Below are 41,825 nucleotides of genomic sequence, written 5' to 3'. Positions count from 1 at the left end.
CCGTCTCAATCTGCTTTCACGCCTTCCGGTCGTACAGTGCCAACGGCATTCAACGGGGCGCTGGGTCAGGAACCAGGCTTCTATATCGTGCCCAAGAGCATGTCCCGCGAAGCATTGGAGGCCACACTTTTTTCGACAATTGATCCGGCTGTGATGCGTAAGTTTCAATCACTGAATCCCAACACCGGCAACGTCAAAGCCGGCTCGATGATCGTGCTCAGCGATCCGAACAATACTTCCTGCACCTATCAGGAAGCGCAACTGATGCAGGCTGCACAACAAGTCAGCGAATCTCTGGATTCGCTGACGCCTGATGAGGCCGACTTTCTGTATCGACACGGTGCCGAAATCGCCGGTTTCATCGGGCACACCTCAACCTGGCTCGGCGTCAGCGCTGTGGTGATGGAAAAGCACATGAACAACCTGCGCGACACTCTCCAAGCTATCGAACGTTTACATCAAGAAAATTATCGCCAGCACGGCCACCTCAAGTCGTCGCAGTTCTTCACCGATCGCCAGCGTCTCATGAACCAGCTAGATGCCCATCTGCTCAACTCCACGCGCTTACGTGGCCAAACCACCCTGGGCGATCACCCCAAGTTGAAAGCGGCCCTCGGCATTTCCAGTCGTAGCTTGGTGCACCATTGGGACAAGGCCGGTGCGCCGGGGCAGATTCCGGGTTATTCCGCGCATGTGGAAGCGACCAGCCGCGCTACCAGATACATGAAGGCGGGTGGTTACATCGGGATTGGGCTTGGCGGCGTATCCTCCTTGCTGGCGATACAACAGGTTTGCAATAACGATTCCAGGGCGGCTTGCGAAAAGATCAAGTTCACAGAGGGTGGACAGTTCGCAGGCTCGGTTGGCGGCGGCGCATTTGGCGGATCGGCAGGCGGTGTTGCTGGTGGCGCGATCTGTCTTGCACTTGGTGTTACGACCGGTATAGGAGGCGTTGTATGTGTCGCGACTTTAGTTGGGGCAGGCGCATGGGCGGGTACGACTATCGGCGGTATGCGTGGAGAACAGATAGGCGAAAAACTGTACGAAAAAACTTTGCCATGACAACGGATGAGTCTTGGAACGCCTGGTTAGAAATCTGGCTTTTGGCCAGCCCATTCCTTCTTGGATTTACTGGTCTCGCGCTTAATCTATATCTTACTCACCGTCACATGGATGCCATAAAAGAGGCTTTGAAAAACAGCCGTTATATCTATCTTTGGGGAGACAGCCTTGGGAAGCGCGGTTTGATTTGGTCTCTTTTGGAAATGTCACAAATTGCCGGAATGATCCTGATGCCAAAGGTGCATATCCGGCATGGCAACTTGGATCCAGTGGACTTTGAAAACTTCCCACCCTATCTAAAACGTCTTTTCATAATCGTTACAACGCTAATCTGTACGGCTCTGATTTGGTTGGCGGCTGCATACATTCTGGCAAAGCTCAGGTAACCCAAACGGGCCTCACCCGAGGCCCGACATCAGCAAAGAATCAGACGCAATACCAGCCAACACGTAAGTTGACTGACCCACCGCCTTCGCGAGCAAGCCCGCTTCCACAGGGGTAATGTGGGGCGTCAGGGCGTCAGGCGGCAACCCTGGCGGTCCCCCAACCACCGCGCACTGTGCGTACGCCCCAACCCACTCGCCGTCACTTCACTGCGCGCCGGGTTGTCGCTGAATGCGCTGGTCGGCACGTATTGCTTTACATACCCACGGCAATACTCGGCCGGGTTGTTCGCCACGTACCGACACGAGCAATACTCCTTGGCGGTGTACGCCGCGATGATGTCGGGGAAGGCTTGCAGGTTGACGCGCTCGTGCCAGATCCACCCCAGCAGGGCGAGGAGCAGCAGGAGGAACAGGCTGGCGAACGGACGACGGCGGATCATGGTTGCACCGCCGCAAGCACGCGCTTGAGCAGTTCGTTGTGGCGGTAGCTGCCGTCGCGGTCGTCGCCATAGCGCACGATCACCAGGCGTTCGTCGGGCATCACGTACAGCGCCTGGCCCCAATGGCCGAGGGCGGCGAAGGTGTCGGCGGGGGCGTCGGGCCAGGGCCGTGGAGTGCCTTGATTGAGCCACCAATGGCCGCCAGGGACGGCTTCGTCCTGGCCGGCTTTGTATTTATCGAACGGCTGGCGATTGAAGGTCACCCAATCCTTTGGCAGCAACTGTTGATCCCCCCAACGCCCATCCCGCGCCATCAGCAGGCCGACGCGCGCCAGGTCGCGGGCGGTGAGGTAGGCGTAGGACGAGGCGACAAAGGTTTCATCGGCGTCGGTTTCCCACGTGGCACTGCGGATACCCAAGGGCTTGAACAGTGCGTCCCAGGGGTAACTCATATAAGCCTTGAGGCCGAGCATGCCTTTGAGGGCGGCGGACAGGATGTTGGTGTCGCCGCTGGAGTAACGAAAGGCCTGGCCGGGTGCGCTGGCCGCCTCCGTGTCCGCTGCAAAGTCAGCCATATCGGCGCGGCCACGGGTGTAGAGCATCGCCACCACCGAAGAGTTCAGTGGCGCGTATTCGTAGTCTTCCTGCCAGTCCAGGCCCGAGGCCCAGTGCAGCAAATCGGCCATGGTCACGGTTGGGTGTTGCTTCATCGGCGGGTAGAAGCGCGCGACCGGGTCGGTCAATTTAAAGCGGTTATCGCCATAGGCCACGCCCAGCACGGTGGCCATCAGGCTTTTACTGATGGACCAGGTGAGGTGCGGCGTGCTGGCCGTGGTGGGCGCGGCGTAGCGTTCGTAGATAACCTCGCCGTCGCGGATCACCAGCAACGCGTCGGTGCGAATGCCTTGGCGAGTGGTGTCGTCTCGCGCAGGGAAAGCGTAGGCATCCAAGGCGTCGACGGCAGGACCTGCGAGCGGTGTGCCCTTGGCCCATTCTTTGTCGGGCCAGGTTTCGGCGTGGACGGTAACGGTGACGAGTAGCAAGGCAACGCACAACAGGCCTCTGACCATGGACGCAAACTCAAGGAGGGCATTCAAGCCCGCGAGCCTAGCGCAGGCCAATGACAGATTTGCTACACGGAGGCTGTCACCCAACCGTCACCGTAAGTTCATGGAGATGACACCGAGCCTACATAGCCTGACTTTGGACAACAAAGTCGACTGGCCGCAACCTGGCCGGCACCCGGAGACTCGCTATGACTCAGATCGCCCGCATCAGCGACAAAGGCAATGAACGCCGTCTGCAAGCCGAACGCCTGGTGGGCGCCAAGGCCTTGCAGGAAGCCCAGGCCCTGCGGTTCAACGTGTTCAGCGGCGAGTTCAACGCCAAGCTGAAAGGCGCGGAACTGGGCCTGGACATGGATGACTATGATGTTCACTGCAGCCACATCGGCGTGCGGGACTTGAACAGCGGTCGATTGGTCGCCACCACCCGTTTGCTCGATCACCAGGCCGCCAGCACCCTGGGACGATTCTACAGCGAAGAAGAGTTCAGCCTGCACGGTTTACTGCACTTGCAGGGCCCGATCCTGGAAATCGGCCGCACCTGCGTCGACCCCGCCTACCGTAACGGCGGCACGATCGCCGTGTTGTGGGGCGAGTTGGCCGAAGTGTTGAACCAAGGCGGCTACAGCTACCTGATGGGGTGCGCAAGCATCCCGATGCACGACGGCGGCATCCAGGCTCACGCGATCATGCAGCGTCTGCGCGAACGCTACCTGTGCAACGAACACCTGCGTGCCGAACCGAAGAAACCACTGCCGGCACTGGACCTGCCGTCCAACGTAATCGCCGAGATGCCACCGCTGCTCAAGGCCTATATGCGCCTGGGTGCGAAGATCTGCGGCGAGCCGTGCTGGGATGAAGACTTCCAAGTGGCCGACGTGTTCATCCTGCTCAAGCGCGATGAGCTATGCCCGCGTTACGCCCGCCACTTCAAGGCCGCCATGTGATGAGCCGCCTGCGGATTTACGGGCGCATTGCCCGCGTGTTGGTGGTGGTGGCGCTGGGCTTGAGCATGGCCAGCGTGTTTGGCCTGTTTGAGCGTTTGGGCGTAGCCAACTCGATGGTGCGCCGCCAGCGCTGGTCGCGGTTCTTCATGGCGCGCCTGACCAATGCCCTGCCCTTTCGCGTGACGGTGCACGGCGAGTTGCCAACGCAGCCGATGCTGTGGGTGAGCAACCACGTGTCCTGGACCGATATTCCGCTGCTGGGCGCTGTGGCACCGATGTCGTTCTTGTCCAAGGCCGAAGTGCGCACCTGGCCGGTGGCCGGCTGGTTGGCGGCTAAAGCGGGCAGCCTGTTTATCCGCAGGGGTTCGGGTGACAGCCAGTTGATCCGCAAGCAGATGACCCGTCATCTGGAGCAACAGCACCCGCTGCTGATGTTCCCGGAAGGCACCACCACCGACGGCCGCAGCCTGCGCACGTTCCACGGGCGCTTGCTGGCCAGTGCGATCGATGCGGATGTGTCGCTGCAACCGGTGGCGATCCGTTATTTGCGCGACGGCCAAGCGGACCCACTGGCACCGTTTATTGGCGATGATGATTTGCTGTCGCACCTGATGCGTCTGTTTGGCAATGACCAGGGTGATGTGGAGATTCACGTGCTCAAGCCTATTGCCTGTGCCGGGCAGGAACGTGCGGCGCTGGCTTATCAGGCGCAGCAGGCGGTGCAGATAGCGTTGTTCGGGCCGCTGCCGGAGGCAGAACAAGTGGATGCTCGACCGGCGTTCGCGGCCTGAGGCGAGCAGGGTCAAAATAATGTGGGAGCGGGCCCGCCCCCACATTTAGATCCCAATAGTCAGTTGGGCTTGTGCAAATTTCTGCAGCTCGGGGTAGAACACTCGAAAGTCTTCACTCAACGGCTCATATAACACCTGCAACTCCTGCATGGCATGTCGCAGTTCCTCGGGCTGTGTCAGCCGCCGCGAGATCCCGCGCAACACCTGCTCCATCACCGCAAACTCGCGGTAAGAACCCAACCAATCATCCGCCGCCATATACGGCGCAATCTGCGCCAGCCGCCCCGGCAACTGCGGCTCGGCCGCCAGCACGCGGTACACCTGGGACGTGAAGCGCTCCAGCGGCTGGTCAGCATACAGCGCCCAATCCCGCGCCAGGCAGTGGTCGAAAAACACATCGAGGACGATCCCGGCATAGCGCCGGCGGGTCAGGCTGAAGCGTGACAACGCCTCACCCACCAACGGGTGACTGTCGGTAAAACGATCAATCGAGCGGTGCAGCTGGATCGCCGATTCGATTTGCGGGCCGAACTGACCCTGCAGGCGCCCTTTGACGAAATCGCCATACAGGCTACCCAGCAATTGCGCAGGAAGTTGGCCGCCCAAGTGCAGATGTGCGAGATAATTCATGGCGCGCAGTCTATCACTGCCAGCAACGTATCGTTATAACCCGATATACCGATTAAGCCTAGGTTCAGATCAAAATCATATTGGTATATCGGGATAGAGCGATTTAAAGTTCGCCTCATCGCGATATAACGCTTTACGAAACCGAGCACCTGCCATGTCCATCGACCTCGACGAAATAATAAAAGCCCTGGCGCACCCAGTACGACGAGACATCCTCACTTGGCTGAAAGACCCGAAAGTGCAGTTCCCCGAGCAACTGCACAACCACGAATACGGCATCTGCGCCGGTCAGATCGATCAGCGCTGCGGCTTGTCCCAGTCGACCGTGTCGGCCCACCTGGCCACCTTGCAACGCGCAGGTTTGATCAGCAGCCAGAAGGCCGGCCAGTGGCACTTTTTCAAACGCAACGAGGAAACCATCCAGGCCTTCCTTGCGGCGCTCATCACTGAACTCAGCGCTGACGAAAACGTAGCGTTGTAACAAGGAAACGATAATGCCCCTCTCGCTACTCATACTGGCCCTCAGCGCCTTCGCCATCGGTACCACCGAGTTCGTCATCATGGGCTTGCTGCCCGATGTAGCGGCGGACCTGGGTGTGTCGATTCCCGGCGCAGGCTGGCTGGTCACCGGCTACGCCTTGGGTGTGGCCATCGGTGCACCGTTCATGGCACTGGCCACCGCCAAGCTGCCACGCAAGGCGGCACTGGTAGCGTTGATGGGTATCTTCATTATCGGCAACCTCCTCTGCGCCCTGGCCAGTGACTACAACGTGCTGATGTTTGCCCGCGTCGTCACCGCACTGTGCCACGGTGCTTTCTTTGGGATTGGTTCAGTGGTAGCGGCCAACCTGGTGCCGGCCAACAAGCGTGCCTCGGCCGTAGCCTTGATGTTCACCGGTTTGACCCTGGCCAACGTGCTTGGCGTACCACTGGGTACCGCACTGGGCCAAGAAGCCGGCTGGCGCTCGACGTTCTGGGCGGTGACGGTGATGGGTGTGGTGGCGTTGATTGGCTTGATCCGTTTCCTGCCCGCCAAGCGTGATGAAGAGAAACTCGACATGCGCGCCGAACTGGCCGCGCTCAAAGGCGCCGGCATCTGGCTGTCGCTGAGCATGACCGCGCTGTTCGCCGCGTCTATGTTCACCCTCTTCACCTACGTTGCGCCGCTGCTAGGCGATGTCACCGGCGTGTCGCCCACAGGCGTGACCTGGACCCTGCTGCTGATCGGCCTGGGCCTCACCGTGGGCAATATCATTGGCGGCAAGCTGGCGGACAAACGCCTGGCGGCCACCCTGATCGGCGTGTTCATCAGTATGGCGGTAGTTTCCACCGCGCTGACCTGGACCAGCGTCGCCATCATCCCGACTGAAATCACCTTGTTTCTGTGGGCCACCGCCTCGTTCGCCGCCGTGCCTGCGTTGCAGATCAACGTGGTGACCTTTGGCAAGGCCGCACCGAACCTGGTGTCCACCCTGAACATCGGCGCCTTCAACATCGGCAACGCCCTTGGCGCCTGGGTCGGCGGCAGTGTGATAGCCCACGGTTTCGGCCTGACCAGTGTGCCGTTAGCCGCAGCGGCCCTGGCGATCCTCGCGCTGGTGGTGACCCTGATTACTTTCCGTCAGAGCGGCGATGCCGGCCTGGCCCCTGCGACCAACTGATCCACTTCAAAGACAAAGGTATTTTCCCGATGACGACTATTTTCGATCCGATCAAACTGGGCGACCTGGAACTGTCGAACCGCATCATCATGGCGCCGCTGACCCGCTGCCGTGCAGACGACGGTCGCGTACCCAACGCGCTGATGGCCGAGTACTACGTGCAACGCGCTTCCGCCGGGCTGATCCTCAGCGAAGCCACTTCCGTGACGCCGCTGGGCGTGGGCTACCCGGATACCCCGGGCATCTGGTCCAACGACCAGGTACGCGGCTGGGCCAACGTGACCAAGGCGATTCATGGCGCAGGCGGCAAGATCTTCCTGCAGCTGTGGCATGTGGGCCGTATTTCCCACGAGTCGTACTTGAACGGCGAAACTCCGGTTGCACCGAGTGCGATCCAACCTAAAGGACACGTCAGCCTGGTGCGCCCACTGGCCGACTACCCGACCCCTCGCGCGCTGGAAACCGCTGAAATCGCCGACATCGTCGACGCATACCGCACCGGTGCCGAGAACGCCAAGGCCGCCGGTTTTGACGGCGTGGAAATCCACGGTGCCAATGGCTACCTGCTCGACCAATTCCTGCAAAGCAGCACCAACCAGCGTACCGACAACTACGGTGGCTCCCTGGAAAACCGTGCACGCCTGCTGCTGGAAGTGACTGACGCCGCCATCGAAGTCTGGGGCGCCGGTCGCGTGGGTGTGCACTTGGCACCACGCGCCGACTCCCATGACATGGGCGACGACAGCCTGGCGCAGACCTTCACCTACGTCGCCAGCGAATTGGGCAAGCGTGGCATCGCCTTCATCTGCTCGCGTGAAAAGGAAGGCGCTGACAGCCTCGGCCCACAACTCAAAAAAGCCTTTGGCGGTATGTACATTGCCAACGAACGCTTCACCAAGGACAGCGCCAATGCCTGGCTGGCTGAAGGCAAGGCGGATGCGGTGGCCTGGGGCGTGCCGTTTATTGCCAACCCGGACTTGCCAGCGCGGCTGAAGGCGGATGCGCCGCTGAATGAGCCACGCCCGGACACCTTCTACAGCAAGGGCCCGGTCGGTTATATCGACTACCCGACGCTGGCGCTCTGACGTAACGTGCTGAAATGAAAAAGCCCCGGTTCGCAGGAACCGGGGCTTTTTTACTCGTACCTTGAACACACCAACGACCCCATGTGTGCGGGCTTGCCCGCGATGGCGGTGTTTCAGTAACAGGTGAAGTGACTGATCCACCGCCATCGCAGGTAAGCCAGCCCCCACATTTCGAATGTGTGCAGCCAGGGGTAACATTCCTTCACAGCCCTGCAACAAAATCGCTACAAAATACTTAGCCGGCTACCTATCAACCACCCGCCAGCCCGTATATAAAGTCATCCCACCAATCAGGCAGAAGGACGATTGACCATCCTTATGCTTTACTCGTGACACAACCTGACGCAATTACGCATGTTGTCTCAATTGCGCAGGCTGGGGCTCCAGCGCAGCATGTCCAGCCCTGCGTCCACCCAGCGCTCGGCTTCCTGATGTAGCTGGAAGCTGTCGGGGACCAGCAGCCATTGGCCGATCAGCCCGTTGATGTAGGCGTGGATACACACCGCGCCACGGGTGGTGTCGAGGTTTTCCGGCAGTTGCCCGCGATGGACCGCGTTACGCAATGTCAGGCTGATGCGCAGGTTGCATTCCAGGCTGTGGGTCTGACGCTGGCGGCGCATGTCGCACATTTCATCGGTGAATTCGCACTTATGGAACAAGATCTCGTTGATGCGCCGGGTTTTCGGGTCCAAGGCCACTTGATGGAACAAATGAATCAGCAGCTTGCGCATGCAGCCCAGCGGGTCGAGTTCGTCCTCGCTTTCACTGGCCCTGGCCAATTCGTCCAGCGGCTCATGAAGGGTATCGAGCAGCGCCTGCAGCAAATCGGATTTGTTGCTGAAATGCCAGTAGATAGCACCCCGCGTCACACCGGCCAGCGCGGCGATGTCCGCCAGCGTAGTGCGCGCAACGCCGCGCTCATAGAAGGCTTGCTCGGCGGCTTGGAGGATCTGGCTGCGCGTTTCCTGAGCTTCCTCTTTAGTGCGACGAACCATGGCAGTAAAACCTCAATCAGGACACTTGAGACTATCGTTAAGGCAGAATTAATCGCCGGTAATGATCATCTGAATATTTGTGGGACGACACCGTCATGGGTGCCGAACGTAATGGAATCGAGGCTTTGGGCGTTGCTTTGTCAACATTGCGCAAAGCCTGTCAAGAGTTTACAAACAACCATGAACGTAAGTATATTGCGTAGCAAGCTACTTATCCACTCGCCATTTGTTTTTTACCTTTCCACACTGCTGGTGCGCACTCTGCGCGCCTGACCCGAGGATCTTCATGCAACTTAAGCCAGCTGTTACCGCTCTGGTCACTGCCGTCGCCCTGGCATCGCTGCTCAGCGGATGTAAAAAGGAAGAAGCGGCTCCGCCCGCTCAAACCCCTCAGGTCGGCGTGGTCACCATTCAACCGCAAGCCTTTACCCTGACAACCGAGCTGCCAGGCCGTACTACCGCCTACCGCATCGCGGAAGTTCGCCCGCAGGTCAACGGCATCATTCTCAAGCGCCTGTTCAAGGAAGGCGCGGACGTGAAGGAAGGGCAACAGCTCTACCAGATCGACCCATCGATGTATGAAGCCACTCTGAAAAGCGCGCAAGCCACCCTGACCCAGACCAAATCCATCACCGACCGCTACAAGCAGTTGGTCGATGAGCAAGCCGTGAGCCGTCAGGAATACGACACCGCCGTCGCCAACCGCATGACCGCAGAAGCAAACGTTCAAAGCGCGCAGATCAACGTGCGTTACACCAAGGTGTACGCGCCGATCGCCGGTCGCATCGGCCGTTCTTTGGTCACCGAAGGCGCGCTGGTCAGCAACGGCCAAGCCGACTCCATGGCCGTCATCCAGCAACTCGACCCGATCTACGTCGACGTCACGCAGTCTTCGGTAGAAATGCTGAAACTGCGCCGCGACCTGGAAAGCGGCCAGCTGGAAAAAGCCGGCGCCAATGCCGCCAAGGTCAAGCTGACCCTGGAAGACGGCAGCGACTACGGCCAGGATGGCAAGCTGGAATTCTCCGAAGTGTCGGTTGACCAGACCACCGGTTCCGTGACCCTGCGCGCCGTGTTCCCCAACCCTGACCACACCCTGCTGCCTGGCATGTTCGTACACGCCCAGTTGAAAGCCGGCGTGAACAGCAAGGCGATCCTGGCTCCGCAACAAGGCGTAACCCGCGACCTCAAAGGCATCCCGACGGCCCTGATCGTCAATGCCGACAACAAAGTCGAGCAGCGCGTCCTGGTCGCCAACCGCACCGTCGGCGCCTACTGGCTGGTGGAAAAAGGCTTGAACGCCGGTGACCGTGTGATCACCGAAGGCTTGCAGTACGTCAAGCCTGGCGCCGAAGTCAAGGTTAAGGAGGCGGATAACGCCAAGCCTGCGGGAACGGTTGCTGCTCCTGCTGCCACTACGGGCAAAGGGGAGTAATTCATGTCGAAATTTTTTATCGACCGTCCCATTTTCGCCTGGGTAATTGCCCTGGTGATCATGCTGGTCGGGGCACTGTCGATCCTGAAGTTGCCCATCAACCAATACCCGGCCATCGCGCCAACCGCCATCGACATCCAGGTGACCTACCCAGGCGCGTCGGCACAAACCGTGCAGGACACCGTGGTGCAGGTGATCGAGCAACAGCTCAACGGTATCGACAACCTGCGTTATGTCGCCTCGGACAGTAACTCCGACGGCAGCATGACCATCACCGCGACGTTCAACCAGGGTACCAACCCGGACATCGCCCAGGTTCAGGTGCAGAACAAACTGAACCTGGCGACCCCACTGCTGCCGCAAGAAGTGCAGCAGCAGGGTATCCGCGTGACCAAGTCGGTGAAGAACTTCCTGATGGTGATTGGGCTGGTGTCGGAAGACGGCAGCATGAACAAGGACGACCTGTCCAACTACATCGTGTCCAACATCCAGGACCCGATCTCGCGGACCGCGGGTGTCGGTGACTTCCAGGTGTTCGGTTCGCAGTACGCCATGCGTATCTGGCTGGACCCGGCCAAGCTGAACAACTTCCAGTTGACCCCGGTCGATGTCAGCACGGCCATCTCCGCACAGAACGTCCAGGTCGCCACCGGCCAGTTGGGCGGCCTGCCTGCCCTACCCGGCAACCAGCTGAACGCAACCATCATCGGCAAGACCCGTCTGCAAACCGCAGAGCAATTCGGCAACATCCTGATGAAGGTGAACAGCGACGGCTCCCAGGTTCGCCTGCGTGATGTGGCCCGTATCGAACTGGGTGGCCAGAACTACAGCATCAGCGCGCAGTTCAACGGTAATCCGGCTTCCGGTATGGCGATCAAGCTCGCTTCGGGTGCTAACGCCCTCGACACCGCCAAGGCTATCCGCGCCACAGTGGCGTCCCTGGAACCGTTCTTCCCGCCAGGCATGAAGGCGGTGGTGCCGTATGACACCACGCCTGTAGTGACCGAATCGATCTCCGGCGTGGTGCACACCCTGGTCGAAGCGATCGTGCTGGTGTTCCTGGTGATGTTCCTGTTCCTGCAGAACTTCCGCGCCACCATCATCACCACCATGACGGTGCCGGTGGTATTGCTGGGTACCTTCGGGATCCTCGCGGCGTTCGGCTTCACCATCAACACCCTGACCATGTTCGGCATGATCCTGGCCATCGGCTTGCTGGTGGACGATGCCATCGTGGTGGTGGAAAACGTTGAGCGGGTAATGGCCGAGGAACACCTGTCGCCGAAAGAGGCGACGGTCAAGTCCATGGGCCAGATCCAGGGCGCCTTGGTGGGTATTGCCCTGGTGCTGTCGGCGGTACTGTTGCCGATGGCCTTCTTTGGCGGCTCCACCGGTGTGATCTACAAACAGTTCTCCATCACCATTGTTTCGGCCATGGCGCTGTCGGTACTGGTTGCCCTGATCTTCACCCCGGCCTTGTGCGCCACCATGCTCAAGCCGATCGACCCTGAAAAACACGGCCAACCCAAGCGCGGTTTCTTCGGCTGGTTCAACCGCACCTTCGACCGTGGCGTACTGAGCTACGAGCGCGGCGTGGGCAACATGATCAAGCACAAGATCCCGGCGTTCCTGGTGTACGCACTGATCTTCGCCGGCATGATCTGGCTGTTCATGCGCATCCCTGCCGCGTTCCTGCCCGATGAGGACCAGGGCGTGATCTTTGCCCAGGTGCAGACGCCTGTGGGTTCTTCGGCTGAACGTACGCAGAAAGTCATCGATGACATGCGTAGATACCTGCTCAATGACAAGGAAGGCGAGCCTGGCGAAGGCAAAGGCGTGAAATCGGTGTTTACCGTAAACGGCTTCAACTTCGCCGGTCGTGGCCAGAGTTCGGGCCTGGCCTTCGTGATGCTCAAGCCGTGGGATGAACGTGATGCGTCCACCTCCGTGTTTGAAATCGCCAAGCGCGCCCAGGGTTACTTCATGCAGACCTTCCAGGACGCCATGGTATTCGCCATTGTGCCGCCGTCTGTTCTGGAACTGGGTAACGCCACCGGTTTCGACGTGTTCCTGCAAGACCAGGGCGGTGTCGGCCATGAGAAGTTGATGGCGGCCCGTAACCAGTTCCTGGGCATGGCTGCCCAGAGCAAGATCCTCGCAGGTGTGCGCCCCAACGGCGTGAACGATGAGCCGCAGTATGAGCTCACCGTCGATGACGAGAAGGCCAGCGCCCAGGGCATCACGTTGTCGAACATCAATCAGACCCTGGCAATTGCCTTGGGTGGCAGCTACGTCAACGACTTCATCGACCGTGGTCGGGTGAAGAAAGTCTACGTGCAAGGTGAAGCCGCCAGCCGCATGTCGCCTGAAGACCTGAACAAATGGTACGTGCGCAGCGACTCCGGGAAGATGGTGCCGCTGTCGGCCATCGCCTCGGGCAAGTGGATCTACGGCTCGCCGAAGCTCTCGCGCTATAACGGTGTGGCGGCGATGGAGATCCTCGGCACCCCGGCACCGGGCTACAGCACCGGTGACGCCATGACGGAAGTCGAACGCATCGCCAAGCAATTGCCGGCGGGTATCGGCTACGCCTGGACGGGCTTGTCGTACGAAGAACGCTTGTCCGGTTCCCAGGCACCTGCGCTGTACGCTTTGTCGCTGCTCGTGGTGTTCCTGTGCCTGGCGGCACTGTACGAAAGCTGGTCGATCCCGATTGCGGTGGTACTCGTAGTGCCGCTGGGCGTGGTGGGTGCGTTGATCGCCACCAGCATGCGCGGGTTGTCCAACGACGTGTTCTTCCAGGTGGGCCTGTTGGTGACGGTGGGCCTGGCGGCGAAAAACGCCATCCTGATCGTGGAGTTCGCCAAAGAGCTTCACGAACAGGGCAAAGGCATCGTCGAGGCGGCCATCGAGGCGTCCCGTATGCGTCTGCGTCCGATCATCATGACCTCCATGGCGTTCATCCTCGGCGTACTGCCGCTGGCGATCTCCTCAGGCGCAGGTTCAGGCAGCCAGCACGCGATCGGTACCGGTGTAATTGGCGGTATGATCACGGCCACAGTGTTGGCGATCTTCTGGGTGCCGTTGTTCTTTGCAACCGTGTCCGCCATCGGCGACCGTAAACCGAAAGAAACCAAGCAAACTCCTAAAGAGGCTGGCCAATGAGCAAGTCGCTACTTTCCCTAGCCGTCACGGCATTCGTGCTCAGTGGCTGCTCGCTGATACCTGACTATCAGCGCCCCGAAGCGCCAGTGGCCGCGCAGTTCCCGCAGGGGCCGGCGTATTCGTCGGCCCAGGCACCGAGCCAGGCCGCTGCCGAACAGGGCTGGAAGCAGTTTTTCCATGACCCTGCACTGCAACAGTTGATCCAGACCGCGCTGGTGAACAACCGTGACCTGCGCGTTGCGGCCCTGAACATCGACGCCTACGCGGCGCAGTACCGCATCCAGCGTGCCGACCTGTTCCCGGCAGTGTCGGCTAATGGCAGCGGCAGCCGCCAGCGTGTGCCGGCCCGTGCCTCCCAGACCGGCGAAGCGAACATCACCAGCCAATACTCGGCCACCCTCGGGATCAGCTCTTATGAGCTGGACCTGTTCGGTCGCGTACGCAGCCTGAGTGAAGAAGCGCTGCAGAAGTACTTCGCCACTGAAGAAGCCCGCCGCAGCACCCAGATCAGCCTGGTGGCCAGCGTGGCCAATGCCTACCTGACCTGGCAAGCCGATAAGGAACTGCTCAAGCTGACCCAGGACACCCTGGGCGCCTTCGAGCAGAGCTTCAAGCTCACCTCGCGCAGCAACGAAGTCGGCGTGACCTCGGCCCTCGACCTGAGCCAGGCACGCACCTCGGTGGAAAACGCCCGGGTGCAGCTTGCCCGGTATACGCGCCAGGTGGCCCAGGACGAAAACAGCCTGACCCTGCTGCTGGGCACTGGCCTGCCGGCGAATATCGCCAGCAAGCCGCTGTCGGATGACCTGCTCAGCGAAGTGCCGGCCGGGTTGCCCTCGGACCTGCTGCAACGTCGTCCAGACATCCTGCAGGCCGAGTACAACCTCAAGGCGGCCAACGCCAACATCGGCGCCGCCCGTGCTGCGTTCTTCCCGAGCATCAGCTTGACGGCCAACGCCGGCACCCTGAGCCCGGACCTCGGCGGCCTGTTCAAAGGCGGCTCGGGCACCTGGTCGTTCGCTCCGCAGATCAACATCCCGATCTTCAGCGCCGGCAGCTTGCGCGCCAGCCTGGACTACTCGAAGATCCAGAAAGAGATCAACGTGGCGAACTACGAGAAGGCGATCCAGACCGGCTTCCAGGAAGTCTCCGACGGCCTCGCCGCGCGTGAGACCTACAAGCAGCAACTGGAGGCCCAGCGTGGCTTTGTCGCGGCCAACCAGGATTACTACCGCCTGGCCGAGCGTCGCTACCGCATTGGTGTCGACAGCAACCTGACGTTCCTTGACGCTCAGCGCCAACTGTTCAGTGCCCAGCAGTCGCTGATCACCGACCGCCTGGCGCAGTTGAACAGCGAGGTCAACCTGTACAAGGCCCTCGGCGGCGGCTGGAACGAGCAGAGCGCGAAGAACGAGCCGTTGAAAGAAGAAGCACCGGCACTGAAGTTGTTCTGATGCGGTTGTAAAAAAGTAACGCCGCTGTAAACAAAACCGCTTCCCTCACCGGAAGCGGTTTTTTTATGCCTGATGGGTGGCCGCCGGCTTTTGTAGTGAGCGGGCTCAAACGCCCATTGCCTTGCTTTTCGCCCAACCTTTCAGGATAAAATTGGTCACAGATTCTTACAGACCACAGAGGGCGCTTGTCGTAATGATCGTAGGAATCGACCTGGGGACCACCAACAGTCTCGCCGCTGTCTGGCGCGGTGATACCGCGGAATTGGTGCCCAATGCCCTTGGCCAGTTGCTGACCCCAAGCGTGGTCGGTCTGGATGATCAAGGCCGTGTCCTGGTAGGCCAGGCTGCCAAAGAACGCCTGCACACTCACCCTCACCTGACCACGTCGTTGTTCAAACGCTACATGGGCAGTGCCACCGAAGTGCGCCTGGGCGGCCGCTCGTTCCGTCCGGAAGAACTTTGCGCATTGGTGCTCAAAAGCCTGAAGGAAGACATCGAGCGCACCTACGGCCATACCGTCACCGAAGCCGTGATCAGCGTGCCCGCCTATTTCAGCGACGGCCAACGCAAGGCCACACGCATCGCCGGTGAACTGGCAGGGCTCAACGTCGAAAAACTGATCAACGAACCCACCGCTGCCGCCCTCGCCTACGGCCTGCATCAGCGCGACAAGGAAACCTCGTTCCTGGTCTTTGACCTCGGTGGCGGTACCTTCGACGTGTCGATCATTGAGTTGTTCGACGGCGTGATGGAAGTCCGTGCCAGTGCCGGCGACAACTTCCTCGGCGGCGAAGACTTCGACACCCTGCTGCTGGAACACTTCGTCGACAGCCAGCGCAACGCCCAAGGCTTCCCGCCCACCAGCAGCGTACTGCAAGCCCTGCGCCGCGAAGCTGAACGCGTGCGCAAGGCCCTTGGGCAGGACGACAGCGCCGACTTCGCTCTGCGTGTCGATGGCCAGCAATGGGTAAAAACCATCACCCAACAGGAACTGGCCAAGCTCTACACGCCGCTGCTGGAACGCCTGCGCGCACCGATCGAACGGGCCCTGCGTGATGCGCGGATTCGTGTGGGCGACCTGGATGAAATCCTGCTGGTGGGCGGTACCACGCGCATGCCGCTGGTGCGCAAACTCGCCGCCGGGTTGTTCGGGCGTTTCCCGTCCATCAGTCTCGACCCGGACCAAGTGGTCGCCCATGGCGCTGCGATCCAGGCGGCGCTCAAAGCCCGCTCCGCCGCATTGGAAGAAGTGGTGCTGACCGACGTCTGCCCCTACACCTTGGGCATCGAAACCTCTAACCAGTACGGTAGCCATATCGAGAGCGGCCATTACCTGCCGCTGATCGAACGCAACAGCAGCGTGCCGGTGAGCAGGGTCAAAAGCGTGGTCACCCTGTCTGACGACCAGACCCGCGTACTGCTGAAGATCTACCAAGGCGAAAGCCGCCTGGTCAAAGACAACATCGAGCTGGGCCAACTGGAAATTCCCGTGCCCAAGCGCAAGGCCGGTGAAGTCTCGCTGGACGTGCGCTTCACTTACGACAACAACGGCCTGCTGGAAGCCCAGGTGAGCATTCCGCTGACCGGCGAGCAACATTCGCTGGTGATCGAGAACAACCCTGGCGTGCTCAGCCCCGAGGAGATCCAGCAACGCCTGCAAGCCCTGGCGCAGTTGAAGGTTCACCCGCGCGACCAACAGGTCAATACCGTACTCACCGCGCGGCTCGAGCGGCTCTACCAGGAAAGCCTCGGCGAACTTCGCGAGCAGCTTGGGCACTGGGCCGGGCAGTTCCAACAGGTGCTCGATTCCCAGGATGAACGCCGCATCCGTGAAGCCCGCAGCGAACTGACCCGGCAACTTGAGCAACTCGACAACGGGTTCTGGCGCTGAGGGAACACACCATGGATTGCTGGACCGTGCTGCAACTGTCGGAAGACGCTGACGAGCGCACCATCAAGCGCAGCTATGCGCGGCTGCTGAAAAGCTGCCGGCCGGATGACGATGCCGCAGGCTTCCAGCAATTGCGCGAAGCCTATGAAGAAGCACTGGCCTACGCACGCTGGCGGGCTGACTGCGAAGAACAGCCAAACATCGCCGCAACGCCCGCTGCCGAACAGGCCTGCGGTAACCTCAACGACCTCGCCGAGTTGATGGACGTCAGCATCCTGCACCCTGCCCCTTTCGAAGCGCCCAAGGCCGACCCGGCGCATGCCCTGCTCAGTGGACTCAACGTCAGCAACTTCATCGAACGCTGGAACCTGGCCAATCAGCAGGACTGCACCGACGCTTTCCAGGCTGGCCTGCTGCGCCACTGCTTTGAAGCACCGGGCGAACGCAGTCCTATCGCCCAATGGGCGCTACACAACCTGGAATGGCTGACCCCGTGGCAGCAGGTGGCAATGACCACTTGGCAATACGATGCGCTGACCAGCGAACTGCTGCAGGACTACCGCCACACCTTGCAGGAACTGCTGGAGCAAAAGGCCGAGCGCGAGTTCATCACCCAGCTCACGCAGTACAACAACCAGCCCTGGCTACGGGTGTTCGACCTGCAACAGCAGTGGCAACGCATCATCCTGCACCTGCTCCACGACACCACTTGGAGCGTGCCGCTGTTCGAGCGGGTGTGCCAGGTGTTTGGTTGGGACGACCAGAAAGGCGTCTACCCGGAACCGGCGTGGATGTGGCGCGAATGGGTGTCGCGTTGTGAGCAGGAAAGTTTCTATGTTCACCTGCAAGACAAAGCCCAGGACAAACGACGCACGTCCGCCGATGCCTTCGCCGCGCGCCTGCTGCTGACGCCCATGAGCGCCACCCAACAAAAACGCATGATCGACGGGTTTGGCGAAAACGAGTGGAACGCCTGCCAGCACTTGGCTCAAACCCTGACCTGGCGCTACCCGCAATTGGTTGAACGCCTGCCCCAGGCCGACCTGTTCTTCTGGCGCAAGTACGTGCCCCGCCCCATCTACACCCAGGTGTTTATCCGGCTGTGGGCCGTGTTCGCGCTGGGGTTTGGCCTGAGTATTGCGCACGACAAACCCGACAACCTTGACGGGATGTCGGTGGTCATTTTCATGCTGATGGCATTCGTACCGGCGGCCATTGGCTTCCGCGTCACCCAACTGTGGTCCGGGATGAGCTCAACCTACCGGGTTCAGGATGTGTGGCTGAGCCAGCACCTGATTCCCAAGCGGCTCAACCCCAATGACTACTGGCTGGTGATTCGCCATGGTGTACCACAGGCGATCATGCTGGTGGCCTGCGGGTTGATGCTCGGCGTGCTGGGCATGCTCACCTACGCCGGTATGGTCCTGATCAACCTGCAGCACAAAAAACGCATCGGCCACATGAGCCAGAAATTCAGCGAAGGTTACCCGTGGTTGAACGGCTTGCACTGGGCCTTCTGGAGCCCGTTGCAAGCGGTGTTCCTGGTGGTGATGGTCGCGTTAATCATTGCTGCGCAGCACTACTTGCCGCCAGTGCCCTGGACCCACTTCGATCTGCCCAAGCGATAACCGGAAATGCCGGGACTGAGCGCCCGCCAACTTGCGTTCGATCATCGCCCACAACCCGTCCTCCCCCAATTGAATCGCCCCCGCACCGCCCCGCACCATGGCCGCCACCTGCATAAACCCAATAACAACAGGCCCTTACGCCATGAGCACTTTCCACCCGCGCCAGCTCCTGCTGGCAACCGCTGTCGCCAGCCTTGCCCTGCCCGTCGTCGCCGAAGAACACGGCTTTCTCGAAGACGCCAGCGCCAACCTCAACCTGCGTAACTTCTTCTTCAACCGCAACTTCACCAACCCCACTAAAGCCCAGGGCAATGCGCAGGAGTGGACGCAGAGTTTCATCCTCGACGCCAAGTCCGGTTTCACCCAAGGCACCGTGGGTTTTGGCGTGGATGTACTGGGGCTGTATTCGTTGAAGCTGGACGGTGGGCGCGGCACCGGGGGTACCCAGTTGCTGCCGTTGGACCATGATGGCCGCCCTGCGGATGAGTTCGGACGCCTCGGTGTAGCGTTCAAGGCGCGCATCTCCAAGACCGACGTGAAGGTCGGTGAATGGATGCCGGTGCTGCCTATCCTGCGCTCGGACGATGGTCGCTCCCTGCCGCAAACCTTGCGCGGCGGGCAGATCACCTCCAGGGAAATCGACGGCCTGACCCTCTACGGCGGCCAGTTCCGCGCCAACAGCCCGCGTGACGACAGCAGCATGACCGACATGTCGATGGTCGGTAAAACCGCGTTCACTTCCGACCGCTTCAACTTCCAGGGCGGCGAGTACGCGTTCAATGACAAACGCACGCAGATCGGCCTGTGGAACGCGCAGCTCAAGGACATCTACAGCCAGCAGTTCGTTAACCTGACCCACAGCCAGCCATTGGGCGACTGGACCCTGGGCGCCAACCTTGGCTTTTTCTATGGCAAGGACGACGGCAGCGCCCGCGCAGGCGAGCTGGACAACAAGACCTGGTCCGGCCTGTTCTCGGCCAAGTACGGCGGCAACACCTTCTATGTCGGCCTGCAAAAACTCACCGGCGACAGCGCCTGGATGCGCGTCAACGGCACCAGCGGCGGCACCCTGGCCAACGACAGCTACAACTCGAGCTACGACAACGCCCAAGAGAAATCCTGGCAGGTGCGTCACGACTACAACTTCGCCACCCTCGGCGTGCCCGGGCTGACCCTGATGAATCGCTACATCAGCGGCAGCAATGTGCACACCGGGACGATCACTGATGGCAAGGAATGGGGCCGCGAAAGCGAATTGGGCTATACCGTGCAAAGCGGCGCCGCGAAAAACCTGACAGTGCGCCTGCGCAATTCGAGCATGCGGCGTGACTACAGCAACAATGAGTTTGATGAGAATCGGTTGATCATCAGCTATCCGATCAGTCTGCTGTAAACCCGAATGACATGTATCGGGGAACGATCTGACGCGTCCGACCGATTCCAAGAGACAGGGTCAGCAACTGGCTCCGCGAAAAGGACAATACATGGGCGTTTCAAAACCTGTTACACACGCTCACCCGAGCCACCCCAAAGGGGCACACAGTTCGACGACTGCGCGCCATGAGGTCTTCAGCAACAGCCAATACCTGGGCTGACGCCGATCAGCGCTCGCCTGTCAGACTGTCACCTCACACAGCCGATCTTGCTGTATCGTGCGCGCCTGCCGCTGCTGATCCCACCCAACAGCGGCCTTCTATTTGAGCCCGCGCCCGCCATGAAATCCTTCGCCATCGCATCCGCCATGCTAGCCCTGGCCCTGAGCCTCAGCGGCTGCATCGGCGCCCCCATCGCCCTGACACCGCAGACCGAACAACGCCTGCAAGCTCAGGCGCCGATCCGCTTTCTACTGACCTTCGATGACGGCCCCAGCGCATCGGGCTACAACAACCCGAGCCGTTCGGTGGTGGCCGACCTGGCGCAGAACCCGGTATTGCCGGGGATCAAGGCGGTGTTTTTCCTGCAAACCGAAGCAGCCCGCTCCGGTGGCAGTTCGCGGGGCCGCAAGACGATGGAGCGTGAATACGCGGGCGGGCATATCCTGGCCTTCCACACGGCCACGGCGTTTCATACCAACCATCGTTGGCTGAATGACGCGACACTTGAAAGCACCCTCACCCAGGGCGCAGCCGACATTGCCGCCATCACCGGTGCACCGCCCACGCTGGTACGTCCACCGTTCTGGAACTACGACCGCCGCACCTTCGCCGCCTACAAGCGCCATGGCATGCACGTGTTGTTGACCGACCTGAGCGCCAATGACGGCAAGATCTGGGGCTTCAACGGCAGCCCACGGCGCCGGGCGAATGTGTATCGGCAACTGTCGGTGGTGCGCGAGCGCATCGCATTGGGGCAACTGCCGACCGTGGACGGCGTGATACCAGTGGTGGTGACGTTCCACGACATCAACCGCTATACCGCGATCCATATGCAGGAGTACTTGCAGATCCTGCTGGACAGCGCGCGCGTCACTGGCATGAAGACGGCCGCTGCGCCGTTCTACACCGACACCGCCCAGCTTCAGCGCGCGGCGTTGGCAAGGACCGTGAAGGATGTGAGTGAAGAGGTGCATCTGCCGGGTGTGTGGCACTGGGTGTGGGATGCGGATTCCCACTGATTCCCGGTGCGATAGAGGCCAGCGCCCACATTTGATCGTATTTCAGGTTCAGTCTTGCTCGCGCGACTCCACCCCCAGCTCATCCCACACCGACTCAGCCAAATGGAACGTCGCATTCGCCGCCGGAATCCCGCAGTAGATCGCGCTCTGCATCAGCACTTCCTTGATCTCAGCACGGGTCACGCCATTGCTGGCGGCGGCGCGCAGGTGCAGCTTGAGTTCTTCGCTGCGGTTCATGCCGATCAGCATGGCGATGGTGATCAGGCTGCGGGTGTGCCGAGGCAGGCCGGGACGGGTCCAGATATCACCCCAGGCATGGCGGGTGATCATTTCCTGGAACTCACTGTTGAACTCGGTCAGGGCATTGAGGCTGCGGTCGACATGGGCATCACCCAGCACTTCGCGACGCACTTGCAGGCCTTCGGCATAACGTTGTTTCTCGTCCACAAAAAACTCCTGATTCACTAGGAAACGCGATCTGTAGTGCGTAAAAATTCGATAACGCGCTCGCTGAACGCAGCACCGGCCTGAACGTTGGACAAATGCGCTGCGTAGAACTCAGCGTACTCGGCACCCTGCACATGGTTCTGGATAAAGTGGCTGCCCGCAGGCGGTGTGACTGCGTCTTCAGTGCCGGTAATCGCCAGGGTCGGCACTTTGATAAAGGCCAGTTGGTCGCGAAAATCCGCATCCCGCACCGCTGCGCAGTTGGCGGCGTAACCCTCAGGCGAGGTCGCCGCAAGCATGTCGGTAATCTGCCGGGCCTGGTGCGGGTTGGCCGCCGCAAAGTCGGCGGTAAACCAGCGCGCAATCGACGCATCGCGCAGCGCAACCATCGCCGCTGCGCCATCGCGCAGCACCCTCTCGATGCGTGGGTTCCAAGCGTCGGGCGTGCCGATCTTGGCGGCAGTGTTGCACAGCACCAGGCGGTGCAGGCGGCCGCCCGCATTGATGCCCAGCCACTGGCCGATCAAGCCGCCCATGGACAAGCCGCAGAAATGTGCGCGTTGGATGGCCAGTGCGTCGAGCAGCGCGATCACGTCGTGACCGAGTTGCTCGATGCTGTAGGGCCCAGGACTGACCAAGGATTTGCCATGGCCACGGGTGTCAAAACGCAGCACGCGAAAATGTTTGGTGAAGACCGGGATCTGGATGTCCCACATGTGCAGGTCGGTGCCCAATGAGTTGGAAAGCACCAACACTGGCGCGTCCACAGGCCCGTCCAATTTGTAATGCAGTTCGCCCTCGGCGAGTTGTAAAAATGCCACGGTGGTCTCCTCAAGCAAAGTGTTCGGCTACAGCGCGGGTGACCCAGGTGCGGGCCTGGCCCAGGTAATGGGCGGGATCAAGCAAGCGGTCCAGTTCAGCCGCTGACAGCTCGGCGGTGACTTGCGGCTCATCCGCCAATACCGCGCGCAGATGCCGGCCTTCTGCGACGGCGCGTTTGCAGCATTGCTCCAGCAGATGGTGTGCAGTTTCACGGCCCAGGCGCTGGGCGAGCACGATGCTGACGGCTTCGGCCAGCACCAGGCCTTGGGTCAGGTCGAGGTTGTGCGCCATGCGTTGCGGGTCGACTTCCAACCCTTCGCTCACCAGCAAGGCCTGTTGCAACGCGCCGGAGACCAACCGGCAAATCTCCGGCAAGGTTTCCCATTCGGCATGCCACAGGCCCAGGCTGCGCTCGTGCTCCTGGGGCATGGCACTGAACATTGTCGCCACCAACCCGGGCACACGGGTCGCGGCGCTGATCAGCACTGCGGCGCCCACCGGGTTGCGCTTGTGCGGCATGGTCGATGAGCCGCCTTTGCCCGGCGCGGAGGGCTCAAAGAGCTCCGCCGCTTCGGTTTGCATCAGCAGGCTGATATCGCGGCCCAGTTTGCCGAGGCTGCCAGCGATCAGGCCAAGCACGCTCGCGAATTCCACCAGACGATCCCGTTGGGTGTGCCAGGGCTGTTCGGGCAAGGTCAGTTGCAGCTCTGTTGCCAGCGCCTCGGCCACCGGCATGGCCTGTTCGCCCAGCGCTGCGAGGGTTCCGGAGGCACCGCCGAATTGCAGCACCAGCAAGCGCGGTTTCAGTTCGGCGAGACGTTGCCGACTGCGCGTGACTGCCCCCAGCCAACCGGCGATTTTCATCCCCAGGGTCACCGGCGTCGCATGCTGCAACCAGGTCCGCCCAGCGAGTGGCACGGTCGCATAGCGCTGGGCCTGGGTGGCAAGAATGTCGCCCAGGCGCGCCAGGTCCGTTTCGATCAACGCCACGGCCTGGCGCAGTTGCAGCACCAGCCCGGTGTCCATCACATCCTGGCTCGTCGCGCCCAGGTGCACATAACGTTCGGCGCCGGGGTCTTCAGCGGCAATCAACTTGCCCAATGCCTTCACCAACGGAATCGCCGAATTCCCCGCCGTGGCAATCGCCACGCCGAGGGCATCGACGTCATACAGCGACGCCAGGCACGCCTGGGCGATCGGTGCGACCGCGGCCTGGGGGATCAAACCGACCCGAGCCTCGGCCCGGGCCAACCCCGCCTCAAAATCCAGCATGCCCTGCAAACGTCCCCTGTCGCAGAACACCTCGGCCATGCTGTCCGCCGTGAAATAAGCGTCGAACAATTGATTGCTCGTGCGCAGCGTCATAGCTCATCCCTTAAAGATCGTGATGCAAGTACTCCGCCTGTTTAGGCAGGCGCAAGCTGAACAGGAAAGCCACTGCCATCATGCCGGTGACGTACCAGTAAAAAGTGTTTTCCATGCCCATGGATTTCAGGCCCAAGGCCACGTATTCCGCCGAACCGCCGAAGATCGCATTGGCCACCGCATAGGCCAGGCCCACACCCAATGCACGTACGTGCGGTGGGAACATTTCCGCTTTCACCAGGCCGCTGATAGAGGTATAGAAGCTGACAATGGCCAGCGCCAGGGAGATCAGCACAAAAGCCAGGAACGGGCTGGTCACGGTTTTCAGGGTCAGCAGGATCGGTACCGTGCACAGGGTGCCGAGGGCACCGAACCAGAGCATCGAGTTACGCCGGCCGATCTTGTCCGAAAGCATGCCGAACAGCGGCTGCATGCACATGTACACGAACAGCGCGCCGGTCATGATGTAGCTGGCGGTCTTGGCATGCATCCCGGCAGTGTTCACCAGGTACTTCTGCATGTAGGTGGTAAAGGTGTAGAAAATCAGCGAGCCGCCGGCGGTGTAGCCGAGCACGGTGATAAACGCCGCCTTATGGTTGCGGAACAGCGCGGCGATGCTGCCGGCGTCCTTGTCCTGGCGCATTTCCTTACTGGCGGTTTCCTTGAGGGTGCGACGCAGCAGCAGCGAGATCATCGCCGCCACCGCGCCGATCACGAACGGAATCCGCCAGCCCCAGGCGCGCAATTCGTCTTCGGTGAGGATCTGTTGCAGGATCACCACCACCAGCACAGCCAGCAATTGCCCGCCGATCAGGGTTACGTACTGGAACGAGGCGAAGAAACCGCGCTGGCCCTTGAGCGCGACTTCACTCATATAGGTCGCGGTGGTGCCGTATTCGCCACCCACTGACAAGCCTTGGAAAAGTCGTGCCGCCAACAGCAACGCCGGGGCCCAGGCGCCGATGTCTTTGTAAGTCGGCAGGAAGGCAATGACCAGCGAGCCGGCGCACATCATCAGCACCGAGATCATCATCGAGTTCTTACGGCCGTGCTTGTCGGCCACCCTACCAAACAGCCAGCCGCCGATAGGCCGCATCAGGAACCCGGCGGCGAACACACCCGCAGTGTTGAGCAGTTGGACCGTGGGGTCGTCCGACGGGAAAAACGCTGGGGCGAAGTAGATGGCGCAGAAGGCGTAGACGTAGAAGTCGAACCATTCGACGAGGTTGCCGGACGAAGCACCGACAATCGCAAAAATCCGTTTGCTGCGTTCTTCTCCGGTGTAGTGACTGGTGGTTGTTGTCATGTTTTTTTCACTCAGTGGGAACGGTTATAGCCTAGACATACTTTGCAACAACCATGTTCCGCATTTGAAGCAGTGACAAGTTTCAAGCGGCAAGCTGCAAGAGAAGAGCGACAGCGATCGCCTGCTTTTCCTTGTAGCTTGCCGCTTGAAACTTGCCGCTGCTACCGATCAATAATCGAAGAACACCGTTTCCTTATTCGTCCCCTGCAACACCACATTCCACTGATGCACACCCGCCGCATCCGGCTTGGCAATCAAGGTGCTACGCCGCTCCGCCGCCACACACGCCAACAACGGGTCATCCCCATTCATCGGCTCACCGTCAAAATAAATCCGCGTCAGCAGGTGCTTCACCAACCCTCGCGCAAACACCAGCACGACCAGATGCGGCGCCTGGGTCGTGCCCTTCAACCCCGGCACGGCGCCCGGCTTGATGGTGGTAAAGCGAAATCGCCCTTCTGCATCCACCGGCACGCGGCCGAAACCTTCGAAGTTCGGGTCCAGCGCTTTGTCCTGCTCATCTTCGGGGTGGTCATATTTACCGGCGGCGTTGGCCTGCCAGACTTCAAGCATGGCGTCGTTGACGACATCGCCGTTGCCATCCACCACTTGCCCGCTGATCGCCACACGCTCGCCAAGGGTGGCGGCCACGGTCAGGTCTTCGCGGTTCAGCCAGGTCAGGCCAATGTGGTAATAAGGCCCAACGGTGTGGGACGTGGTCGCGTTGAGTGTCATCTTATTTCTCCATCGGCGTGGCGTCGCGGCCGCGAAGGACAATGTCCCAACGGTAGCCGAGGGCGTAGTGCGGGACGGTTTTTTCCAGGTCGAAACGGGCGATCAGGCGTTCCTTGGCCGAGGTATCCGGCACGCAGTTGTAGATCGGGTCGTATTCCAACAGCGGGTCGCCGGGGAAGTACATCTGCGTGACCAGGCGCGTCAGCACACTCGGGCCAAACAGCGAAAAGTGGATATGCGCCGGGCGCCAGGCGTTGTGGTGATTGCCCCATGGGTAGGCACCGGGCTTGATGGTCTGGAACTGGTACCCGCCGTCAGCGTCGGTCACGGTGCGACCGGTGCCGGTGAAATTCGGGTCCAGCGGTGCATCGTGCAGGTCGCGTTTGTGGTTGTAGCGGCCGGCGGCGTTAGCCTGCCAGATTTCCACAAGAATGCCCGGCACCGGCAGGCCATTCTCGTCCAGCACGCGGCCGTGAATGATGATGCGCTCGCCCTGGGGCTCGCCCTCATGCTGGGCAGTGAGGTCATTGTCCTTCTCATTGATCCGCTCGGCGCCGATCGTCGGGCCGGTGATTTCCGACAAAGAGTGTGGCAAGAACACCAACGGCTGGGACGGCGAGCGCAGGTTTGTCGACTGGTAGGCCGGGTGCAGGTAATCAGGTTGGGTGCCCGCTTGCGGGCGTCGGTATCCGGGCTTGTCACTCATGGAACAATCCTCTCTTGTTAGATGCGTTCAATCGCCAGGGCCAAGCCTTGTCCGACGCCCACGCACAGGGTCGCCAGGCCTTTGCGGCCGCCGGTTTTTTCGAGTTGATGCAAGGCGGTCAGCACCAGCCGCGCGCCACTCATGCCCAACGGGTGGCCGAGGGCGATGGCACCACCATTCGGGTTGACCTGCGGCGCGTCGTCGGCGATGCCCAGTTCACGCAGCACCGCCAGGCCTTGGCTGGCGAAGGCTTCGTTGAGTTCGATCACATCAAAGTCGGTGACCGCCAGGCCCAGCCGCTCCACCAGTTTGCGCACCGCCGGCACCGGGCCGATGCCCATCACGCGCGGTGCGACGCCAGCGCTGGCCATGCCCAACACGCGGGCGCGGGCGGTCAAGCCGTGTTTCTTGACGGCGTCGGCGGAGGCCAGGATCAACGCTGCCGCACCGTCATTCACACCCGACGCATTGCCAGCGGTGACGGTTTTGTCAGGGCCGTTGACCGGTTTGAGTTTGGCCAGGGTTTCCAGCGTGGTGTCACGTGGATGTTCATCCTGCTCGACAACAGTCTCGCCTTTTTTATGGGCAACCCGCACCGGCACGATTTCTTCGGCGAAGAACCCAGCGGCTTGCGCGGCAGCGGTGCGTTGCTGACTGCGCAGGGCGAAGGCGTCCTGGTCGGCGCGGGATACGTGGTAATCGTCAGCGACGTTATCGGCGGTCTGCGGCATGGCATCCACGCCGTACTGGGCCTTCATCAACGGGTTGATAAAGCGCCAGCCGATGGTGGTGTCTTCCAGCTTCATGTTGCGCGAAAACGCCGCGTCGGCCTTGCCCATCACGAACGGCGCACGGGACATCGACTCGACGCCACCGGCAATCGCCAGCTCCATTTCACCGCTGGCAATGGCGCGGAAGGCCGTGCCGATGGCGTCCATGCCCGAGGCGCACAGGCGGTTGAGCGTCACGCCTGGAATGCTCTCCGGCAGGCCCGCCAGCAACAGCGCCATGCGTGCCACGTTACGATTGTCTTCGCCGGCCTGGTTGGCACAACCGAGGAACACCTCATCAACCGCACTCCAATCCACCGAAGGGTTGCGCTCGATCAGCGCTTTGATCGGCAACGCCGCCAAATCATCGGCACGCACGGTGGACAAGCCACCGCCGAAACGGCCGATGGGGGTACGAATGGCGTCACAGATAAATACGTCGCGCATCAGGCTTCTCCCGGCGCTTGGCCATGGGCCGCCGCGGTACGTGCTTCAAGGTCACGCAAAGCGGTCAGCTCTACATCGGTCGGTTCAGCGGTGGTGTCGACCTTGTCGGCAAATCGAATCGCCCAGCCGGTCGCCGCCACTACCTGTTCACGGGTAACACCGGGGTGCAGCGCGGTAACCACGAATTCGTGGGTGCCCTCTTCAGGCTCCATAATGCACAGGTCGGTAATAATCCCTACCGGTCCCGCGCCTGGCAGGCCCAGGCGTTTGCGCGAGTCGCCGCCTTCGCCGTGGCCGACCGAGGTGATGAAGTCCAGCTTGTCGACAAACGAACGCGCCGACTGTTTGAGGATGATCAGCACGCTCTTGGCGGAACCGGCGATCTCCGGCGCGCCACCGGCACCCGGCAGGCGCACTTTAGGCTGGTGGTAGTCACCGACCACGGTGGTATTGATATTGCCGAAACGGTCGACCTGGGCCGCACCAAGAAAGCCCACGTCAATGCGCCCGCCCTGCAGCCAATAGCGAAAGATCTCACCGGTCGGCACCACGGTGTCAGCGGTTTCCGCCAGCTCGCCGTCGCCGATGGACAGCGGCAATACGCTGGGCTTGGCGCCAATCGGGCCGGACTCGTAGATCAGCACCACATCCGGCGACGAGGTCAGGCGCGCCAGGTTGGCCGCCTTCGACGGCAGGCCGATGCCAACAAAGCAGACGGAGCCGTTCTTGAGGCGCCGCGCGGCGGCGACGGTCATCATTTCATGGGTCGAGTAAGCCATTACTTGGCCTCCTGCGCGGCGGCCAGCGTGGCCTGGAATTCAGTGAAATCGGCGGTGCCATGGATGTATTCGTCAATCCAGGCGGTAAAGGTCCCACGGTCGCGTGCGATTGGGTCCCACGCCTGATAGAAGCGGTTATCCCGCTCGTTGTAACCATGGGCGTAGGAAGGGTGGGCGCCACCGGGTACATGGCACACCGCAGTCAGGGCCCAGGTCGGCAACACGCAGCTGTTCATCGGCGCGTTGAGGTCATCGACGATTTCCTCGACGGTGACGATGCAACGCTTGGCCGCCAGTGCCGCTTCCTTCTGCACGCCAAGAATGCCCCAGAGCAACACGTTGCCCTTGCGGTCGGCTTTTTGCGCATGGATCACGGTGACATCCGGACGCACCGACGGCACCGCAGCGAGCACTTCGCCGGTGAACGGACAGGTCACGGTCTTGATCAGCGGGTTGACCTTGGGCAAGTCGGAACCGGCGTAGGCACGCAGTACCGCGAAGGGTAGGCCGGAAGCACCGGCGACGTAGGCATTGGCCAGGTCGGCGTGGCTGTGCTCTTCGATCTCCAGCGGTTGCGGCCATTGCTTCTCGACCGCATCGCGCAGGCGATGCAGGGAGCCAACGCCCGGGTTGCCGCCCCAGGAAAAAATCAACTTGCGGGCGCAACCGGCACCGATCAACTGGTCGTAGACCAGGTCAGGCGTCATACGCACCAGCGTCAGGTCTTTCTTACCCTGACGAATGATTTCATGACCCGCTGCCGTAGGGATCAGATGAGTGAAGCCTTCCAGAGCGACGGTGTCGCCGTCGTTCACAAATTGCTTCACCGCGTCACGCAGCGCGAGGATTTCAGCCATGGGGTTCGGGCTCCCAGTGTGGATCGAAAAAGGCGCTGAGGTGGCGCCGAAGTGCTTGAAGATTAAGCTGGGGAAATGAGCCAAACAATCCGATAATCGACTAAGCGTTCGATAATCGAACATATTGTTGCCTTGCTAATCATCTGAAGGGACTCGGTCAATGTGGGAGCTGGCTTGCAATACGCATCAGGTCGCGTCGGCGTGGCTGACCATGCCTTTGATCACCACGGCGGCCGTCGCCAATGCAGCCGGAATCACCAGCGCGGTGAGCACCTGCTCGAAGTTCCAACCCAAGCCAAGCAAGGTGGCGCCCATCCAAGCGCCAAGGATCGCGCCGAAGCGGCCGATGCCGAGCATCCACGACACGCCGGTGGCGCGCCCCTGGGTCGGGTAGAAGCGTGCGGCCAGGGACGGCATTGCCGACTGCGCACCGTTGACGCACATCCCGGCGATCAGCACCAAGGTCGCCAGCACGGTGATATTGCCCAGGCTCTGCCCTACCGCGTAGGCAAACACCCCGGCCAGCAAGTAGAAAATGCCGATGACCTTGTGAGGGTTGAACCGGTCCATCGCCCACCCCACGCCCACCGCGCTCAACACACCACCAAACTGGAACAAGGCGCCGATAAACGCGGCCTGTTCCATGCTGGCGCCGCTGTCGCGCATGAGCGTCGGGAGCCAACTGGTGAGCAGGTACACGATCACCAGGCCCATGAAGTAGGTGAGCCACAGCAATAACGTACCGACGCTGTAGGTGCCGGAAAAAATCACCGCGAACACGTTGCGCGCCTTGACGGTTTTTTGTTCAGGCACGCTGAAGCGGGTGGCCTGGGCAACGATTGAAGGCTCGATGGGTGACAAGGTTTTGCGCACCTTGTCGGAGCCGCGATTGCGCACCACCAGAAAACGCGCCGACTCCGGCAGCCACACCAACAACACCACCGCCAGGATCAACGGCAGGATGCCGCCGATCAGCAGCAGGCTGTGCCAACCGAACGCCGGGATCAGCTTGGCCGAAATAAACCCGCCGCCGGCCATGCCCAGGTTGAAGCCGCAGAACATGCTGGTCACCAGCAGCGACTTAAGGCGTTCCGGGGTGTATTCGGACAGCAGCGTGGTGGCATTCGGCATGCCGGCCCCCAGGCCCAGCCCGGTGAGAAAGCGCAGCACCAGCAACTGATCAACGTTGGCGCTGTAGGCAGACGCCAGGCTGAACGCACCAAACACCAACACCGCGCCTACCAGCACCACCTTGCGCCCGAAGCGATCCGCCAGCGGGCCGGAGCCGAGCGCGCCGAAGACCATTCCGATCAACGCGGCGCTCATCACCGGGCCGAGGCTGGCGCGGTCGATGCCCCAATCCTGGGACAGCGCAGGCGCGATAAAGCCCATGGCGGCCGTGTCGAGGCCATCAAGGAAGACAATCAGGAAACACAGGATCACCACGCGCCACTGATAGCGTGACAGTGGCTGGGTGTTGATGAAGGACTGGACGTCCAGCGTGGTACCGACAGAGGGCTGAGTCATTATTGTTATTTCCACACCGATGGCGGGCTGACGACCTGGGGTCGTCGTTATTATTTGGCGCTGACAGCGCTGCCGCACCTTAATAAGCCTGAGGAAACACCGTCAATTGATCAAACCAGGATCTGTGCGGTCACCGAACAGCTTAGGCAAACAGCTGCGCACTCAGCTCGCAGCTGGCACTCAGCATGCTCGGCAAGAAGCGCTGTTCCAGCTCAGCACGGCTGACCCGTCCGGCGTGGGTGCTGACGTTCAGCGCGGCCAACACTTGGCCCGAGGCGTCATACACCGGCACGGCGATGGAACGCAGGCCCTGCTCAAGCTCTTGGTCGACGATGCACCAGCCCTGTTGACGCACTTGCTGCAGACATTCGAACAAGGCCTGCGGCGTGGTCAAGGTGCGGCTGGTCTTGGTTTGCAGGTCGGCGTGGTCGAGATAATCCTGCAGCGAGGCGTCGTCCAGCGCCGCGAGCAATATGCGGCCCATGGAGGTGCAATAGGCCGGCAACCGCCCACCCACCGACAGGTCCACGGAAATCAGGCGCTGGGTGGTGGCCGAACGGGCGATATAGAGGATGTCGTCGCCTTCGAGGGTGGCCATGTTGCAGGCTTCGTGAAGCTGCTCACTCATGCGGTCCAGGTACGGTTGGGCCGAGACCGCCAGTGGCGTGGACGACAGGTAGGCATGGCCCAGGGTCAGGACTTTGGGCAGCAGCGAATAGGTACGCCCGTCGGTGGTGGCGTAACCGAGCTTGATCAAGGTGTGCAGGCAACGGCGCACGGCGGCGCGGGGGATCTCGGTGCGATGACTGATCTGGGCGATGGTGAGATGGCGCTTGCGCTCCTGGAACGCTTGCACCACCGCCAGGCCACGGGCGAGGGAGGTCATGAAGTCCGGATCACCGGTGAACGCCTGGATACGCTTGGCCGGGGACGCAACGATCGGCGGCGCCACTGACGCGAAAGAGTTGCGCAATTGATCGTTCATGTCGGGGTCCTTACTCTTATTGTCAACCGCAGGGGAGGTTTGGCTGCTATTACAAGTCGCGTCGGCCGCGTGCACAAGGCGGGGCCGAGAACATTGTGCGATTATCGGACAGTCATTCGATTATCGCAATTTGCTGGCGCCCTCCCCTGGCCAGCCAGCGGAACGCAGTAAAATAAAGTCTGAAGTTGGGTTCATTTTATGACGCCAGAATTCACGAAATTAGCGACACACCCGTGTAACAAAATGCTCACACAAAGTTGACGCTTTTTAACTTTATGCCGATAGTGTTATTCAAATGCACCGCTATAATGCACCCTGTGTACAGGTCTGCCCGGTTTACTCTCGAAAGCAGCGCTCGCCCGGTGATGCACGCTGTGCATTGACGACCGCAACTACCTGCTTTGAATGACTGCACTAACAGTGTGGCCGCCCGTCCCTATTTCAAACTCGGACATTTTCACGGTTCAACTTGGAAGACGCCAGGAACGGCATTCAGGCATAACGCTGCAACGTATTTACACTCAACTTAATTAGGTAACGATGTGACGAAAGATGAACTGCGCGCGGAACTTGAGCGCCAGGAGCAACGTTACAAGGACGTTTACGGCGGGGAAGTCACCACCTACGCCGCCCAGCCTGAGCCTGAACGCAAACCCTGGCGCAAGCGAGCCAGTCTCCTCGACCAGGCGTTTGCCCAAGAAATTCAAAAGATTGAACAGGAACTCAAAACCGAAGAGCCATAAGCGATTCGGTTTGGCACTCAAGGTTTTGGCCTCGGCTGCTGGCATATAGCCAGCAACCGGCCACCTTGCATTGCACCACCAGCTGTAAAATTTCATACAAATGTTTCAGACGTGACGTTTTTGTGACAACCCCCTACCCCGCAACCCCTCTGCTTTATGAATCAAAGACTTGCCAAAGCCCCGAAATCCCTGGGATGCGCACCCTAGCGCCGGTTTTTTTCAAGGAAGATTGTTACCGATGAGCAGCTAGTGCATCGATTACTGAGGTTTTCTGGCATAATCGCGCCCCCTTACGACCGGGTCAGAAAACCTTCATGATCGATTTATTCAGCGGACTGGATGCTTGGGTTCTAGTGAGCCTGCTGCTCGCCCTGGCCTTTGTCCTCGCCTTCGAGTTCATCAATGGCTTTCATGACACCGCTAACGCGGTGGCCACAGTCATCTATACCAAAGCCATGCCGCCGCACCTGGCCGTGTTCTTCTCCGGGGTGTTCAACTTCCTCGGCGTGTTGCTCGGTGGTGTCGGTGTCGCCTACGCCATCGTGCATTTGCTGCCGGTGGAGTTGCTGATTAATGTGAACACCGGCCATGGATTGGCGATGGTCTTCTCTTTATTGGCTGCGGCGATCACCTGGAACCTGGGCACCTGGTACTTCGGTATTCCCGCGTCCAGCTCGCACACCCTGATCGGCTCGATCCTTGGTGTCGGCCTGGCCAATGCGCTGATCAACGACATCCCCCTGGCTGACGGTGTGAATTGGCAGAAGGCGATCGATATCGGCGCCTCCCTGGTGTTCTCGCCGATGGCCGGCTTTCTGGTCGCAGCCCTTGTGCTGATTGGCCTGAAGTGGTGGCGCCCGCTGTCGAAGATGCACAAGACCCCGGACCAGCGCCGCAAACTTGATGACAAGAAGCACCCGCCGTTCTGGAACCGCTTGGTATTGGTGATTTCTGCCATGGCGGTGAGCTTCGTGCACGGCTCCAACGACGGTCAGAAAGGTATCGGCCTGATCATGCTGGTGCTGATCGGCATCGTGCCAGCGCAGTTTGTACTCGACCTGGGCAGCACCACTTACCAGATCGAGCGGACCCGCGACGCGACCTTGCACCTGAACCAGTTCTACCAGCGCAACCACGAGACTCTGGGTGAATTCCTGGCCTTGGGTAAAAGCGTGAAGGATGACCTGCCGGGCAAGTTCCGTTGTAACCCGCAGCAGACCGAGCCGACCATCAACGCGCTGCTGGGTACTTTGAAAGGTGTCTCCGACTACCATTCGCTGACCGCCGATCACCGCATTGAAGTGCGCCGCTACCTGCTCTGCCTGGACGATACCGCAAAGAAAGTCGGCAAATTGCCAGGTCTGCCGGCGCGTGAGAAGTCCGACCTCGACAAGCTGCGCAAAGACCTGACCGCCACCACCGAATACGCGCCGTTCTGGGTCATCCTCGCCGTCGCACTGGCCTTGGGCCTGGGCACCATGGTGGGCTGGAAACGTGTGGTACTGACCATCGGCGAGAAGATCGGCAAGCAGGGTATGACCTATGCCCAAGGCATGTCGGCACAGATCACCACCGCGACCATGATTGGCTTTGCCAACATCTTCGCGCTGCCAGTGTCCACTACCCACGTGCTCTCTTCGGGCGTGGCCGGCACCATGGTCGCGAACAAAAGCGGCCTGCAAGGCGGCACCGTCAAAACCATCCTGATGGCCTGGGTATTGACGCTGCCGGCAACCGTGGGCTTGTCGGCCGGGTTGTTCTGGCTGGCCTCCTGGGCACTCGGTAGCTGATAGCCTAGCAGCCATAAAAAAGGTGCGATCCGCGAGGGTCGCACCTTTTTTTATGCCCCGACTCCATACCCAAAGTTGATCTTCAGCGATCAAATAACAGGCAAAAAAAGGGCGACCGAAGTCGCCCAAAATGCCTTGCGTGCTCATGTAACCCGGAAAAACCTATGATTTTTTACGCTTGTTCGCGTCTTTCCAGATAAAAAATCCAAACCCTACAAAAAACATCACCATGAGGCTCACTGTCAGCACTCCGGCAAACACCACATTATCGAAAAACATGACCGGCCTCCTGCACTTGCCCTGTTGCGATAGGGCTAAGTTAATGGAGAAGGCGGATTGAAAAATTGACGGGGATCAATGTCGCCCACGACGGGGCGTAAAGAAGGGAAATAACTGACCTGCATCAACGGATGCAGGCTGTTTCAACGCTTTTTGGGCTTGTTCTTAGGTTTCTTCTTCACTTTGCCGAGCGGCATTGCCTGTTCAAACGCTTGGCGTACTTCATTCAAGCGCTTGTCATTGAGGTCGTGCACCCGCTTGGCGCGTTCGGCATTCAGGTCGATCAGTTTGTCGTCTTCACTCATGGCTTGGCTTACGTGGTGGCTAGAATGGCTCAATAATGCGGCCTCCCCCGCCCAACGGCAAATCAGCGGGCGACAAAAGGCAGGCCATCCCACAAAATCGGTACTTTTCCCTATCAGGAGACGCACTCAGGTGGCACTGCACAAGGACCTTCCGCCGTTGCTGGCGCTGCGCGCCTTTGAAGCCGTGGCGCGGCATTTGAGTTTTATCAAGGCCGCGAACGAGTTGTCGGTGACCCAGAGCGCCCTGAGTCATCAAGTACAGAAACTTGAGCAACACTTGGGCAAACCGCTGTTTATCCGACGCACGCGCGCGATTGACCTGACTGCCGACGGCCAACGTTACTACGACGAAATCAGCCCGGCCCTTGGCGCCATTGCCGCCGCTACCCGTGCCCAACGCGTGCCCCCTAGCGCCACGGTATTGCGCATCGGCTTGCTGGCCTCCTTTGCCACCCTGTGGCTGGCACCACGCCTGGCCGGTTTTCTCAACCGCTACGCGCACATCCAAGTGGAGTTGTTGCCGGCGATCCAGCTGGCGAACGTCGCAGCCGCCGAGGTCGACCTGGCCATCCGCTATGGCAAGGGCGATTGGCCCGATGTACAGGCCACGCTACTGATGCCGGAAATCCTCTCCCCGGTGTGCAGCCCGGCGTTCAAGGCCCGGCATGACGGCCCGCTGCTGATGGCCACTTCGCACCGCCCGTTTGAATGGACCGATTGGTCTGAGCATTACCACGTCGACCTCGCCAACCACCCCCGTGTGATGCTGCACGACTACAACATCGTGGTTGAAGCCGCTGTGGCTGGCCAAGGCATCGCCATGGGCCGTCATCGCCTGATCGAGCGCAAGCTCCTGGACGGCAGCCTGGTACAAGCCTTCGATTGGCCGCCCTATCACAGCGACATTGGCTACTGGCTCGTCGCCCCGCAGGGCACGACGAGTGAAGCAGCCGTATGTTTCAGCCAGTGGCTGAAGGAAACCTGCGCCGACGCGTGAGTGATTTCGATACGTCGCGTGAGATCTATCCGTTTGTCGCCTATCTGAGCAACCAACATGCTGAAACCTCCTGACTCAAGAGGATTCATCATGAGCGACTCCATCCGCCAACGCGTGCAAGCGCTCGGTCTCACGCTGCCCGTCCCCAGCCAACCGGCTGCCAACTACATCAGCCACGTCATCAGCCAGAACCAGTTGTTCATCTCTGGGCAAATTCCACTGGTGGACGGTAAACCTGCCTACGTGGGCCGGCTGGGTGAATCCTTGAGTGACGAAGAAGGCGCACAAGCGGCGGAACTCGCCGTGTTGAGCCTGCTGGCTCAGTTGAACGATGCGCTGGGTGATGACCTGTCACGCCTGATGCGCACGCTGCGCCTGGGCGTTTTTATCGCCAGCCACGCTGATTTCAAGCAACAGAGCGTGGTCGCCAATGGTGCCTCCAACCTGTTGGTCAACGCCCTCGGCGAAAAAGGTCGGCATGTGCGTACCGCCGTGGGCGTTTCCAGCCTTCCGGCCGGCGTGGCGGTGGAGGTTGATGCGATTTTTGAGTTGCGCCCATGAGCCCGCGCGAAATCCAACAATTGCGGGATGCAACACCAGGCTGCCAGTCCGGCATCGTGCATTTCAACCATGCCGGCGCCTCGCTGCCCAGCCAGGCGACCCTCGACGCAATCATCGCGCAGCTGCAACGCGAAGCCCGCGACGGTCCGATGGAGGCCGGCGAACACGGCGAGGCGCTGCTAGAAAAAGCCCGCAGCGCCGCCGGGCAGTTACTCAATGCGCCGGCGTCCTCAATTGCCTTTGCCAGCAGCGGTTCGACCGCCTGGAGCATGGCCTTCCAGGCCTTGGGCCGCTGGCAGCCCGGCGACCGCATTCTGGTGGGCCGTCACGAGTGGGGTGGTAACCTGGCGAGCATGGAACTGGCCGTGCAAGCCGGAGCACGGATCGAAGTCATCCCCTGCGATGACAGTGGAGCGGCCTGCCCAGTGGCGCTGGCATCAATGATCGATGCCCATGTGAAGTTGATCGACCTCACTTGGCTGCCGGCCAACGGTGGCCTGATCAACCCCGCCCAGGCCATCGGCGAGGTCGCCAGGCGCCACGCCATCCCTTATTTCATCGACGCCGGCCAAGCCGTCGGCCAGATGCCAGTAGATGTGCAGGCGCTGCAGTGTGATGTGCTCAAGTCGGCCGGTCGAAAACACCTGCGCGGGCCACGTGGTACAGCGCTGTTGTATGTGCGCCCGGCGTTTCTCGAGCGATTGAAGCCTGCTCAGCGTGACGTGTTTTCAGCGCCATGGACCGCCCAGGGGTTCGACCTGCGCAACGATGCCCGCCGCTTTGAAACCAGCGAGACGTCGTTTGCCTTGCTGGCCGGGCTGGGCAATGCGTTGCAGGAGATGAATCGACTGGGCATCGAGCGTGTCTGGGAGCAAGTGTCGCAGACCAGTGAGCGAATTCGCGAAGCGTTGCGTGAGATGCCGGGCATCTCCCTGCATGACTTGGGCGCCCGTCAATCAGGCTTGATCGCTTTCAACCTGGCCGGTTGGGACGCCTTCGAACTCAAACGGCGCCTGGGCTTGAAGCGCATCAATATCGGCGCTAACGGCGTGGCGTATACCCCGCTGGATATGCAAGCGCGAGGCCTGCAAAGCGTGGCGCGGATTTCAGTCAGCCCGCTCAACAACGAGGACGATATCGCGTTGCTGTCAGCGGCCTTACGCGAGTTGCGCGACTAAACCTCGACATCGACCCACAGGCCCTGGCGCGGCGCGTCTTCGATCAGTGGAATCACCGGCACGGTGTTGTCGGCGTTGAGCACATCCCCCGGAATGGCCAGGTGCTGCTCTGGATCTTCATCGGCTTCACGCCGGCGCTTCTGTTGTTCCTGCTGGCGGCGTTGTTCTTCGCGCAGCAAAAACGCCGAAGTCTCGGCGTCGCCCTTTTTCAGGTCGATGGTGCTCTCATTGGAGCTCGGCTGAACGGGCACAACGGGCGGGATATCCGGCTTCTGGCGCACCGGATCAAGTTGTGACGTCACCGGCACAACGCTGACGGGCAACATGGGTGGCAGCATAATGATTACTCTCCTGATCAACAGGCTGTCGGCGGGTTGCAGGGTGACTTGAGCAGAAGCTCGCCAGGCTGTGACCCAGTCGACACTGGCAAGTGCCCGCCACCCGTCGATTCAGCGCTGAATGCGTCCACCAAACGGAGTAGTTTTTGTCAGAGTCCTTTGGATGAGGGCCTTGTTCCGTTAAGATAGTCGGCTTTTTCACGGCGGGAGTCAGGCAGCATGGCGCAGCAGTATCAACCGGGGCAACGCTGGATTAGTGACAGCGAAGCAGAGCTGGGGTTAGGCACCGTTCTGGCACAGGACGGCCGCTTGTTGACCGTGCTCTATCCGGCCACTGGCGACACTCGCCAGTATGCGCTACGGAATGCGCCCCTCACCCGCGTAAGGTTTTCGCCGGGCGACTCCATCACCCATTTCGAAGGCTGGAAGATGACCGTGCAGGAAGTCGACGATGTCGACGGCTTGCTGGTGTACCACGGCCTCAAAGGGGAGAACGAGCAGGTCACCCTGCCGGAAACCCAACTCTCCAACTTTATCCAGTTCCGCCTGGCCAGCGACCGTCTGTTCGCCGGGCAGATCGACCCGCTGGCCTGGTTCTCGCTGCGCTACCACACCCTGGAACATACCAGCCGCCAATTGCAGTCCTCGCTGTGGGGCCTGGGCGGCGTGCGCGCGCAACCTATCGCGCACCAACTGCACATCGCCCGTGAAGTCGCTGACCGTATCGCGCCTCGGGTATTGCTGGCCGACGAAGTAGGCTTGGGCAAGACCATCGAAGCCGGCCTGGTGATCCATCGCCAACTGCTCTCGGGCCGCGCCAACCGCGTTCTGATCCTCGTCCCGGAAAACCTGCAGCACCAGTGGCTGGTAGAAATGCGCCGGCGCTTCAACCTGCAAGTCGCGCTGTTCGACGAAGAACGTTTTATCGAAAGCGATGCCGCCAACCCGTTCGAAGACACCCAACTGGCGCTGGTCGCGCTGGAATGGCTGGTGGACGACGAGAAGGCCCAGGACGCACTGTTCGCGGCTGGCTGGGACTTGCTGGTCGTCGACGAAGCCCACCACCTGGTGTGGCATGAAGAGAAAGCCAGCCCCGAATACACATTGGTCGAACAGTTGGCTGAAGTGATTCCCGGCGTGCTGCTGCTCACCGCCACCCCGGAACAACTGGGCCAGGACAGCCACTTCGCGCGCCTGCGCCTGCTGGACCCGAACCGTTTCCACGACCTGCACGCCTTCCGCGCCGAAAGCGAAAACTATCGCCCGGTGGCCGAAGCGGTACAAGAGCTGTTGGACAAAGGTCGCCTGTCGCCAAAAGCCCACAAGACCATCCAGGGTTTCCTCGGCAACGAAGGCGAAGCACTGCTCACCGCCGTCAACGATGGCGACACCGAAGCCAGCGCGCGTTTGGTGCGTGAGCTGCTCGACCGCCACGGCACCGGGCGCGTGCTGTTCCGTAACACCCGCGCCGCCGTGCAGGGCTTCCCGGAGCGTAAGCTGCACGCTTACCCGCTGCCGAACCCGGACGAATACCTTGAGCTGCCGCTGGGCGAGCACGCCGAGCTTTATCCGGAAGTCAGCTTCCAGTCGCAGCCGGACATCGAAGAAGAAAACCGCTGGTGGCGCTTCGACCCACGGGTCGAGTGGCTGATCGACCAGCTGAAAATGCTCAAGCGCACCAAGGTCCTGGTGATCTGCGCCCACGCCGAAACCGCGATGGACCTGGAAGACGCCCTGCGAGTGCGCTCCGGCATTCCGGCCACGGTGTTCCACGAGGGCATGAACATCCTCGAGCGTGACCGCGCCGCCGCTTACTTCGCCGATGAAGAGTTTGGCGCCCAGGTGCTGATCTGCTCCGAGATCGGCAGTGAAGGCCGTAACTTCCAGTTCTCCCACCATTTGGTGCTGTTCGACCTGCCGTCCCACCCTGACTTGCTGGAACAACGGATCGGCCGTCTGGACCGGATCGGCCAGAAGCATGTGATCGAACTGCACGTGCCTTACTTGGAAACCAGCCCGCAAGAGCGTCTGTTCCAGTGGTACCACGAAGCGCTGAACGCGTTTCTCAATACCTGCCCGACCGGCAACGCCTTGCAGCACCAGTTCGGCCCGCGCCTGCTGCCGCTGCTGGAAAACGGCGACGACGGCGAGTGGCAAGCCTTGATCGACGAGGCCCGCGCCGAACGCGAGCGCCTGGAGCAGGAGCTGCACACCGGTCGCGACCGCTTGCTGGAGCTCAACTCCGGCGGCGCGGGTGAAGGTGATGCACTGGTGGAAGACATCCTTGAACAAGACGACCAGTTCGCCCTGCCGATCTATATGGAAACCTTGTTCAACGCGTTTGGCATCGACAGCGAAGACCATTCGGAAAACGCGCTGATCCTCAAGCCCAGCGAAAAAATGCTCGACGCCAGCTTCCCCCTGGGCGACGACGAAGGTGTGACCATCACCTACGACCGGAACCAGGCACTGTCGCGCGAAGACATGCAGTTCATCACTTGGGAACACCCGATGGTGCAAGGCGGCATGGACCTGGTGCTGTCCGGCTCCATGGGCAACACCGCCGTGGCGCTGATCAAGAACAAGGCCCTCAAGCCGGGCACCGTGTTGCTGGAGCTGCTTTACGTCAGCGAAGTGGTAGCGCCGCGCGCGCTGCAACTGGGTCGTTACCTGCCGCCGGCGGCACTGCGCTGTCTGCTGGACGCCAATGGCAACGACCTGTCGGGCCGCGTGTCGTTCGAAACCCTCAACGACCAGTTGGAAAGCGTGCCTCGGGCCAGCGCCAACAAGTTTATCCAGGCCCAGCGCGACCATCTGACGCCACGGATCAACGCCGGCGAAGAGAAGATCACCCCGCGCCACGCCGAGCGCGTAGCCGATGCCAAACGTCGCCTGGCGGCGGACACTGACGAAGAGCTGGCGCGCCTGACCGCGTTGCAAGCGGTCAACCCGACCGTGCGTGACAGCGAGCTGGTTGCCCTGCGCAACCAGCGCGAGCAAGGCTTGGCCATGCTGGATAAAGCGGCGCTGCGACTGGAGGCGATTCGGGTGTTGGTGGCGGGTTGATTACCGCCCTACTCCGCTAACAAGAAGGCCCGCGCAATGCGGGCCTTTTTTATTCGCTTGAGCATATTGCTGCCTGTGATGGCCTCTTCGCGAGCAAGTCGAATCGTCGCACCGCCGCTCCCACAGGGGAACGCATTCCAAATGCGGGCTTGCTCGCGAAAGGGTCAACTCGGTCTCAAGCCGTAGCCACAGCAGCCGGCACCTGCACGGCCACCAACCCCTCTTTCATCCGCTTGGCATCCCGCACAAAACAGCGCGACGCCTGAAACAAAAACAACATGGTCAAGAACAGCGCCACCGGAATCAGGTACATGGCGTCATGCAAACCCACCGCTTTATAGGCCTCCGTCATCTGTTCCGCCCCCGCCGCATACATCGCAGAATGGGCAAAATGATCGGAAAGCCCACCCACGACGATCGGCCCCATCCCCCCACCCAGCAAGTACAACCCGGCAAAAAACAGCGCCATCGCCGTGGCCCGCAGGCGCGGTTCCACCACGTCCTGAATCGCCGTGTACACGCAGGTGTAGAAGTTATAGGCAAACAACCAGCCCACACTGAACAACGCCACAAA

General features: G+C 60.8%; 39 protein-coding genes (1 of these 39 only partly in view). 20 read left to right on the top strand and 19 right to left on the bottom strand.

Features of this window, described 5'->3' with window-relative positions:
• Both AACY44_RS14390 and AACY44_RS14385 read left to right on the top strand, forming a co-directional pair.
• Window positions 1–1,062, top strand: a 1,062-nt coding sequence (locus AACY44_RS14390) for a PAAR domain-containing protein (protein WP_339530471.1), incomplete at its 5' end; no start/stop codon positions are given.
• Window positions 1,059–1,448: a hypothetical protein gene (locus AACY44_RS14385; RefSeq protein WP_339414988.1), complete on the top strand. Its 390-nt coding sequence runs from the start codon at window positions 1,059–1,061 to the stop codon at window positions 1,446–1,448. The genes AACY44_RS14390 and AACY44_RS14385, both read left to right, overlap by 4 nt.
• 125 nt (window positions 1,449–1,573) lie before the next feature.
• On the opposite strand, the gene AACY44_RS14380 is transcribed toward AACY44_RS14385, so the two are convergent.
• On the bottom strand, window positions 1,574–1,888 hold the full coding sequence (locus tag AACY44_RS14380; protein ID WP_339414989.1) for an amidase: 315 nt from the start codon (window positions 1,886–1,888) through the stop codon (window positions 1,574–1,576).
• Complete coding sequence (locus AACY44_RS14375) at window positions 1,885–2,958, bottom strand: serine hydrolase domain-containing protein (protein WP_339415051.1); 1,074 nt, start codon at window positions 2,956–2,958, stop codon at window positions 1,885–1,887. The genes AACY44_RS14380 and AACY44_RS14375 overlap by 4 nt, the downstream gene beginning before the upstream one ends.
• A 185-nt stretch (window positions 2,959–3,143) precedes the next feature.
• Between AACY44_RS14375 and olsB the strand changes: the two genes are divergently transcribed.
• Window positions 3,144–3,899, top strand: coding sequence for an L-ornithine N(alpha)-acyltransferase (gene olsB / locus AACY44_RS14370; protein ID WP_044272710.1), 756 nt, complete (start codon window positions 3,144–3,146; stop codon window positions 3,897–3,899).
• Window positions 3,899–4,690, top strand: coding sequence for a lysophospholipid acyltransferase family protein (locus tag AACY44_RS14365; protein ID WP_339415052.1), 792 nt, complete (start codon window positions 3,899–3,901; stop codon window positions 4,688–4,690). The genes olsB and AACY44_RS14365 overlap by 1 nt, the downstream gene beginning before the upstream one ends.
• A 45-nt stretch (window positions 4,691–4,735) precedes the next feature.
• Here AACY44_RS14365 and AACY44_RS14360 read toward each other — a convergent pair whose 3' ends face one another.
• On the bottom strand, window positions 4,736–5,320 hold the full coding sequence (locus tag AACY44_RS14360) for an acyl carrier protein phosphodiesterase (protein ID WP_339414990.1): 585 nt from the start codon (window positions 5,318–5,320) through the stop codon (window positions 4,736–4,738).
• Window positions 5,321–5,474: 154 nt separating this feature from the next.
• On the opposite strand from AACY44_RS14360, the gene AACY44_RS14355 reads away from it, so the two are divergent.
• From AACY44_RS14355 to AACY44_RS14345, 3 genes are read left to right on the top strand one after another with little or no spacing between them, the layout of a single operon-like run.
• Window positions 5,475–5,801, top strand: a complete 327-nt coding sequence (locus AACY44_RS14355) for an ArsR/SmtB family transcription factor (RefSeq protein ID WP_339414991.1) — start codon at window positions 5,475–5,477, stop codon at window positions 5,799–5,801.
• Between the two features lie 13 nt (window positions 5,802–5,814).
• Window positions 5,815–6,981 carry an MFS transporter gene (locus AACY44_RS14350; RefSeq protein ID WP_339414992.1) on the top strand — a complete coding sequence of 389 codons (1,167 nt, stop codon included), beginning with the start codon at window positions 5,815–5,817 and terminating at the stop codon, window positions 6,979–6,981.
• A gap of 29 nt (window positions 6,982–7,010) precedes the next feature.
• Complete coding sequence (locus AACY44_RS14345; protein WP_339530469.1) at window positions 7,011–8,066, top strand: alkene reductase; 1,056 nt, start codon at window positions 7,011–7,013, stop codon at window positions 8,064–8,066.
• Window positions 8,067–8,428: 362 nt separating this feature from the next.
• Here the strand turns inward: AACY44_RS14345 and AACY44_RS14340 are convergent, their stop codons facing one another.
• Window positions 8,429–9,061 (bottom strand): TetR family transcriptional regulator, encoded by a 633-nt coding sequence (locus AACY44_RS14340; RefSeq protein WP_339414994.1) that lies wholly within the window; start codon window positions 9,059–9,061, stop codon window positions 8,429–8,431.
• A 286-nt stretch (window positions 9,062–9,347) separates the two neighbouring features.
• On the opposite strand from AACY44_RS14340, the gene AACY44_RS14335 reads away from it, so the two are divergent.
• The 7 genes from AACY44_RS14335 to AACY44_RS14305 all read left to right on the top strand — a co-directional run bounded on the left by AACY44_RS14335 (window position 9,348) and on the right by AACY44_RS14305 (window position 21,248).
• Window positions 9,348–10,496, top strand: a complete 1,149-nt coding sequence (locus AACY44_RS14335) for an efflux RND transporter periplasmic adaptor subunit (RefSeq protein WP_339414995.1) — start codon at window positions 9,348–9,350, stop codon at window positions 10,494–10,496.
• Between the two features lie 3 nt (window positions 10,497–10,499).
• Window positions 10,500–13,661 (top strand): efflux RND transporter permease subunit, encoded by a 3,162-nt coding sequence (locus AACY44_RS14330; protein WP_339414996.1) that lies wholly within the window; start codon window positions 10,500–10,502, stop codon window positions 13,659–13,661.
• Window positions 13,658–15,115 carry an AdeC/AdeK/OprM family multidrug efflux complex outer membrane factor gene (adeC, locus tag AACY44_RS14325; protein WP_339530467.1) on the top strand — a complete coding sequence of 486 codons (1,458 nt, stop codon included), beginning with the start codon at window positions 13,658–13,660 and terminating at the stop codon, window positions 15,113–15,115. The genes AACY44_RS14330 and adeC overlap by 4 nt, the downstream gene beginning before the upstream one ends.
• A gap of 193 nt (window positions 15,116–15,308) precedes the next feature.
• Entirely contained in the window at window positions 15,309–17,006 is a 1,698-nt protein-coding gene (locus AACY44_RS14320; RefSeq protein ID WP_339414998.1) for a molecular chaperone HscC, read from the top strand.
• 11 nt (window positions 17,007–17,017) lie between these two features.
• The gene (locus AACY44_RS14315) at window positions 17,018–18,634 is read left to right on the top strand and encodes a J domain-containing protein (protein WP_339530465.1); all 1,617 of its coding nucleotides are present in this window, start codon (window positions 17,018–17,020) and stop codon (window positions 18,632–18,634) included.
• A gap of 142 nt (window positions 18,635–18,776) precedes the next feature.
• A complete protein-coding gene (locus AACY44_RS14310; protein ID WP_339415000.1) occupies window positions 18,777–20,027 on the top strand; it encodes an OprD family porin in 1,251 nt (416 codons plus the stop codon).
• A gap of 321 nt (window positions 20,028–20,348) precedes the next feature.
• Window positions 20,349–21,248 carry a polysaccharide deacetylase family protein gene (locus AACY44_RS14305; RefSeq protein ID WP_339415001.1) on the top strand — a complete coding sequence of 300 codons (900 nt, stop codon included), beginning with the start codon at window positions 20,349–20,351 and terminating at the stop codon, window positions 21,246–21,248.
• Between the two features lie 48 nt (window positions 21,249–21,296).
• On the opposite strand, the gene pcaC is transcribed toward AACY44_RS14305, so the two are convergent.
• The 11 genes from pcaC to pcaR form a co-directional block, all read right to left on the bottom strand.
• Window positions 21,297–21,695: a 4-carboxymuconolactone decarboxylase gene (gene pcaC / locus AACY44_RS14300; RefSeq protein ID WP_339415002.1), complete on the bottom strand. Its 399-nt coding sequence runs from the start codon at window positions 21,693–21,695 to the stop codon at window positions 21,297–21,299.
• 17 nt (window positions 21,696–21,712) lie between these two features.
• On the bottom strand, window positions 21,713–22,516 hold the full coding sequence (pcaD, locus tag AACY44_RS14295; RefSeq protein ID WP_339530463.1) for a 3-oxoadipate enol-lactonase: 804 nt from the start codon (window positions 22,514–22,516) through the stop codon (window positions 21,713–21,715).
• A gap of 10 nt (window positions 22,517–22,526) precedes the next feature.
• On the bottom strand, window positions 22,527–23,882 hold the full coding sequence (locus AACY44_RS14290; protein WP_339435924.1) for a 3-carboxy-cis,cis-muconate cycloisomerase: 1,356 nt from the start codon (window positions 23,880–23,882) through the stop codon (window positions 22,527–22,529).
• Window positions 23,883–23,892: 10 nt separating this feature from the next.
• Window positions 23,893–25,188: an MFS family transporter gene (locus tag AACY44_RS14285; protein WP_339415005.1), complete on the bottom strand. Its 1,296-nt coding sequence runs from the start codon at window positions 25,186–25,188 to the stop codon at window positions 23,893–23,895.
• Between the two features lie 168 nt (window positions 25,189–25,356).
• The gene (gene pcaG / locus AACY44_RS14280) at window positions 25,357–25,923 is read right to left on the bottom strand and encodes a protocatechuate 3,4-dioxygenase subunit alpha (protein ID WP_339415006.1); all 567 of its coding nucleotides are present in this window, start codon (window positions 25,921–25,923) and stop codon (window positions 25,357–25,359) included.
• Window position 25,924: 1 nt separating this feature from the next.
• Window positions 25,925–26,629: a protocatechuate 3,4-dioxygenase subunit beta gene (gene pcaH / locus AACY44_RS14275; RefSeq protein ID WP_339469532.1), complete on the bottom strand. Its 705-nt coding sequence runs from the start codon at window positions 26,627–26,629 to the stop codon at window positions 25,925–25,927.
• A gap of 17 nt (window positions 26,630–26,646) precedes the next feature.
• Window positions 26,647–27,849: a 3-oxoadipyl-CoA thiolase gene (gene pcaF / locus AACY44_RS14270; protein WP_339415053.1), complete on the bottom strand. Its 1,203-nt coding sequence runs from the start codon at window positions 27,847–27,849 to the stop codon at window positions 26,647–26,649.
• On the bottom strand, window positions 27,846–28,625 hold the full coding sequence (locus AACY44_RS14265) for a CoA-transferase subunit beta (protein ID WP_339415008.1): 780 nt from the start codon (window positions 28,623–28,625) through the stop codon (window positions 27,846–27,848). The genes pcaF and AACY44_RS14265 overlap by 4 nt, the downstream gene beginning before the upstream one ends.
• Entirely contained in the window at window positions 28,625–29,482 is an 858-nt protein-coding gene (locus AACY44_RS14260; RefSeq protein WP_339435923.1) for a CoA transferase subunit A, read from the bottom strand. Before AACY44_RS14260 ends, AACY44_RS14265 begins: the two co-directional genes overlap by 1 nt.
• A gap of 186 nt (window positions 29,483–29,668) precedes the next feature.
• A complete protein-coding gene (locus tag AACY44_RS14255) occupies window positions 29,669–31,009 on the bottom strand; it encodes an MFS transporter (RefSeq protein WP_339427812.1) in 1,341 nt (446 codons plus the stop codon).
• Window positions 31,010–31,151: 142 nt separating this feature from the next.
• Window positions 31,152–31,994 (bottom strand): pca regulon transcriptional regulator PcaR, encoded by an 843-nt coding sequence (gene pcaR, locus AACY44_RS14250; RefSeq protein ID WP_314564805.1) that lies wholly within the window; start codon window positions 31,992–31,994, stop codon window positions 31,152–31,154.
• Between the two features lie 542 nt (window positions 31,995–32,536).
• Here pcaR and AACY44_RS14245 point away from each other — a divergent pair.
• Both AACY44_RS14245 and AACY44_RS14240 read left to right on the top strand, forming a co-directional pair.
• On the top strand, window positions 32,537–32,737 hold the full coding sequence (locus AACY44_RS14245; RefSeq protein ID WP_003189295.1) for a hypothetical protein: 201 nt from the start codon (window positions 32,537–32,539) through the stop codon (window positions 32,735–32,737).
• A gap of 314 nt (window positions 32,738–33,051) precedes the next feature.
• Complete coding sequence (locus AACY44_RS14240; RefSeq protein WP_049709598.1) at window positions 33,052–34,527, top strand: inorganic phosphate transporter; 1,476 nt, start codon at window positions 33,052–33,054, stop codon at window positions 34,525–34,527.
• A gap of 162 nt (window positions 34,528–34,689) precedes the next feature.
• Here AACY44_RS14240 and ccoM read toward each other — a convergent pair whose 3' ends face one another.
• Both ccoM and AACY44_RS14230 read right to left on the bottom strand, forming a co-directional pair.
• Entirely contained in the window at window positions 34,690–34,806 is a 117-nt protein-coding gene (ccoM, locus tag AACY44_RS14235; RefSeq protein WP_305884516.1) for a cytochrome c oxidase subunit CcoM, read from the bottom strand.
• Window positions 34,807–34,949: 143 nt separating this feature from the next.
• Complete coding sequence (locus tag AACY44_RS14230) at window positions 34,950–35,111, bottom strand: hypothetical protein (protein ID WP_017137225.1); 162 nt, start codon at window positions 35,109–35,111, stop codon at window positions 34,950–34,952.
• A 130-nt stretch (window positions 35,112–35,241) separates the two neighbouring features.
• Between AACY44_RS14230 and AACY44_RS14225 the strand changes: the two genes are divergently transcribed.
• From AACY44_RS14225 to AACY44_RS14215, 3 genes are all read left to right on the top strand, one after another.
• Window positions 35,242–36,108: a LysR substrate-binding domain-containing protein gene (locus tag AACY44_RS14225; RefSeq protein WP_339435922.1), complete on the top strand. Its 867-nt coding sequence runs from the start codon at window positions 35,242–35,244 to the stop codon at window positions 36,106–36,108.
• A 90-nt stretch (window positions 36,109–36,198) separates the two neighbouring features.
• Window positions 36,199–36,669 carry a RidA family protein gene (locus AACY44_RS14220; protein ID WP_339415011.1) on the top strand — a complete coding sequence of 157 codons (471 nt, stop codon included), beginning with the start codon at window positions 36,199–36,201 and terminating at the stop codon, window positions 36,667–36,669.
• Window positions 36,666–37,847: an aminotransferase class V-fold PLP-dependent enzyme gene (locus AACY44_RS14215; RefSeq protein WP_339530460.1), complete on the top strand. Its 1,182-nt coding sequence runs from the start codon at window positions 36,666–36,668 to the stop codon at window positions 37,845–37,847. The genes AACY44_RS14220 and AACY44_RS14215 overlap by 4 nt, the downstream gene beginning before the upstream one ends.
• On the opposite strand, the gene AACY44_RS14210 is transcribed toward AACY44_RS14215, so the two are convergent.
• Entirely contained in the window at window positions 37,844–38,185 is a 342-nt protein-coding gene (locus AACY44_RS14210) for an aspartate-semialdehyde dehydrogenase (RefSeq protein ID WP_339435920.1), read from the bottom strand. The genes AACY44_RS14215 and AACY44_RS14210 overlap by 4 nt on opposite strands.
• A gap of 219 nt (window positions 38,186–38,404) precedes the next feature.
• Here AACY44_RS14210 and rapA point away from each other — a divergent pair, with 219 nt between their 5' ends.
• Window positions 38,405–41,251, top strand: a complete 2,847-nt coding sequence (rapA, locus tag AACY44_RS14205) for an RNA polymerase-associated protein RapA (protein ID WP_339415014.1) — start codon at window positions 38,405–38,407, stop codon at window positions 41,249–41,251.
• Window positions 41,252–41,426: 175 nt separating this feature from the next.
• Here the strand turns inward: rapA and AACY44_RS14200 are convergent, their stop codons facing one another.
• Window positions 41,427–41,825 carry the 3' end of a spinster family MFS transporter gene (locus AACY44_RS14200; RefSeq protein ID WP_339415015.1) on the bottom strand. 948 nt of this gene lie beyond the right edge of the window, so only the last 399 of its 1,347 coding nucleotides appear in the window; the start codon falls outside the window, past its right edge; it ends in the stop codon at window positions 41,427–41,429.

Origin of the sequence: Pseudomonas sp. RA_15y_Pfl1_P11, assembly GCF_963970975.1 — a bacterium.
GTDB lineage: Bacteria > Pseudomonadota > Gammaproteobacteria > Pseudomonadales > Pseudomonadaceae > Aquipseudomonas > Aquipseudomonas tritici.
This window is presented reverse-complemented; position numbering and strand designations above follow the sequence as displayed.

Coding starts and splice junctions, on each gene's coding strand:
- AACY44_RS14385 (WP_339414988.1), top strand. CDS start 1,059: ATGACAACGGATGAGTCTTGGAACGCCTGGTTAGAAATCTGGCTTTTG.
- AACY44_RS14380 (WP_339414989.1), bottom strand. CDS start 1,888: ATGATCCGCCGTCGTCCGTTCGCCAGCCTGTTCCTCCTGCTGCTCCTC.
- AACY44_RS14375 (WP_339415051.1), bottom strand. CDS start 2,958: ATGGTCAGAGGCCTGTTGTGCGTTGCCTTGCTACTCGTCACCGTTACC.
- olsB (WP_044272710.1), top strand. CDS start 3,144: ATGACTCAGATCGCCCGCATCAGCGACAAAGGCAATGAACGCCGTCTG.
- AACY44_RS14365 (WP_339415052.1), top strand. CDS start 3,899: ATGAGCCGCCTGCGGATTTACGGGCGCATTGCCCGCGTGTTGGTGGTG.
- AACY44_RS14360 (WP_339414990.1), bottom strand. CDS start 5,320: ATGAATTATCTCGCACATCTGCACTTGGGCGGCCAACTTCCTGCGCAA.
- AACY44_RS14355 (WP_339414991.1), top strand. CDS start 5,475: ATGTCCATCGACCTCGACGAAATAATAAAAGCCCTGGCGCACCCAGTA.
- AACY44_RS14350 (WP_339414992.1), top strand. CDS start 5,815: ATGCCCCTCTCGCTACTCATACTGGCCCTCAGCGCCTTCGCCATCGGT.
- AACY44_RS14345 (WP_339530469.1), top strand. CDS start 7,011: ATGACGACTATTTTCGATCCGATCAAACTGGGCGACCTGGAACTGTCG.
- AACY44_RS14340 (WP_339414994.1), bottom strand. CDS start 9,061: ATGGTTCGTCGCACTAAAGAGGAAGCTCAGGAAACGCGCAGCCAGATC.
- AACY44_RS14335 (WP_339414995.1), top strand. CDS start 9,348: ATGCAACTTAAGCCAGCTGTTACCGCTCTGGTCACTGCCGTCGCCCTG.
- AACY44_RS14330 (WP_339414996.1), top strand. CDS start 10,500: ATGTCGAAATTTTTTATCGACCGTCCCATTTTCGCCTGGGTAATTGCC.
- adeC (WP_339530467.1), top strand. CDS start 13,658: ATGAGCAAGTCGCTACTTTCCCTAGCCGTCACGGCATTCGTGCTCAGT.
- AACY44_RS14320 (WP_339414998.1), top strand. CDS start 15,309: ATGATCGTAGGAATCGACCTGGGGACCACCAACAGTCTCGCCGCTGTC.
- AACY44_RS14315 (WP_339530465.1), top strand. CDS start 17,018: ATGGATTGCTGGACCGTGCTGCAACTGTCGGAAGACGCTGACGAGCGC.
- AACY44_RS14310 (WP_339415000.1), top strand. CDS start 18,777: ATGAGCACTTTCCACCCGCGCCAGCTCCTGCTGGCAACCGCTGTCGCC.
- AACY44_RS14305 (WP_339415001.1), top strand. CDS start 20,349: ATGAAATCCTTCGCCATCGCATCCGCCATGCTAGCCCTGGCCCTGAGC.
- AACY44_RS14290 (WP_339435924.1), bottom strand. CDS start 23,882: ATGACGCTGCGCACGAGCAATCAATTGTTCGACGCTTATTTCACGGCG.
- AACY44_RS14285 (WP_339415005.1), bottom strand. CDS start 25,188: ATGACAACAACCACCAGTCACTACACCGGAGAAGAACGCAGCAAACGG.
- pcaG (WP_339415006.1), bottom strand. CDS start 25,923: ATGACACTCAACGCGACCACGTCCCACACCGTTGGGCCTTATTACCAC.
- pcaH (WP_339469532.1), bottom strand. CDS start 26,629: ATGAGTGACAAGCCCGGATACCGACGCCCGCAAGCGGGCACCCAACCT.
- AACY44_RS14265 (WP_339415008.1), bottom strand. CDS start 28,625: ATGGCTTACTCGACCCATGAAATGATGACCGTCGCCGCCGCGCGGCGC.
- AACY44_RS14260 (WP_339435923.1), bottom strand. CDS start 29,482: ATGGCTGAAATCCTCGCGCTGCGTGACGCGGTGAAGCAATTTGTGAAC.
- AACY44_RS14255 (WP_339427812.1), bottom strand. CDS start 31,009: ATGACTCAGCCCTCTGTCGGTACCACGCTGGACGTCCAGTCCTTCATC.
- pcaR (WP_314564805.1), bottom strand. CDS start 31,994: ATGAACGATCAATTGCGCAACTCTTTCGCGTCAGTGGCGCCGCCGATC.
- AACY44_RS14240 (WP_049709598.1), top strand. CDS start 33,052: ATGATCGATTTATTCAGCGGACTGGATGCTTGGGTTCTAGTGAGCCTG.
- ccoM (WP_305884516.1), bottom strand. CDS start 34,806: ATGTTTTTCGATAATGTGGTGTTTGCCGGAGTGCTGACAGTGAGCCTC.
- AACY44_RS14230 (WP_017137225.1), bottom strand. CDS start 35,111: ATGAGTGAAGACGACAAACTGATCGACCTGAATGCCGAACGCGCCAAG.
- AACY44_RS14220 (WP_339415011.1), top strand. CDS start 36,199: ATGAGCGACTCCATCCGCCAACGCGTGCAAGCGCTCGGTCTCACGCTG.
- AACY44_RS14215 (WP_339530460.1), top strand. CDS start 36,666: ATGAGCCCGCGCGAAATCCAACAATTGCGGGATGCAACACCAGGCTGC.
- AACY44_RS14210 (WP_339435920.1), bottom strand. CDS start 38,185: ATGCTGCCACCCATGTTGCCCGTCAGCGTTGTGCCGGTGACGTCACAA.
- rapA (WP_339415014.1), top strand. CDS start 38,405: ATGGCGCAGCAGTATCAACCGGGGCAACGCTGGATTAGTGACAGCGAA.